This window comes from Planococcus sp. BI3, assembly GCF_056680115.1.
The window spans coordinates 1,901,372-1,959,042 of the sequence record NZ_CM155266.1 but is presented as its reverse complement, the minus strand read 5'-3'; the positions used below and the strand labels follow the sequence as shown (position 1 = coordinate 1,959,042).

At 42.3% G+C, this 57,671-nt stretch carries 46 protein-coding genes (2 of these 46 running past the window's edge); 33 read left to right on the top strand and 13 right to left on the bottom strand.

All coding sequences use genetic code 11. The annotated features are described in order from the left end of the window. Both AC1MEO_RS09770 and AC1MEO_RS09765 read left to right on the top strand, forming a co-directional pair. Nucleotides 1-1,102 carry the 3' portion of a flotillin family protein gene (locus AC1MEO_RS09770; RefSeq protein WP_480329895.1) on the top strand. It extends 404 nt beyond the left edge of the window, so 1,102 of the gene's 1,506 nt are visible here — the last part of the coding sequence; its start codon lies off the left edge, out of view; its stop codon occupies nucleotides 1,100-1,102. A 214-nt stretch (nucleotides 1,103-1,316) separates the two neighbouring features. Next, complete coding sequence (locus tag AC1MEO_RS09765) at nucleotides 1,317-1,898, top strand: hypothetical protein (RefSeq protein WP_480329893.1); 582 nt, start codon at nucleotides 1,317-1,319, stop codon at nucleotides 1,896-1,898. A gap of 89 nt (nucleotides 1,899-1,987) precedes the next feature. On the opposite strand, the gene AC1MEO_RS09760 is transcribed toward AC1MEO_RS09765, so the two are convergent. Both AC1MEO_RS09760 and AC1MEO_RS09755 read right to left on the bottom strand, forming a co-directional pair. Next, nucleotides 1,988-2,353 (bottom strand): PH domain-containing protein, encoded by a 366-nt coding sequence (locus AC1MEO_RS09760; protein WP_480329891.1) that lies wholly within the window; start codon nucleotides 2,351-2,353, stop codon nucleotides 1,988-1,990. 912 nt (nucleotides 2,354-3,265) lie between these two features. Beyond that, nucleotides 3,266-3,499: a hypothetical protein gene (locus AC1MEO_RS09755; RefSeq protein ID WP_480329890.1), complete on the bottom strand. Its 234-nt coding sequence runs from the start codon at nucleotides 3,497-3,499 to the stop codon at nucleotides 3,266-3,268. 693 nt (nucleotides 3,500-4,192) lie between these two features. On the opposite strand from AC1MEO_RS09755, the gene AC1MEO_RS09750 reads away from it, so the two are divergent. The 3 genes from AC1MEO_RS09750 to AC1MEO_RS09740 all read left to right on the top strand — a co-directional run bounded on the left by AC1MEO_RS09750 (nucleotide 4,193) and on the right by AC1MEO_RS09740 (nucleotide 9,134). Beyond that, nucleotides 4,193-6,982 carry a sensor domain-containing phosphodiesterase gene (locus AC1MEO_RS09750; RefSeq protein WP_480335986.1) on the top strand — a complete coding sequence of 930 codons (2,790 nt, stop codon included), beginning with the start codon at nucleotides 4,193-4,195 and terminating at the stop codon, nucleotides 6,980-6,982. Between the two features lie 461 nt (nucleotides 6,983-7,443). Then, nucleotides 7,444-8,223 carry an Ltp family lipoprotein gene (locus AC1MEO_RS09745; protein WP_480335984.1) on the top strand — a complete coding sequence of 260 codons (780 nt, stop codon included), beginning with the start codon at nucleotides 7,444-7,446 and terminating at the stop codon, nucleotides 8,221-8,223. A gap of 194 nt (nucleotides 8,224-8,417) precedes the next feature. Next, a complete protein-coding gene (locus AC1MEO_RS09740; protein WP_480335982.1) occupies nucleotides 8,418-9,134 on the top strand; it encodes a hypothetical protein in 717 nt (238 codons plus the stop codon). Nucleotides 9,135-9,397: 263 nt separating this feature from the next. On the opposite strand, the gene AC1MEO_RS09735 is transcribed toward AC1MEO_RS09740, so the two are convergent. Continuing rightward, a complete protein-coding gene (locus AC1MEO_RS09735; protein ID WP_480335980.1) occupies nucleotides 9,398-9,721 on the bottom strand; it encodes a helix-turn-helix domain-containing protein in 324 nt (107 codons plus the stop codon). A gap of 264 nt (nucleotides 9,722-9,985) precedes the next feature. On the opposite strand from AC1MEO_RS09735, the gene AC1MEO_RS09730 reads away from it, so the two are divergent. The 13 genes from AC1MEO_RS09730 (at nucleotide 9,986) to AC1MEO_RS09670 (ending at nucleotide 26,919) form a co-directional block, all read left to right on the top strand. Next, nucleotides 9,986-10,957, top strand: a complete 972-nt coding sequence (locus AC1MEO_RS09730; protein WP_480335978.1) for an Abi family protein — start codon at nucleotides 9,986-9,988, stop codon at nucleotides 10,955-10,957. Nucleotides 10,958-11,112: 155 nt separating this feature from the next. After that, a complete protein-coding gene (locus tag AC1MEO_RS09725; RefSeq protein WP_480335976.1) occupies nucleotides 11,113-13,872 on the top strand; it encodes a type I restriction endonuclease subunit R in 2,760 nt (919 codons plus the stop codon). A gap of 344 nt (nucleotides 13,873-14,216) precedes the next feature. Beyond that, nucleotides 14,217-15,800 carry a type I restriction-modification system subunit M gene (locus tag AC1MEO_RS09720; RefSeq protein ID WP_480335973.1) on the top strand — a complete coding sequence of 528 codons (1,584 nt, stop codon included), beginning with the start codon at nucleotides 14,217-14,219 and terminating at the stop codon, nucleotides 15,798-15,800. Then, on the top strand, nucleotides 15,775-16,947 hold the full coding sequence (locus AC1MEO_RS09715) for a restriction endonuclease subunit S (protein WP_480335971.1): 1,173 nt from the start codon (nucleotides 15,775-15,777) through the stop codon (nucleotides 16,945-16,947). Before AC1MEO_RS09720 ends, AC1MEO_RS09715 begins: the two co-directional genes overlap by 26 nt. Before the next feature lie 89 nt (nucleotides 16,948-17,036). Beyond that, on the top strand, nucleotides 17,037-18,707 hold the full coding sequence (locus tag AC1MEO_RS09710) for an AAA family ATPase (protein WP_480335969.1): 1,671 nt from the start codon (nucleotides 17,037-17,039) through the stop codon (nucleotides 18,705-18,707). 3 nt (nucleotides 18,708-18,710) lie between these two features. Continuing rightward, nucleotides 18,711-19,973, top strand: coding sequence for a hypothetical protein (locus tag AC1MEO_RS09705; RefSeq protein WP_480335967.1), 1,263 nt, complete (start codon nucleotides 18,711-18,713; stop codon nucleotides 19,971-19,973). A 367-nt stretch (nucleotides 19,974-20,340) separates the two neighbouring features. Continuing rightward, nucleotides 20,341-21,339: a macro domain-containing protein gene (locus tag AC1MEO_RS09700; protein ID WP_480335965.1), complete on the top strand. Its 999-nt coding sequence runs from the start codon at nucleotides 20,341-20,343 to the stop codon at nucleotides 21,337-21,339. Between the two features lie 81 nt (nucleotides 21,340-21,420). Continuing rightward, nucleotides 21,421-22,071 carry a vWA domain-containing protein gene (locus AC1MEO_RS09695; protein WP_480335963.1) on the top strand — a complete coding sequence of 217 codons (651 nt, stop codon included), beginning with the start codon at nucleotides 21,421-21,423 and terminating at the stop codon, nucleotides 22,069-22,071. Nucleotides 22,072-22,545: 474 nt separating this feature from the next. Then, entirely contained in the window at nucleotides 22,546-23,169 is a 624-nt protein-coding gene (locus AC1MEO_RS09690) for an EcsC family protein (RefSeq protein WP_480335961.1), read from the top strand. Between the two features lie 187 nt (nucleotides 23,170-23,356). Beyond that, nucleotides 23,357-23,950: a DUF4230 domain-containing protein gene (locus AC1MEO_RS09685; protein WP_480335959.1), complete on the top strand. Its 594-nt coding sequence runs from the start codon at nucleotides 23,357-23,359 to the stop codon at nucleotides 23,948-23,950. 217 nt (nucleotides 23,951-24,167) lie between these two features. After that, on the top strand, nucleotides 24,168-24,494 hold the full coding sequence (locus tag AC1MEO_RS09680; RefSeq protein WP_480335957.1) for an ABC transporter permease subunit: 327 nt from the start codon (nucleotides 24,168-24,170) through the stop codon (nucleotides 24,492-24,494). A gap of 300 nt (nucleotides 24,495-24,794) precedes the next feature. Next, complete coding sequence (locus tag AC1MEO_RS09675) at nucleotides 24,795-26,144, top strand: PQQ-dependent sugar dehydrogenase (RefSeq protein ID WP_480335955.1); 1,350 nt, start codon at nucleotides 24,795-24,797, stop codon at nucleotides 26,142-26,144. Between the two features lie 448 nt (nucleotides 26,145-26,592). After that, entirely contained in the window at nucleotides 26,593-26,919 is a 327-nt protein-coding gene (locus AC1MEO_RS09670) for a hypothetical protein (protein ID WP_480335953.1), read from the top strand. Between the two features lie 77 nt (nucleotides 26,920-26,996). Here the strand turns inward: AC1MEO_RS09670 and AC1MEO_RS09665 are convergent, their stop codons facing one another. Beyond that, nucleotides 26,997-28,526, bottom strand: a complete 1,530-nt coding sequence (locus tag AC1MEO_RS09665) for an FAD-dependent monooxygenase (protein WP_480335951.1) — start codon at nucleotides 28,524-28,526, stop codon at nucleotides 26,997-26,999. A 386-nt stretch (nucleotides 28,527-28,912) separates the two neighbouring features. Between AC1MEO_RS09665 and AC1MEO_RS09660 the strand changes: the two genes are divergently transcribed. The 5 genes from AC1MEO_RS09660 to AC1MEO_RS09640 all read left to right on the top strand — a co-directional run bounded on the left by AC1MEO_RS09660 (nucleotide 28,913) and on the right by AC1MEO_RS09640 (nucleotide 35,912). Next, nucleotides 28,913-29,350, top strand: a complete 438-nt coding sequence (locus AC1MEO_RS09660; RefSeq protein WP_480335949.1) for a hypothetical protein — start codon at nucleotides 28,913-28,915, stop codon at nucleotides 29,348-29,350. A gap of 379 nt (nucleotides 29,351-29,729) precedes the next feature. Then, the gene (locus tag AC1MEO_RS09655; RefSeq protein WP_480335947.1) at nucleotides 29,730-31,769 is read left to right on the top strand and encodes a glycosyltransferase family 4 protein; all 2,040 of its coding nucleotides are present in this window, start codon (nucleotides 29,730-29,732) and stop codon (nucleotides 31,767-31,769) included. Then, entirely contained in the window at nucleotides 31,759-33,060 is a 1,302-nt protein-coding gene (locus AC1MEO_RS09650; RefSeq protein WP_480335945.1) for a glycosyltransferase, read from the top strand. The genes AC1MEO_RS09655 and AC1MEO_RS09650 overlap by 11 nt, the downstream gene beginning before the upstream one ends. Before the next feature lie 29 nt (nucleotides 33,061-33,089). Next, on the top strand, nucleotides 33,090-34,427 hold the full coding sequence (locus tag AC1MEO_RS09645; protein ID WP_480335943.1) for a uracil-xanthine permease family protein: 1,338 nt from the start codon (nucleotides 33,090-33,092) through the stop codon (nucleotides 34,425-34,427). 810 nt (nucleotides 34,428-35,237) lie between these two features. Next, on the top strand, nucleotides 35,238-35,912 hold the full coding sequence (locus AC1MEO_RS09640) for a metallophosphoesterase family protein (protein WP_480335941.1): 675 nt from the start codon (nucleotides 35,238-35,240) through the stop codon (nucleotides 35,910-35,912). A gap of 266 nt (nucleotides 35,913-36,178) precedes the next feature. Here AC1MEO_RS09640 and AC1MEO_RS09635 read toward each other — a convergent pair whose 3' ends face one another. The 6 genes from AC1MEO_RS09635 to AC1MEO_RS09610 form a co-directional block, all read right to left on the bottom strand. Then, nucleotides 36,179-36,613: a hypothetical protein gene (locus AC1MEO_RS09635; protein WP_480335939.1), complete on the bottom strand. Its 435-nt coding sequence runs from the start codon at nucleotides 36,611-36,613 to the stop codon at nucleotides 36,179-36,181. 271 nt (nucleotides 36,614-36,884) lie between these two features. Then, entirely contained in the window at nucleotides 36,885-37,751 is an 867-nt protein-coding gene (locus AC1MEO_RS09630; protein WP_480335937.1) for an alpha/beta fold hydrolase, read from the bottom strand. A gap of 25 nt (nucleotides 37,752-37,776) precedes the next feature. Further along, complete coding sequence (locus AC1MEO_RS09625; RefSeq protein WP_480335935.1) at nucleotides 37,777-38,169, bottom strand: hypothetical protein; 393 nt, start codon at nucleotides 38,167-38,169, stop codon at nucleotides 37,777-37,779. A 582-nt stretch (nucleotides 38,170-38,751) separates the two neighbouring features. Next, nucleotides 38,752-39,708 carry a calcium/sodium antiporter gene (locus AC1MEO_RS09620; RefSeq protein ID WP_480335933.1) on the bottom strand — a complete coding sequence of 319 codons (957 nt, stop codon included), beginning with the start codon at nucleotides 39,706-39,708 and terminating at the stop codon, nucleotides 38,752-38,754. 189 nt (nucleotides 39,709-39,897) lie between these two features. After that, complete coding sequence (locus tag AC1MEO_RS09615) at nucleotides 39,898-40,941, bottom strand: aromatic acid exporter family protein (protein WP_480335931.1); 1,044 nt, start codon at nucleotides 40,939-40,941, stop codon at nucleotides 39,898-39,900. A 145-nt stretch (nucleotides 40,942-41,086) separates the two neighbouring features. Next, a complete protein-coding gene (locus AC1MEO_RS09610) occupies nucleotides 41,087-42,574 on the bottom strand; it encodes an amidase family protein (RefSeq protein ID WP_480335929.1) in 1,488 nt (495 codons plus the stop codon). Nucleotides 42,575-42,778: 204 nt separating this feature from the next. Between AC1MEO_RS09610 and AC1MEO_RS09605 the strand changes: the two genes are divergently transcribed. Further along, nucleotides 42,779-43,621 (top strand): aldo/keto reductase, encoded by an 843-nt coding sequence (locus tag AC1MEO_RS09605; RefSeq protein ID WP_480335927.1) that lies wholly within the window; start codon nucleotides 42,779-42,781, stop codon nucleotides 43,619-43,621. A gap of 145 nt (nucleotides 43,622-43,766) precedes the next feature. Here AC1MEO_RS09605 and AC1MEO_RS09600 read toward each other — a convergent pair whose 3' ends face one another. The 3 genes from AC1MEO_RS09600 to AC1MEO_RS09590 form a co-directional block, all read right to left on the bottom strand. Continuing rightward, entirely contained in the window at nucleotides 43,767-44,723 is a 957-nt protein-coding gene (locus AC1MEO_RS09600) for a DNA/RNA non-specific endonuclease (RefSeq protein WP_480336072.1), read from the bottom strand. 569 nt (nucleotides 44,724-45,292) lie between these two features. Further along, nucleotides 45,293-46,285, bottom strand: coding sequence for an MsnO8 family LLM class oxidoreductase (locus tag AC1MEO_RS09595; RefSeq protein WP_480335925.1), 993 nt, complete (start codon nucleotides 46,283-46,285; stop codon nucleotides 45,293-45,295). Nucleotides 46,286-46,529: 244 nt separating this feature from the next. After that, a complete protein-coding gene (locus AC1MEO_RS09590) occupies nucleotides 46,530-47,171 on the bottom strand; it encodes a peptidoglycan-binding domain-containing protein (RefSeq protein ID WP_480335923.1) in 642 nt (213 codons plus the stop codon). A gap of 231 nt (nucleotides 47,172-47,402) precedes the next feature. Here AC1MEO_RS09590 and AC1MEO_RS09585 point away from each other — a divergent pair, with 231 nt between their 5' ends. The 9 genes from AC1MEO_RS09585 to AC1MEO_RS09545 form a co-directional block, all read left to right on the top strand. Next, nucleotides 47,403-47,546: a hypothetical protein gene (locus AC1MEO_RS09585; protein ID WP_480335921.1), complete on the top strand. Its 144-nt coding sequence runs from the start codon at nucleotides 47,403-47,405 to the stop codon at nucleotides 47,544-47,546. A gap of 299 nt (nucleotides 47,547-47,845) precedes the next feature. Then, nucleotides 47,846-50,116 (top strand): excinuclease ABC subunit UvrA, encoded by a 2,271-nt coding sequence (locus tag AC1MEO_RS09580; RefSeq protein WP_480335919.1) that lies wholly within the window; start codon nucleotides 47,846-47,848, stop codon nucleotides 50,114-50,116. Between the two features lie 417 nt (nucleotides 50,117-50,533). Next, nucleotides 50,534-51,583: a 2,3-butanediol dehydrogenase gene (locus AC1MEO_RS09575; protein ID WP_480335917.1), complete on the top strand. Its 1,050-nt coding sequence runs from the start codon at nucleotides 50,534-50,536 to the stop codon at nucleotides 51,581-51,583. Between the two features lie 804 nt (nucleotides 51,584-52,387). Then, nucleotides 52,388-53,065, top strand: a complete 678-nt coding sequence (locus AC1MEO_RS09570) for a type 1 glutamine amidotransferase domain-containing protein (protein ID WP_480335916.1) — start codon at nucleotides 52,388-52,390, stop codon at nucleotides 53,063-53,065. Between the two features lie 350 nt (nucleotides 53,066-53,415). After that, nucleotides 53,416-53,730 (top strand): hypothetical protein, encoded by a 315-nt coding sequence (locus tag AC1MEO_RS09565; RefSeq protein WP_480335914.1) that lies wholly within the window; start codon nucleotides 53,416-53,418, stop codon nucleotides 53,728-53,730. Between the two features lie 650 nt (nucleotides 53,731-54,380). Next, the gene (locus AC1MEO_RS09560; RefSeq protein ID WP_480335913.1) at nucleotides 54,381-55,412 is read left to right on the top strand and encodes a lysozyme inhibitor LprI family protein; all 1,032 of its coding nucleotides are present in this window, start codon (nucleotides 54,381-54,383) and stop codon (nucleotides 55,410-55,412) included. A gap of 336 nt (nucleotides 55,413-55,748) precedes the next feature. Continuing rightward, complete coding sequence (locus AC1MEO_RS09555; protein ID WP_480335912.1) at nucleotides 55,749-56,258, top strand: YfiT family bacillithiol transferase; 510 nt, start codon at nucleotides 55,749-55,751, stop codon at nucleotides 56,256-56,258. A 360-nt stretch (nucleotides 56,259-56,618) separates the two neighbouring features. Then, complete coding sequence (locus AC1MEO_RS09550; protein WP_480335911.1) at nucleotides 56,619-57,428, top strand: TspO/MBR family protein; 810 nt, start codon at nucleotides 56,619-56,621, stop codon at nucleotides 57,426-57,428. Nucleotides 57,429-57,666: 238 nt separating this feature from the next. Then, on the top strand, nucleotides 57,667-57,671 hold the beginning of the coding sequence (locus AC1MEO_RS09545; protein WP_480335909.1) for an SHOCT domain-containing protein. The gene runs 229 nt beyond the window's last position; 5 of the gene's 234 nt are visible here — the first part of the coding sequence; its start codon is at nucleotides 57,667-57,669; its stop codon lies beyond the right edge, outside the window.

Genomic DNA, 57,671 nt, shown 5'->3' with positions numbered 1-57,671 from the left:
ACAGGAAGAAATCGAAACGGAAATCATCGAAGTGCTGGGCAGTAACCTGCGCGCCATCCTGTCCAAGATGACGGTTGAAGACATCAACAGCGACCGGGAGAAATTCAACACGGACGTCCAGGAAGTGGCCCAGAAACAGCTCGATTTGATGGGCTTCAAAATCACTTCACTCGGCTTGACCGATCTGCGCGACGCCGATGAAGACAATGGCTACCTGGAAAACCTCGGGCGGCCGCGGATTGCGGAAGTCCGCAAACTGGCTGAAATCGCAGAAGCGAACACCGAGCGCGAAACACGCATTCACCGGGCGCAGACTGACCAGGAAGCGAAAGAGGAAGAATACCTGCGCCAGATCTCGACAGCAGAATCGAAAAAACAAAAAGACTTGAAAGACGCAGCCTTCAAAGAAGAAACAGAGCGGGCGCGTGCCAAGTCCGAACAATCCTACGAACTGGAAAAAGCCAAGCTGGCGATGGAAATCCAGGAAGAAGAACTAAGCATGCAATTTGCAGCGCGGGAACGCGCCGTTAAACTGGAAGAAGAGGAAAGCAAAGTGCGTAAGACCAAAGCCGATGCGACCTATTACGAAACGACGCGCTCAGCTGAAGCAGACGCCCGCCGTGCAGTCATAGACGGGGAAGCGAAAGCCAAGATCAAACGGGACGAAGGGGCTGCAGAAGCCGAAGTCATCCGCGAACGAGGAAAGGCGGAAGCCGAATCCCGCAAACTGCTGGCAGAAGCGATGGAAGAACATGGCGACGTCATCATCACCGAAAAACTGATTGAGATGCTGCCGATCTTCGCTGAAAAAGTCGCGATGCCGCTCAGCAATATCGAGTCCGTGAAAATCATTGATTCCGGCAACGGCCAGGGCATTCCGTCCTTCGGCAAAAGCGTCACCAAAACGATGGTCGACATGCAGGAGCCGCTCAAGGAAATGACCGGCATCGATATCGGCGAATTGCTGAAATCCTATGTTGGCCGCAACAATCGGCCCGCCGAGCAGGCAGCAGTCGCGACATTGCCAGCCGTTCAAAGGGAGCCCGATTCTTCAGATGAAGAAGAGTTCACTGATGCAACTGAAACCGAAGAAAACCGCTAAAGCGGAATAAAACCCGTAACCTCCTTGCTGTAATAAGCGAGTGGTGGCGGGTTTTTCTTTTATCAATCGAATATCCCGCTAAAGCCGATCTGCTTTACTGAACTACAAAAATACAACGATATTAAATGAGTTACCAAGCAGGAAAACGAACCACAATTATCGAAAGTACTGCTAACTAATTTATTCGGAATAAAAGAAAGGAGAGGCGGAACCGATGAAGAAAGCAGGGAAGCTCGTGTACATGATTGCGGCTCTATTGCTGTTGGCTGGCTGTGGTGAAGAGGATGCGCCAATCATGGATGCTTCAAAAGCGCGGGGCGAACCGGAGGAGATGCCATTGGAAGAGGGGGGGAAAGAAGGGGGGGAAGATGAAGCGATTGCAGATAAAGCTGCTGCCGGTTCAGGCGAAGATGCCTTATCCGAGTATTCCAGCGAGCAGATTGAATACGCCAGAGTGTGGCTGCAGCTCGGGCCGAACCAGGAGATAGATGGCTTGTACGTCCAGCAGATACCGGAAGGCGCGCCGCTGAATCCGGACGATGACACAAGCGCCGCTTATCCGGAACCTGTTATCCAACTCGCCGGATCGCGTTTGGTGGATGGCTCCGTGACCTACAGCAGCAACGGCGACGGGACAATTAATGTACACAATGTGCCGTTGCGTTGGGACGGTGAGTATCCTGCAGGCGAGGAGTTCTATAACGATATTATTGAAAATACGGAAGTGGTGGAGATTGAGCCTGGGAGTGATGAGGAAGTTAGCAGATTGATTGAGTTGCTGGAGATTCAGGAGTAAGTGAATAGAGCTTAATATAGAAGTAAAAAAAGATTGGACAGCTTACTTTGTCCAATCTTTTTTAAAGTGAAGGGACTATTAACTGACCCTTATAAAATCGCTTCCGCAATCACCTTATCAAGTTTGCGGATATCCACTTTCTTAGCCAAATTCAATTTAAACTTGCCGATACTCGTCCATAGTTCCAGCTCCGTATTGAAATCAAACGTGCCGGCGTTTTCTGATGAGTACATGATGATCGATTTGAAAGGAATCGTGTAGACTTCGACTTTCTTGCCAGTCAATCCTTGTTTGTCAGAAATGATGATGCGCTTGTTCGTCACGACTGCTGTGTCGCGCACTGTCTTGTAAGCGATTTGCGCCACTTCTCCTGGAACCAGCAACTCATTGACCGACGCCGGCACATCGATTTCTTGCGTAAACGTCCACGCCAACATTGCACTTAACTCTGCCATGAAAAATTCCCCCCTTATTGTTTCTGCTTTCAGTATGGCATAACTTGGAATTTGCGGAAAGAAAATTAAAGCTTTTAGAAATAATTACCTCCAAGAAATCAGTCAGCAAAACAAAGAGAATTCAGCACTTATTGCCAATCAATTTCCAACAATCACAGAAGGGTATCAGTAAAAAGAGAGGCTTTTCCAAACACCTAACCGAAAGTGGAATTGTAAAAAAACCAACGCGTTAAGTATACGATTTTAGTAACAGGTTCCGTTTCCTATCGCAAAACTCTAAAATGTATAACAAAATGACTGACAAAATGTATATTAATTTGTCGGTCTTTTTTTGTTGATATATCAAGGTTTCCATTCGAACATCATCTATTTTTCGTAATGTAATTGACACCCCAATTTGTTAGCATACAATCCATAATGTAAGGCGACAAATCAACTGACAAGTTGCCCTACACAAATTTACCAATAAAAGGGTATGGAAGAGACAAAAAAGAACAAGAAAAAACACCTTAAGCGGAAGAACTCTGAATTACAGAGTTTCCGACTAAATGAGGTGTTTTTTTGCTACTTCTATTTCACCATAGTGGTTTTTGTTCATTAGAAAGTTTGATTGTATAGAGGAGAGTGATTGTCAAAATGAAAATCAGTAGAATCCCTAAAGACGTATAGACAACGATATTCAAATCAAACAAAGGATCCGATAATAAGAGGATTATTAAAGGAATCATATAGAAAAAATAAGGACCGTTCCTGGCTTTCGTATATACATATTGTCTTTTTTTACAATTCGAACCATAAACCGCTACTTTTGAAGCCTAGTTTAAAGGTGTACGCCCATCTCCATTTGCAATCACAGTTTTCACAGTTGGGCATTACATTCCTTCCTTTCTAACAAAAAATACTGACCTTTTATCATAATGATATTTCGTCTTTATCACTTAATTTGATGTAGAAAGGGAGAAATATGATTAGCAATAAACCCACAACTCCACTCAAATATCCAAGACTCATCAAAAATCCTCCATCTTTAAAAGATACATATTGTTTAGTTTTACAGCTTGGACATTCTTTCCCGTTTTTAGAAAACCCAAGTTTCCAAATATCTTTTGCTTTCCACTTATAATTACAATTAGTACAATGTGACATAAAAAATCCCCTTTCAAACTTCAGAACATTTCGCTATTTACATTATACCTTTCTTCCAAATAAAATCCAAAAATCCCTTAATTTAAAAAGACACCCCAAATCGTAATCCTAAATTTACAGGATTTTTCTCGAATTGGGATGCAAATTGTTATCCACTTTCACCGGCAATTTTAGGTTCGTTTTCAAGTTTTGCGATAGAAACCGGAACCCGTTACGATTTTAGTGACTTTAGTTTTCACCGGCATCTATCTTTCCGGCTTGGGAGTATATCCTCTGGCTCATTCCAGTCGCTTTTCCGGCAGTCCTTCTTATCAAAGTCATAAGTTCTCTATGGAAAAACAGCAGAAAGCAGCGCGACATACAGTGAAAACCCCACCACCAAGCTAACTGCTGGCTGGTGGTTTTTTTACTAGCGTGGTCTTTTTCCTGTTTCACCTACCCACCACACAATCCTTGTTAACATACTAAGTCGAATTACCAAAAATTCAGGAGAAAAATAGAATGGAATTTTATTTTGTGATTAATTAACAAAAATAACTATTTATACATGTATTTTATAAGGTAAAATGATACATAGAATAACGAAAATTTAGGAATCTATCTATACTTAATATTCTTTTTATGATAATTATAGAAAATTTCTTTCTCTTGTAATCTGCTGCATTGACAGGACGTAGAATGGAGGAACTATTAATGGAGCAGGAACAAACCCGGTATTCCCGGTTGGCGCATATAACCAAACTGATCAATACAAATTTCGAATTGCGCCCCTTGCTGGAACAGGTGGTCACGGCCATATCCGAAGAAGTGCTTCAATGTGATTCGGTCGGAATCTACTTGCCGCAGAAAGACGGGAAATTCCGGGGATATGTAGGGAAGCCAGCAGTTATCAATGGCATGACACTCGACATGCATGTGGTGGACACAGAATTTGATTTATTGGCGAAAGAAGTCATCGAAACCCAACAAACCATTTACATACCGGATACAGCGAAAGACAATCGTCCGGATCCGAGGGCAGTCGCAGGGTTCGGGATAAAGTCCCTGCTAGTGCTTCCTATTTCACACGAAAGAGAGTTATTTGGTCTCGTTTTCCTATTCGACTACGGTATTGCCATGGATCTGACGGCAGATGAAATACAGACGGTGGAAGCCTATGTAAACATGGCTGGAGTAGCGATTCGCAACGTCAGGAATTTGCAGCGCAAAGAAAATCTCTTGTCCGAAAAGCAGCTGCTTTTAGATCTGACGCGGGATTTATCGATGAGTTCTTCGATGTCCGGTGTTATGGAGAAATGCTTCCATTATATCGGAAGGGTGCTAAAAAACGATAACATTGGCGTGCATTTATTGGACCCCCTGGCCGGCGCAAAAATCAAACCAGCCAATTTAAGCGCAAAAAGTGAATGGCAAGAACAAGAATGGCTGGAAAAGCATCATGAACTGGGTTTTGATCCCTCAAACGATCCCGTATTCCATGCAGTGATGCGCACCAAAAAACCGGTTCACATTGCAGATGCCGCAAAAGATGCACGGGTCAACCAGAAAATCTGTAAATCATTCGGGATTGAAGGAATACTGATGCTTCCTTTTGTGTCGATGGGGGAAGTATTAGGAGCTTTGGTTCTTGTAAGTTTCAATAAAAATGAACAAGTCTTTCATGCATCGGATATAGAACTGGCTCAATCCATCGCAGACGCTACCGCCTCCACACTTGCCAACTTGCTGTATATGGAGAAACAGGAAGTTCTGATAGGAGAAAGGACTTCCCAAATTCTTATGAAAAACAATGAATTAGAACAAGTAGTCACCAAGCTCGAAAATATGGGACGAGAAAAAGAGCTGATTTTAAACTCGTTGGAAGAAGGCATTTTCGGTTTGGATTTGGAAGGGAAAATCACTTTTTGCAACCGTGCTGCAAACTTCCTGTTGGGTTACGGCAAAGGCGAACTAATAGGGCAGTCGTATAAAATACTTTTGGATAAAAACGAAGATTTGACGGAAATGCCCCCCTCTCCAAATGAGGACCTGAAGTTCCGCAAAAAAGAGGGCCTTGATTTTTCGGTTGAATATGTAGTTTCCTCGATAAAAAAGAATGGGGAAATTATCGGAGATGTGGTGACGTTCCGGGATATCACGAAGAGAAAGCAATTGGAGAGTGAAATCAGCCATCTCGCCTATTACGATCACTTAACAAATTTGCCGAACCGGATATGGCTGAACGATTTCTTGAACCAGGAAATCGAACATGCGAAGATTTCGAGGCAAAAAGTGGCAGTGCTGTACCTGGATTTGGATCGCTTTAAAATCGTGAATGATAGTTTGGGACATAGTTACGGAGATATCCTGTTGAAGGACGTCGCCAATCGCTTACGCTGCAATGTACCTAAAGAAGCATTTGTGTCGCGTCAGGGGGGCGATGAATTCACCATCATACTGCCAGGATTCACCAGCGATAAGGATGTTTTGAATCTTGTTGCGAGACTGGTGGATTCGTTTACTGACCCGTTTTCGCTGAAAAAGAATGAAGTCTATATGAAAACCAGCATCGGGATCAGCCTGTTCCCTAAAGACGGGGACACAGCTGAAGTGTTGATTAAAAATGCAGATGCAGCGATGTACAAATCAAAAGAAAAATCCGGCACGCATCACCACTTTTTCAAAAGTGAAATGAGCGACCGGAATCTGGAGAATATCTTCCTGGAGAATGCGTTGTATAAAGCTTTGGAAAATGAACAACTTAGTATCCATTACCAGCCACAGGTCGATTGCCGAACCAATGGCATTATTGGAGCGGAAGCATTGCTCAGGTGGAACCACCCCGCGAGAGGGATGATTTCTCCGAGTGACTTCATCCCGATGGCTGAAGAAACCGGATTGATCGTGTCGATCGGGAAATGGGTGCTTCTGAATGCCTGTAGACAATTAAAGATCTGGCATGCCCAAGGAAATCCGCATCTGACGGTTTCCGTGAATCTGTCCGGCAGGCAGTTTGAAGAAGATGACTTGGTCTCCATGATTGAAAGCATCCTGGCCGAAACAGGGATTCCTCCTGGATGCCTGCATATCGAACTGACTGAAAATCAGATTTTCAAGAATACCTACGTGACGTTGGAAAAAATGAGGGAACTCAAAATGCTCGGCATTAAAATCGCATTGGATGATTTCGGAACGGGCTATTCGTCACTGGGCTACTTAAAAAACTTTCCGATCGATTTCTTGAAGATAGACCGTTCGTTTATGTTCGATATTTTGACAGACAAAGACAATGCAGCGATTACAAGCACCATCATCACCCTGGCCCACAACCTGGGTCTGGCTGTCATTGCGGAAGGCGTCGAGACAAAGGAGCAGCTGGATTTTCTCATGGCCAGAAACTGCTTCAACATCCAAGGATACTATTACAGCAAACCGCTGAAAGCCGAGGCTTTGGAAAACTACATCAATCAGGCCAGCTTACTGACAGGAACCGATTCCTACTAATCCTGATCCAGCCGTTCTGTACCTTGCCCCGGGTTCAAAGCCTAAGACATCATGGGCTTTTGCCTGATCGTGTTGTTTGCCAGTGGCGTGGTAATTGGGATGGGCTTGAACGAAAAAGGTGATTCTGGCTTTGCCCGCTTTGGGGCAAGGCCATTTTTGTATTTTGGGAATAAAATAAGTCTATGTAGAGAGCACTAGCATTAATACAGACTTTCAAATCTGATGGAAATTAACTCCACTGGCGCTATATAAAACCACTGAATATTGTGGTATATTAGCATTTATATAGTTCAAATGAAATAGTTGCGCAGGATAAAAAGACCTATTAGAATGTGTGAACGGTTACTGAAATTCCGGTTTAATCTATTGATGGCTATAAAATTTTGGAGAGAATCAAAATAATAGCCGAGGTTAAAACTAGTCAATATCAAATCTTCACTATCTGAAAGGAGCGTGTACTCATGTGGAAAAACAAAAAGATACTATCGGCTGCTGGACTAATTGTTCTTTTAAGCGGTTGTGGGCAAGAGGCTGTTGAGACAGACGAACCTGTAGTTGAAGTGGCAGAAGCAGATGCTGCAGAGACCGAAAAAGCTGAAACAGAAGCAAAAGCAGAGGCTGCAGTAGAAGAGAAAGAAAAAGCTGAGGCAGAAGCAAAAGTTGAGAAAGAAGCACAAGCAAAGGCTGAAGCGGAAGCAGCAGAAAAAGCAGCAGCAGAAGCGAAAGCTCTAGCAGAAGCAGAGGCAAAAGCAGCAGAACAAGCGAAAGCCGAAGCCGAGGAAGCAGAACGCCAAGCAGCAGAAAATGCCGGATCAGCTTCACAGCAACAAGCGGTCGGAATGGCCCAAGATTATATCGCGTATACTGCGTTTTCGAAAAGCGGACTCGTCGAGCAATTGGAATTCGAAGGTTTTAATAACGCTGATGCATCTTACGCTGTAGAACAAATCGATGTAAATTGGAGCGAACAGGCAGTGAAATCGGCTGAAGATTATATCGCGTATACACCGTTTTCACAAAGTGGATTGGTCGAACAATTGGAATTTGAAGGTCATAGTAACTCCGATGCAACTAACGCGGTGGGAGAAATCACTGTGAACTGGAGCGAACAAGCCGTATTGGCAGCCGAAGATTATATCGAGTACACTTCCTTTTCAAGATCTGGATTGATTGAACAACTGGAGTTTGAAGGATACAGCAATGCGGATGCTACTTATGCCGTGGATTCGATAGGGCTTTAGTAAAAACGAGCAAAGGATTTACAGTAAGGAGTTGCTGTCTAACAGTTAAGCTGTTTATATCACACGATCAAAATCAAATAAAAATTTTAAGACCGCTACATAACACTGTTATTAGCGGTTTTTAAAATGCCGTTACTAAGTTTTTATTAGCTGCAAAAATACACGCCAGTGAAGCGATTATTCAGGAGGAATCAATGAATTCAAACACATCTTTTTTAGTGTCAATGTGGGCAACTATATTTAAATGGATTGAAAAAATTTCTCCTTTTCATTTTATTCGTTGGATTTTTCCAAGCTTGAGAAGGAGTTATTGGTTTGTAGATGTTTGGGTGTTATTTAACTTGGTGTTTAGCGTAGTATCGGTCTTCATGCTAGCTTATGGTGATATAAGTAAAATCTATAGCTATATGCTTGTTTTTTATGGATTGTTTCGTGTGCTGGAAATATTCGTTTATCAAGTAAACGTACTATTATTTCACCCGCTTCAAAATCAAGCCAGCTATTCGATACATAGTCACAGGCGAATGATAATTGCATTGGTACATAATTTCTTTGAAATTATATTTTGGTTTGCCGTGTCCTATTTAGCATTCAACATTAATTTTGGAAATGAATTCGCCAATCTGAATCCATTTTCAGTTATTTATTTTAGTATGTTGACGATGGTCAGTTATACCAGCACAATTGCGGCTGAAGGCTGGTCGCTAACCGCTATTTTGATTTTGCATTTTCAGGCGATTGTCGGAGTATTTATGACTTTAATATCTCTCTCCAGGTTTATTTCATTGTTTCCGAAGCCAAAAGAAATGGATGCATTTCAGGAAGAAGAAATTTTGTTGAAAAAAGTGGAGCTATTAGAGAAGCAAGTAAACAAATTGATTCGTTTAACGCAAAATCAAAGAAGAAGATAGAGTTGCTTCATAAGAAACCTTAAAGTGAAGAGACATGAATTTACAGTGCCAAAATAGATTTTTTACAATGGTGAATGATAACTAAATGCATTAACAAAGGAAAAACCAAAGCACACCGATTTCCAGCACTCTACTGGATAATCGGTGTGCTTTGTCAATTCGGATTAAACATAATAATGATCGGTATCGCAGACACTTTAATAGAAAGACGGCAATAATCGAGATGACTAAATACCTCATACGCACATATAGGGCAATACTCCTTAGACAGAAATAATTTCCTGCTCTTCCGCCATGTGCGGTTCGTTTCTCAGAATTTCCAACAGACGGCGCGCAGAACCACTTGGCTGATTTGTTCCACGCTCCCAGGATTCGATGGCTTTGATCGATACACCCATAAGTGCGGCAAAAGATTTTTGAGTCAAATTCATTTGGAGACGAAGCGACTTGATGTCTTCGGCAGTAAAGAAGGCTAGTTCTTTTATTTCGACTGTTTTGGTCCTAGCTTTTGAAGGTTCGCCTTTAGCGTGGTCAATAGCCTGACCCAAACTTGTTTGCAGATCATTAAAGAATTGATCTTCAGTCATTTTTCATTCATCCTTTCTTGGGTTTAGAAGCAATGAAGCACTGCGGAGGTTTAGAATGTCTACAGAAGAGCCAAGAGATTGCAGTGTATTCACAACTCCTATAACTATCCCCTATTTAATAAGGGATTTTAAAAGAGTTTAAAAATAAGTAAAGAGCCTTAGTTCAATGTTTGTACAGGTGCAATAAATAATGGTATTATATAAGTAGTGATCAAGCCCATGTTCCTTACGAGGACTGGGCTATTTTTTTTAGGAGTTGAAAGTATGAAGCCTTTTTCTTCCCATGCAACTCAAATTCAAATCTTAAAGGCACGTGGTTTAATTTTTAAAGATGAAAAGAGTGCTCAAAAAATCTTTTCTCGAAAGAATTATTACTCTGTGATTAATGGATATAAAAATCCTTTTCTGAAACGAAATGAGCAGAATTCTCCAGTAGTGCCAGAAGAATATCGAGAAGGAACAAGTTTTGAAGAAATACATAAATTATTTTTATTCGATCGAGAGCTCAGAATATTACTGCTGAATGAACTATTGAAGTTCGAGAATAATATTAAATCGAAAATCGCTTATCGATTTTCGGAAAAATTTCAAGAACCTAATGCGTATCTTTTAGAGCAGCACTATAGCCAAGATAAAAATTTAATGAAGAATCGAGATAAATTAATTGCTACTATGTCTTCACTTATTAAGAATAATACAATGCGTATAAAAGTAAATCATCCTGCCATAAAACACTATAATGATAAGTATCAAAATATTCCTTTATGGGTACTAGTTAACTTCTTGACAATCGGAAATATTTCTTATTTTTACCAATCAATTGATGAGTCGTTAAGAAACAAAATAGCAAAAGATTTTGCAGAAGAGTTTAGTGATGAACACTTTACGATTCGACTCACTACTGATAATTTAGATAACCTTATAAAGGTTGCTAACTTTCATCGGAATATATGTGCACATGAAGACATTCTATACAAATTTGAATTAAAAAAACCAATTTCTACAAAAGGCTTGGAAACCGTATTAAAAATTCCTAATCATCTCGTGAGTAGAGGGAATGTATTTTCTATGATTTCTCTTTTGAAAGTTGTTTTGCCTAAAGAAGAACACGAAAAATTAGTTGAAGAAATAGAGAATCTTATTTTGAATTTAGAGAAATCTATTCATATTAAGTCTTATAATTCTATACAAAATGATAGCGGGTTTAGAGAAGACTGGAAGAAGTACTTTTCTTAATCAGAACTCAAAACTATATATGAGAAAAAGTGGAGCCAAATGGTTCCGCTTTTTCTTTGCAATAAAACTCATAAATAATAATCCATTAGCCTAATTCACCCTCATTCGTGGTAAAATTATGTAAATTACTGCGGAAATTTGAAAGGGGCAGGCACATGGTTTATCAATCCCAAACACAGTCCGAAGCACAGCTGGAAAAAGAGATGATTGAGCAGCTTGCTCAAATGGGATACGAGAAAGTCCCGATTCCTTCCATCAAAAAACTACAAGAGAACTTCCGTGTACAAATGAACCGATTAAACAAAGAAAACCTCAAAGAGACCAATTTATCCGATAAGGAATTCGAACGCCTTCTTTTAACAATAGAAGGAAGGAGCGTCTACGAATCTGCGAAGCTGTTGCGGGATAAACAGACAATAGCACGGGATGACGACAGCACGCTTTATCTCCAATTGATGGATACCCAGAACTACACCAACAACCATCTCCAAGTCACCCATCAAACCACAGTCGTTGGCCGCTACACCAACCGCTACGATGTGACGTTGCTGGTCAATGGCTTGCCGCTCGTGCAGGTCGAACTGAAGAAACGGGGCCTCCATTTCGTCGAGAGCTTCAACCAAATCATGCGCTACCGTAAAGATTCCTACGGTGGTCTATTTAACTTTCTGCAGGTTTTCGTTGCGTCCAATGGTGTGGACAGCAAGTACTTTGCCAACTCCGACCGGGAACCGATGAAGAGCCTGATGTTCTTCTGGTCCGATGATGCGAATAAGCGCATCACCAAACTGGATGCTTTTACGGCGTCGTTCCTGGAACCGCAGATGATTCAAAACGTCATCACCAAATACATGGTCATCAACGATACCGATAAGCATTTGATGGTCATGCGCCCTTACCAGATTTTCGCCGTGGAGCGGATCTTAGAGCAAGTGATCAACAGCAACGACAACGGCTACGTCTGGCACACGACCGGGAGCGGCAAGACGCTGACTTCCTTCAAGGCCAGTGAACTCTTGACACAGGAACAGGACATCAAGAAAGTCATTTTCCTCGTCGACCGGGTAGACTTGGATGACCAGACAATGAAAGAGTTCAATAAATTCCAGGAAGGGTCAGTCGACCGAACCACGAAAACCAGCGTCTTGGTCAAGCAATTGGAAAACACCCAACAAAAACTGATCATCACCACCATCCAAAAGATGGCGTATGCCGTGAAGAACGAGCGCTACAAAGACATCATGGCGCTTTATGAAAATGAAAAAGTCGTCTTCGTCATCGATGAATGCCATCGTTCCCAGTTCGGCGACATGAACCTGCTCATCAAAAAGCATTTTAAACGAGCCCAATACATCGGCTTTACCGGCACCCCTCTATTTGTCGCGAATAAAAGCCAAGACGGCCGCACCACTTCCGACTTGTTCCAGGACTGCCTGCATTCTTACTTGATCAAAGACGCCATCCATGACGGCAACGTCCTTGGCTTCTCGGTTGAATACATCAGCACCATCAAAGAAAAAGCACTGGGCGACGATGTCACGAAAGTACCCGGCATCGACCGGCAGGAACTTTGGCTGGCAGACGAACGGATTGGTATGATTGCCGAGCATATCGCGAGCATCCATCACAATAAAACCCACAACAGGAAATATACCGGCATGCTGGCGGTGGAAAGCATCCCGGCAGCCATTAAGTATTACGACGCTTTCAAGAAGCTCGATACCGGCCTGAAGATCACCACCATCTACAGCTATGGCACGAATGAAGACAGCGACGACAACCAGGAACATTCCCGCCATGCACTCGAACGCGTCATGGGCGATTTCAATAAAGAATTCGGCACCAACCACAAAACCGATAACACGTCTTCTTATTTTGCAGATGTGTCGAAAAAAGTGAAAGCAGCACAACTCGATCTGCTCATCGTCGTCAATATGTTTCTGACCGGTTTTGACGCCAAAACCTTGAGTACGCTATATGTCGATCGGCCCTTGCAGTATCATGGATTGATCCAAGCCTATTCCCGGACCAACCGCGTCGAAGGGCCGAAAAAAATGTACGGCAATATCGTCTGTTACCGCAATTTGAAAGACAAAACAGATGAAGCAGTCCGGCTGTTTTCTCAGACGGGCGACACTGGCACCGTGCTGATGAAAGAGTATAATGAGTACTTGGCAGATTTCAAAGATCAACTCGGTGCTTTGCTGGAAATTGCGGCTACACCGGAAGCGGTCGATGAGCTGGAAGGCGAGACGAAAGAGAAGGAATTCGTCATCACATTCCGTGATCTGACAAAAGTGCTGACCAAGCTGAAAACATTCGTCGATTATGAATTCAACCCGGAAGATATGGGGATGGATGAACAAACCTATAACGATTTCAAAAGTAAGTTTCTTCATCTATATGACAACACCCGAGACGGTAAAGACAAAGTCTCCGTCATCAACGACGTCGACTTTGAAATCGAATTGATCCAGACCGACCGGATCAATGTCGATTATATATTGGAACTGCTGCGCAACATCAATTATGAAAACAAGCAAGAACGCGACACAGCTGTACGTCGTGCCATCAAGGAAGTCAATGAAGCTTCGAGCGATGACATGCGCCTGAAACGGGAACTGTTGCTTGAGTTCCTGAAAGGCGTTGCCCCAACCTTGACCAATAACGATTCGGTCGACCAAAAATACCGTGACTTTGAAAGTGAGCGGCGCAAAAAGGAAATCCAGGCGATGTCCGAGAAAGTGCAAGTCGCTGAAGAAAAGCTGGAGTATTTCATGAAGGAATACGAGTTTAGCGGCGTGTCACCTGATCAGGAAATCAACGATGCCATCAAGGCGCCATTCAAAGAAAAGCGCAAACGCGTCCAGGCATTGAAGGACTTCATCTATGACAATGTCCGGAAGTACTCGTAAGTTCTAAGACGAAATGGCATCTTATTTTGAAGAAATCGCTCCAGGCGGACGCTTTCCGGGGGCACGGCTTCAGCCGCTTCCCTCGCTGCGCTCAGTCCAGGGTCTTCAGCTCGTGCTGATCCCCCAGGAGTCGCCGCCTTCCGCTCTTTTTTCTAAGCAGCAATTCGGAGATGCGCAGGGGCTAAGTCAAGAGAAAGCAAAGTCTCGCGTATAGATGACAGACCCAACAAGCTCCGCGCCTAGGTGTCAGACACAATTGTTCCTCAAATTGTGAATGACGCGGGGGCGCAATTATAGAACACCTAAAAATATCTATCACATAACCACCTAAAAGGAGAATCACAATGACAACTTCAGAAAAACAACGTCAGCAACAGGCTGAATTGCATAAGAAACTATGGACGATGGCCAATGACCTGCGCGGCCAGATGGAAGCCTATGATTTTAAGAACTACATCCTGGGCTTAATCTTTTACCGCTACCTATCAGAAAAGACAGAAGCACGTATTGCGAAGCTATTGGAAGAAGACAATATTTCGTATGAAGATGCATGGAAAGACGAAGAGTACCGTGAAGGCCTAATTGAAACGTTGCTTGAAGAAATCGGCTTTGTCATCGAACCGGAATACCTGTTTTCGTCAATGGTGACGGAAATTCCAAAAGGCGATAAAGGGACCTTTGATGTAGAGCTTCTGCATAAAGCGATCAAAGCGATTGAAGAATCAACGCTGGGCACGAACAGCCAGCAGGACTTTGAGCATCTTTTCGATGATATGGATCTGACATCCACAAAACTTGGCCGTGATGTGAAATCGCGCTCGAAACTGATCGCGAAGATCATCCTCAGCATCAACGACATTCCGTTCCTGCATGATGATGTGGATATCGATGTATTGGGTGATGCTTATGAATACCTAATTTCGCAGTTTGCGGCAAATGCCGGCAAAAAAGCGGGCGAGTTCTATACGCCGCAGCAAGTATCAAAAATCCTGGCGAAAATAGTTACGCACGACAAGCCGAACTTGAAGAATGTCTACGACCCGACTTGTGGGTCAGGTTCCTTGATACTGCGCGTTGCCAAAGAATCGAATGTCCGCTTGTTCTACGGACAGGAACTGACAACGACGACATTCAACTTGGCGCGCATGAACATGCTGCTGCATGACTTGCGCTATACCGATTTTGACATCAAGAATGATGATACATTAGAAAACCCGAAACATGTCGATATGCGTTTTGAAGCAGTCGTAGCCAATCCGCCTTACTCCGCCAACTGGAGTGCAGACGCAAAGTATTTGGACGACGAACGATTCAGCGACTACGGACGTCTGGCACCAAAATCAAAAGCTGATTTTGCGTTTGTCCAGCACATGATCCATCAACTGGATGACAACGGCACGATGGCGGTTGTCTTGCCGCATGGTGTGTTGTTCCGCGGAGCGGCAGAAGGAATCATCCGCCAGTTCCTAATTGAAGAAAAGAACTATTTGGACGCAGTCATCGGCTTGCCGGCCAATGTGTTTTTCGGTACGTCTATTCCTACGTGTGTCTTGGTATTCAAAAAGACGCGCAAAGCAGAAGATAATGTTATCTTCATCGATGCTTCGAAAGAATTTGAAAAAGGCAAGAACCAGAACAACCTGACTGATGAAAACGTCGGTAAGATTGTTGATACGTATAAATCACGTGAAACGATTGAACGGTATTCTTATGCAGCAAGTTTGGAAGAGATTAAAGAGAATGACTACAACCTGAATATCCCCCGTTACGTTGATACTTTCATTGAAGAAGAGCCAGTGGATCTGGAAGCTGTGCAGGTGAGATTGACTGAAATTGATCAGGAAATTGAAGAGATTGATCGGGAATTAGAGCAGTATTTTAAGGAATTGGGGGTTGGATTAAGTGAACGTACCTCAGTTGAGATTTGATGGGTTTAAGGAATCATGGACAAAGGTAGAACTTAAAGATATTGCTGAAGGTATTACAGCCGGTAAATCTGATTTTGGTTCAAAATTAATCGAAACTGTAAATATTATTCCTGTTTTGGGTTCTACAGGAATAATTGGGTATAGAGCTGATGCTGAGTATAAAGGAGATTTTATTCTAATCGCAAGAGTCGGTGCGAATGCTGGTAGAGTGAATTACTATTCGGGTGAAGTTGGTATTAGTGATAACACAATATTTTTACAACCAAAAAAAGATAGTGATTTCAAATTTTTACTCAACTACTTGTACAGTATTGATTTAAATAAACTATCTTTTGGATCAGGCCAACCACTAATTAAATCTAGCGAACTAAAAAAGTTGTCCCTTTATATCCCTTCACTTCCAGAGCAAAAAAAAATATCTGCTTTTTATACTGTGCTCAATCGTAAAATCGAAATACAGAAAGAAAAAATTGAGAAGCTGGAGCAGTTTAAAAAAGGCATGATGCAGAAGATTTTCTCACAGGAGTTGCGGTTAAAAGATGAGGATGGCGGGGAGTTTCCAGAGTGGAAAGTGAAAAGCTTAATGGAGCTAGGTGAATTCAAAAGAAGCTACTCTTTTTCTAGAAGTTATGAGGGAGAAGGAAAGTATTTTCATATACATTATGGAGATATTCACACTAAACTAAATTCTATAATCGACACTGACACTGAGTTGCCGAATATTAATGTTAATGGAGATTTAGAAGAGTTGGAGGTAGGAGATATCTTATTTGCTGATGCATCTGAAGATTATAAAGACTTAGGAAAAGCAGTTGTCATAATAAATAATGAAAATAAAAAAATAGTGGCGGGCCTACATACTCATAGGTTTCGACCGTCTTCTTTAATAAACCCTGTTTATCTTATGTACTTTACTAAAACAGATTATTATTCTTCATTCATAAGAATGTATGGCACAGGAGTATCAGTACTCGGAATTTCAAAAACTAATCTTGGAATAATGGATGTTCCTATTCCTTCAGTAAAAGAGCAAGAAAAAATAGCAGATTATCTTTTGAGTATTGAGAAAAAGATTAAAAAGGAAAAAGAGAAGTTGTTGGCTTTGGAGGAAGAGAAAAAAGGGTTTATGCAGGGGATGTTTATATGAAATTATATGTCTATATCTTTGGTTCTTCAATTAAAATATAAATTAGTAATATTATTTTAAACTGCAATTCATACAAAGGAGAAGTGTAAATGAATCAAATTAGAATTAGAAACTTACGTAGTCTTAAAAACACTGGATATATAGATATAAAGCCTTTAACAATACTTGTAGGAAAAAATAGTTCTGGAAAAAGTACATTTCTTAGATTTTTCCCTCTAATGAAGCAGACCCTTTCTACTAAAAAAATTGAGCCAATGCTTTGGTACAGTAAAGAAAATGTTGACTTTGGAAGTTTCGATGAAAGTTTGAATAATTCTAGTGAAGAAAAAATAATAGGATTCGATTTTAAATTTCATTTGAATGAGACTCGTCCATATATGAGAATAAAGAACGACATATCAACACCTATTTCATTAAGTGTTGATTTAAATGAAAAAAATATTATAAGAGTCAGTTTTTTAATCATGGAGAATGAAATTACTATTTATGAAGTCGAGAATGGATACAAAATAAAAATTAACGATGAAGAAACAACCGGTTTGTTCAACGTTCCAAGACCAACTGTTCTTGAAAATTTTTTACCTAGATTTATAGTAAGCAAGAAAATTAATGAGGAAGGGAAACTAGAAGGCGGTAGGGGCAGATCTGTATCTGATTACTATGAAAATATAGTTTATAATTATCTATTAGCTAAAAGTGATCAAGAAAATGACCAGAAATTTCAGAGTAGATTACGAATGCAAGTCAATTCTTTTTTTCAAGAATTAACCAGAAGAAATTTGGATTTAATAGCCAATAAAGACAGAGACTTAATAGAAAAAATAGAAAAATCTTTAGAAAGTCGTATAAATTCTCTTGAATTTCATATTGAGGATAATGAATTCGAATATAACGATGAGCTTAGCATTAATGGAAAAGGAACTAAAGTTGAGAATTACGTAACAGAAATACTTAAATCTTTAAATAATGAACAGTATGAAGAAATAAATAATTTGTTTTTAGGAGCATATTTAGAAAATTTAATCGATCAAACTAACAGTTATTTGTCTATTTATTTTTCTCATGTTCATTATATTGCACCAATTAGAGCAAGTGCCCAAAGGTATTATAGATTGCAAGGAGTTTCAGTAGACGAAATAGACCCTCAAGGTGAAAATATTCCAATGGCTATTAACCATTTGAACAAACAGAAAAAGAAACAGTTTAAAGAATGGATGAAACAAAGCTTTGGTTTTCAGATAGATACCAAAGCGACAGGTGGACATGTTACTCTAAACATCTCTTTTGACAATAATGAGAATCTTAACTTAACAGATACAGGATTTGGCTTTTCTCAAATACTTCCTATTTTATTACTTCTTTGGAGAATTGAAAGTAATACTAACACAGATCCAGTCAATAGAAAATTGTTATGGTTAAAGCAAAATAAATTCAATAATATTGTAATTGAACAACCAGAATTACATTTGCATCCAGCTCTTCAAGCGCGGTTAACAGATGCTTTAGTTAAATGTATTGAAAAAAGTAAAGAAAATGGAGTATTACTAAATATTATTATAGAGACCCATAGCGAAACTATTATTAATAGAGTTGGACAGTTGGTTTATAAAGAAAAGATTGATCAAAATTTAATTAATGTTTTAATTTTTGGAGATTTAGAAAGTCAAAATCCATCAGAAACCTCACTCACTAGTGTTGCATACGATGAAGAAGGTATTATCAAAGATTGGCCCTTAGGCTTCTTTTATCCGGAGGTATAAAGAATGTTGATATATTTGGATTCTTCTCTAGTAGACTATTTTACTCATACACCACCTTCACCTGGAGACCTTGAAGCACTAGATAATATAATCTCTAGCCATAGAAAAGGCTATCACTATATTTCTTCTACTAGAAGATGTTTAGAGTATTTTAGCAATTTAGACGGGCTAAGCCTACTCTGCAAACAACATTTAAAGATGTTAGAGCTGGATTATACAACTTCAGGAAACATATCTAGATATATAGAAACCAAGATTATTGTTATGCCTCCCCAATACTCATATAAAAGAGTCGATACTGAAATTCATGGAGAGTTCGGTAAACATTCATACTTCACATCTGTTTTTAAAATTCCATTATCTAGATTTCTTGAACCAGAGATGTCAGAAAAGACTAGAATGGTTTCTGAACATCTAGACGATTGTCATTTCTATGAATTCATTGCCAATAATTTTTCTGAACACAGACATTTGCCAAGCTCTATCGCTTTTGATCTTTTAAATGGAGGCGGAGATGTTACTTTTCAAGTTTTTGAAGAGAAAATAAATAAAAAGTATATAGTTTTCGCTATAGCAGATAGTGATAAAAGAGAACCTGAAGCAGCAATAGGTACAACAGGAAAAAAGGTAATTGAGGTATTTGATACATATAAAATTAATAACATTATAAATTATGAAATATTGCCGGTTCATGAGAAAGAAAATTTATTTTCTAGTATAATTTATGAAAAATTTGGTGAAAATATTAAAGAATCAGCATTAAAACAATTGAGGATTATAGAAGAAAACGATGGTAATAACAAAATTTTTCCTTATTTAGACCTTAAAGAAGGGTTGCATTCTGAAAATTATTTAAATTACTTTGATGAAGTTTTTGATATACCTAATCTTATTCCCAAAAAAGAAGAGGAATGTCGAAATTTTAATAATGAATTTAGTGGAACAAAAGAAGAGTTTTTGAGATATATTAACAGCCAAAAGATAATGACACGACAAAAAAAAGTGAAAATGTATTTAATTGAACCTTTAAGCTCCAATCCTTTGCGCAAATTTGATGTTATTAGTTTAAATAAAAGAATTAATGAAAAAATTAATACTATGCATCCAAATACACCTCAGATAATTAAGGAAAGAGAACAAGAAAATTTAAAAATACTTGATAATTTAGGTGAATATTTATTGGACTTTCAAAAAAGTTACTTTACTATCTTAGGTACACAAATTAAAGAATGGGGACTGGCCAATCCAAAGCGTTCTGCTTATTGATATGAAGGAACCGGTAAAATCAGTAGTAAAAAGAATTCTCATTGGATTTATATGGTGGTTAGGAAAAATCGGCTCAACTCTCTTGTTTGAAAATAAATAGGACCACTTCCCAGGTGCAGACACAATCCTAAACAATTTTTCCCGTACACAATAATTTATACTGCACGCATCGCCGCTCTGAGAAAATCAACTTTCCTCAAGCGGTTTTCTTATTCTTATGAGTGGTTCTCTGCTGTCCGAAGTGGCTCTAAAGCGTGTCCGTCTTGGTTCTATTTTATGGCACGAGTGGTTCTCAAGTCTGTCCTTCTTCAGCCCAAAAGTGAATGAAATCATAAACAATAAAAACCAACTAAAAGGAGATAGCCACATGCCACTGGAAATCGTACGAAATGACATCACGAAAATGAAAACCGATGCAATCGTCAACGCTGCAAACTCTAGTCTGAAGATGGGTGGCGGTGTGTGCGGTGCGATATTCCATGCAGCGGGAGCTCAAGCATTGCAAGAGGCATGCGACCGCATCGGCCATTGTGCTGTGGGTGAAGCAGTGTATACGGAGGCTTTTTCTCTAACTGCTGATTTCATCATCCACACGGTCGGGCCTGTTTGGGAAAGCGGAGACCATAATGAAGAAGCCCTGTTGCGGAACTGTTACCGCAACTCCTTGGAACTTGCAAATCAGCTCGAATGTGAATCAGTCTCGTTTCCACTCATCTCCACCGGAATCTTCGGCTATCCGAAAGAAGCGGCTTTGCGGATTGCCATTTCTGAAATCGAAGTTTTTCTAATCGATCACGAAATGCATATTTATCTGGTCGTATTCGACAAGCAGTCTTTCGGAATCAGTGAAAAGCTCTACCAGTCGATTTCCGCCTTTATTGATGAAAATGAAGTCACAGCAATGGAGAAAAAGGATAGCCGGTATCGGAGGGTAAGGGAGCCAAAGCTCGACTTGTATCCCCTGCTTGAAGAAAACAGAATGGAAGCCCCAATCGATATCAGTCTGGAAGATTTCTTTGAAGATATGGATGAATCATTTTCAGAACGGTTGCTCCGTTTTATTGACGAGAAAGGCATGACCGATACAGAGACCTATAAAAAAGCGAATATCGACCGGAAATTGTTTTCCAAGATTCGCACTTCCCCTGGGTACACGCCGATGAAAAAGACCATCGTCGCCTTTGCCATAACGCTGGAACTGGATCTTCATGAAACGGACAACCTGCTTGAAAAAGCGGGGTACAGGTTATCGCGCAGCCAACACTTCGATCTGATCATCATCTATTTCATTGAGCGGAAGATGTACAATATTCATGAGATTAACAATGCGTTATTTGCGTTTGACCAAACGCTCCTAGGTGCTTGAACTGTCGCTTCTAAAGCGACCTTTTCACCTCTAGAATATCATATCCTTAAGTTGGTAAGAAAACTTGAGGAGGAACACGAGATGAAAACGCAAACGACAGAACTGGTCTTTATTCTCGACAAAAGCGGTTCGATGGCAGGGCTCGAAAAGGATACAATAGGTGGCTTTAACGCCTTGCTTGAAAAACAACGCAAGCTTCCTGGCGAAGTCCGTGTCACGACGGTGTTGTTTAATCAGGGCTATGAACTGTTGCACGACCGGATTTCGCTGGAAGGCATTTCTCCGCTGACTGAGACGGATTATGAAGTGGGCGGCATGACGGCGCTGCTCGATGCGATCGGTTCAACGATCCAGAAAATAAGCAACGTGCAAAAAAACACCCTGCAAGACCAGCAAGCCGACAACGTGATGTTTGTCATCACTACGGATGGCATGGAAAATTCCAGCTGTGAATACAATTACAAAAAAATCCATGAAATGATTGCGCAGAAGAAAAGCGCAGCCAATTGGGAATTCATGTTTCTCGGTGCAAATATCGATGCGGTGGCCACTGCTAGCCAATTCGGAGTCGAGGAGGAATTCGCGGTCAACTACCATGCAGACGCGGAAGGCACCGAGCTGAATTACCAAGTGGTGAGTGAAGCGGTCGCTTCTTTCCGGAAAGGGAAGAAGATTGATCGTGAGTGGAAGAAGGATATTGAGAAGGATTATAATTCGCGTGGGAAGAAATAAAGTCTGCTCGTTTCCTTCTCGATTTATGCAATCGCAAAATTGTAAGATATAGCCTGGGCGATCATAAAGACGCTGCCCGGGTTGAAGGAACTTCCAAGAGACTGTTATATCCAAAATGAAAAGTAAAAATGCCTTGCCGACAAAAAAACGGAAAGGCATTTTCTTTTCTAAGAAACTAGGTTTCCCCACGGACGCTTACTTTTAAAAAGCGTCCGTGGGAACAAAAGAATTCTAAGCGATGTTGATTAAACATTACAATTTCATACATAACCACACCGACTGCAACAGCATTTCGGTGTGGTTTTTCTTTTTCTCCATTCTTATATATTAAATTGTAAATTTGTCGCTTCCAAGGAAGAAGAAATAAAAAAACACTACTTTTTATCCTTTTATTAGAAAATTATGAGTTAATTTTTCTTAATACCTGTTAAACTAAAATTCAATAAACTTAGTTTTAAATAGGAGGAAAAATTTGTGGCAGCAGACGAAGTTTCAATCGGGAAAGTGCAACAAATGTTGGATTGGGCATATGAAAAATCTTTAGATGGTATTCCTGGAATGGATTCAGCTTATGAAATGGCGGAGAATTTTTTATCAAAACATGATTCCGCTGATCAAGCAATAGACAGTTTGATTCGGTGGCAAAATACTAAAGCCGCCACTAGTGGCTTTCTTACCGGATTGGGTGGAATAATTATAATGCCTGTTACTTTGCCCGCAAATATTGCTTCTGTTATGTATGTCCAAGTTAGAATGATAGCAGCTATTGCACACATGAAAGGCTATGACTTAAAAGATGATCAAGTTAAAACTTTTGTGTTTGTTTGCCTAACGGGAAAATCAGCATCGGATATATTCAAGTCAACTGGTATTAAAGTAGGTAATGCCTTTGCAAAGCAAGGCGTTATAAAGATACCAGGTAAAGTGATTTTAGCTATAAATCAAAAAGTTGGTTTTAGATTACTCACGAAATTTGGAGAAAAAGGATTAATAAATTTAGGGAAAGCCATACCCATAGCTGGCGGCGTTATTGGCGGAGCTGTCGATGGAATAGGAACCGGGATAATTGGAAAGACAGCCAAGAAGGTGTTTGTCTGAGTACAGAGAATTATGATAGCTTCTCTGGCAAAACATATCTACAGCTTCATATATAAAATTTCCACTTCCAAACCTATGGATTTATACCAGTTAAAAAATCAAATATATATTCATTCGATCCAAAAGCAAAAGGATAGATTATCTTGTTGCCTAAACGAGTGGAAGGATATGTGAGGAGCAAATTCAGATGAAAAAGCTGTTAGTAGGAGTTATTATTTCAATGTTACTTATTGTAATCGCCGGTTTGGTTGTTTTTATTCAATTTAAACCATTTGGTATTACTTCTAGCCAAAGTTCTAATACGTCTTTAATCCAGGAGCGAGTCGTGGAGGTGTCAGAGCTGGCGACATTGAAGTATGAGTACAGTAAAGCAATGGTAAATCGGGATGACAGGAAAATTCTGATGACTGATATTCGCTTTGCAGAGACGATAAAGCTCGTAGAGTACACGGGATATCTGAAAGCTGGGTCGGATCTTTCGAAAGTGGAAGTGGCCTATGACGAAGTGGGCAAACAAGTTACAGTTAGAGTTCCAAAAGCGAAAGTTCTGGATAATGTTGTCGAGCTCGAAAATTTGAAGATTGAAGATGTGAAAGGGAATATCTTTTTAGATCCTCCTACCCAGAAAATTATTGAAGACATCAATACTGAAAAAAAGAAATTTGAAGAAGAGAAAATCGAGCAAGGATTTTTAACGGAAGCCGATAAAAGAACAGAGGAAGTTTTAAAGTCATTCTTAAAATCCGATGAAGAAAATGAAATAATCATTGAATTTTATTGAAAATAACGCCCTGTCTCAAATCCCATTCAGTTTATTAACTACAATTGCATGAGGAATAAGCCGTAACCAAAAACCTCAATGGTTAACGGATACGGCTTTCGTATTTTTATCTCAAGAGGTAACTATTCATAATTTTTTCTTACACAGGGACAATCTGGGGACTGCTGGAAATGATGATAGTTGGAAGTTCAGTGTAATTGCGGCTTCATTCCTGTGGTTGGGTAGGCCTAGGCTGACCCGTTCGCTGGCACTGCAGGAGAAAGAGCTTGATTGGATCAATGCTTCAAGAACCCTGGGGAGTAACCCAATCAAAATCATATTTTCACAGATGATGCCGAACCTGGTGGGTATCATCATCGTAAACGGAACATTATCACTTGCTGCAAATATTGGCATAGAGTCGGGGCTGTCTTTCCTCGACTTTGGTTTCCTTGAAGCCTACCTGTCTCTTGGAACCTTGCATTCTTATGCGCCCCATACCCAGACACTGCAACACAGACGGTGGGTATGGCTTTGGCAGCATTGCGGATCTATGTGTATGTAACATCTGCCAACCATTACGCCGTGCAGGGGGACGCGAGACAAAGACAGGCTGAATACATCACAAAAGGCAGCAACTCCGGTTGTTGTCTTTTAATAAGCTATTGTTACAAGAATTTAGTAATTGTCACAGGAAAGTAACATAATTGTTTTATTTTTAGTAAATTCGGGTAATTTATTTTCAAAGACGTTTCATAATTTTTAGTTTTGATATGAAAGTCTTACCTGATTTTTATACTGGGTTTTAGGGTGCTGAATTTTAATCTCTATTCAGTTTACTATTTTAGAAAAGGGAGGAAAAACGATGGCGAAATTTTCGTGGGCAAGATTAATGCTCTTTACAATGCTGATCTTTGTATTGGCTTTGGCAGCATGTGGCAATGATGAAACTTCAAACGAAGAATCACCTGCTGATTCGGATGCTACAACAGAAGAAAGTGCTGAAACAGAAGAAGGTGTTGAAGAGGGCACTGAAGAAGCCGCTGAAGAGGGCACTGAAGGAGTCGATGATGGAAGTGCAGAATCTCAACCAAAAGTTACTGAGTTTGAACCAGCATTTCCAGAACAAACAAGAGCACCTGCAGTAGTGACTGAAACAGAACTTAATGAAGAAGTTGTTGTTGACGGTCTTGGCGTGTCTTGGGGTATGGAAGAGTTTGAACCAAACCGCTTACTTGTTACGCAAAGAGATTCAGCAGAACTTCTTATTGTAAACCTTGATGAGTTCGCTGTTTCAGAACCAATCGAAGGTACACCAGAAGTAAATAGCGAAGGTCAGGGTGGTTTACTTGATGTAGCCGTTGCACCTGATTTTGACGAATCAAGAATGGTATTTCTGACGTATTCTGAAGATGCTGAAGATGGTACTGTAACTGCAGTCGGTAAAGGTGTTTTATCAGAAGATGAAACTTCACTGGAAAACTTTGAAACAATCTTCCAAGCAACACCAGCATATGAAGGTGACTTACACTATGGTGGACGTATTATCTTTGATGAGGATGGCAACCTATTCTTAACAACTGGTGAACGTTCAGATGATCCAATTCGCGAACGTGCGCAAGACTTGGATGCTTACTTAGGCAAAGTCATTCACATTACACAAGATGGAGAAGCAGTAGATACGAATCCATTTATCGAAGATGAAGAAGCACTGGATGGTATTTACAGCTACGGTCACCGTAATATTCAAGGTGTGGACTTCCACCCTGAAACAGGAGACTTGTGGATTGTTGAATTCGGTCCACAAGCTGGGGATGAACTGAATATTGTTGAACCAGGCAATAATTATGGATGGCCGATTGTTTCTTATGGCATCGAGTACACTGGTGAATTAATCAATGGTGGTATTTCAGAACACGAGGCGCAAGGCTTTATTGAACCAAGATATTATTGGGATCCAACAAGTGCGCCAAGTGGTAGTTCATTCTATGATAACGATGCAATTCCTGAATGGGAGAACAACTTGTTCATCGGTGGTTTAGTGTCGAGCTATATTGCACGTGTCGTTATTGAAGGTGACACCATCGTTGGAGAAGAACGTCTATTAACTGATAAAGGCGAACGTTTCCGTGATATTCTTGTAACTGAGGATGGCGCGCTTATTGCAAGCACTGATGGCGGTACGATTTATAAGATTACTGCAGCAGATGAATGAAAACGCGCCACTGTGTCAAAAAGGATTGAGTTCATTAACTACAACTGCATGAAGAATAAGCCGTATCTCGTAGCCTCAAAGGTTAACAGATACGGCTTTCGTATTTTTATCTAAGAAGTAATTGACTTTGATGAAGAACTTAATGCTGTTCAGATTTCCATAAGCAGTATATCTGGGATCATATACACCGGCTGATCAATAAAATTAGCGTATCTCTCGGCGCTTGTTGCGCTTTATTCAAGCTCATATTTTGTTTGGGAGTTGTGTCGTTCCCTGGGAAGTGGGATTCTCAAGTACTAACATGCAAAAAAGTATGTGAGCTATCCTAAATAATCACGATAGTTGCTAAATGAACTAAATATTCTAATATTTTTAATCTTTTGACTGGAAAACGAACGTAAGTTCTGTTATATTAAATGCATACCACTATGGAATGAGGTGTATTTCGATGGTGCTTGCAATCAAAGAAGTGAACGGATTTGAAAAAGGAAAGAAATATACGAAGGAGCTTGAGTTTGTTTCTTGCTTTGAAAACGACGAATATCGAATAATCGCTTTAATAGATAGAGATGGCAATGTTTTTTATTGGACAACTACAGAAAATTCGCTTGAATATCGAAACTTCCGCAAAAAAGCTACTTACACATTTAAAGTTAGCTATATTTCTACAATAGTCGGTCCTTCCAGACCTAAGGTCATTATTGCGGAATTGAATGATGGAACAGCTGAAAACGGCATGTATGGTAAGGCAGAGCAATATAAATTAAATGCTTAATATAAATTTGTAAGAAGAGGCTAAAGGAATGATCCCATCACGGACCTATTCCTCCAGCCTCTTTTATATTTCTATCCTCACTCCGCTCCAAAAGCCACAATCCCATAAGCCTCCAAATACATTTTCAACACACGCACCCATTGTTTTTCAGTTGCAAGCGCCACATGCCCATCCGGCCGAATCAGGTACAGCGCATCTTGCTTGAATCCTGCGTCTTTCATCTGTGCTTCCCAGGCAAACTCATGGAGCTGGAGCGATTGCGAGTGGGCAAAGTCAATGAGCTCGGGCTGTGCTTTGCCGTATATATGGATTTGCCAATCGGCTGAGCGCAGCGGCGCAAAATTATCGCCTATGTCAGTTTTGATCCAAGGCAAGCGCATGCCGCCGTAGACTTTGCCGGCTTTGCCTTTGCTCAAGAGGCTGTTGCGGTAATTGATGTGGATTTGAGACAAGATCTTAAACGCATTTTTTGAGGGGAAGGAAAATTTGAATACTGACGGCAGGACATAGGGTACGGCATACTCCCGCAGCAACGTGCCGCGCAGTTTTTGGCTGACGATCGTTTGGAACGCTTTGTCGGTTGTCGCGATCAACCGGCGCGCAAAGACGATTCGCTCTTTTTCGTAGGTGCTCAATATTATAGGGTCGCCTTTACCTTGAACTACCGCTGCGAGTTTCCACGCCAGATTGAGGGCGTCCCCAATGCCGGTGTTCATGCCTTGTCCACCGGCAGGGCTGTGCAGGTGGGCGGCGTCGCCTAAGATGAAGACGCGCCCTTTGGCAAAGTGCTCGCTTACGCGGTTATGGACGCGGTAGGTCGAAAACCAATTGACCTTGGCCGCGTGCACACGGATTTTGTTTTCAATGTACTCGCTGATGTCATGGTACTCGAGATCGGTGCGTTCGTTCAATTCCTCGGGCACAATGCCGAGGATTCGTTTGGTGTTGGCGTTGCGGACGGACATATAGAGCATAAAGCCGTCATTGTCCATGTACATGTTCATCTTTTGCATGTTGTCTGTCGGTTTCTCGGTTTCGATATCGGCGACAAAAAATAATTGCTTGTACGTGCCGCCGGGAAAGTCGAGTCCCAGTCCTTTTCGGACCATGCTGCCGGCTCCGTCGCATCCGCATAAATAGGCAAATTCTGCTGTTTCTTCTGGCTGTCCTTGTTGCTGCATCACGGCGTTCACGCCAGCTCCCGTGTCTTCAAAAGAAAGCAACGCGGTATTCCATTCCACTTCGACGCCAATTTTGCTTAATTCGTCCACCAGAATTTCTTCGTGCTCGTCTTGCGGTAAACTCAAGATAAACGGAAACGGACTCAGCCCTTTGCCCAACTCATGGAATTTCACTGTGGCTCTCACTCGTTTGCCGTCGCTGACATCCAGCGACAAAATCGGATGGCCCCGCTTGATGTTGCGTTCGGCCAGGCCCAGTTGCTCGTACTGCTCCAATATGCGCGCATGCACGGCAAGCGCACGTGACGCTGTGCCGGTTCCTGCGTTTTTATCGATGATCCGAAAGGGCACGCCTTGACGCGCCAGGCTATAGGCAAGAGCCAGGCCAGTGGGGCCAGCTCCGACGATTAAGATTTGTGGGTTCATCCTAGAGACCTCCTAATGAGTATCACGCCTGCTGATCGATCCAGTTTCAAGTGTCATGTAAAGCTATAAAATCGGGTATAGGAAAAGTGCTTATAAGAAAAAAACAGGTGATACCGAACCGAAAAGATCTTGTACAGCTACTATATCCTTAATCGACCCATTTCAAGCAAGGGACGCTCAAAAAAATTGTGTCGTCCTGGGACAAGAAATAATTCTGAACGTTTCTGACAAAACAATACGATTTAAACACGGAGCAATTAGGGGAACGTGATAGAATATCAGGTAGTGGGATATTAAATCTTCATATAGTAAGTGGTATTATCTTGCCTAGAAGGAATTGCAACATTCATGAGGGATAGATGAATTGAAAAGGATGGGATAGCAAAGTGAACAAAACCGTAGAACAAAAAATGAGCGAGCTGCTCGAAGCGTTTAACCGTTTTCCGAATTGCAAGATTGAAAAAGATGTGGACGACCGGCTTCTGATCGCCAGCGATAAACCAGTTCCCTGGAGTGGCGCGGAATCGTCGCATAAAATTGGGTACATTACGCCTCATAAATCGGCGCTGGGCCTCTATATTGACTTTCCGCATAATTATTTAGACATTGACAAGGTGGAGGATATCATAGATCCCGAAGAAACATTGAATTACTACTCGCCAGGCAAAAAGGCTTCAGCAGTGAAAAGCTGGTGGCGGTTCCGGTCAGACGAGAAATTCGACAGCATCCACCTGGTTCTGAGAAAAACAGAGCTGGAATTGTATGATTTCAAGAGAGAAGAATGGGTACGATTGATGGAAGAGATCACGGCTGTTCATAAGTAATTGATAGTCTAGCCGAATGGCGGGACTTCAATAGCGCTCTTATGCCGAACAAATTTCAAGTTACTAACTATATTTCCACACTTGCTGAATCAACCTGGCAGGTGTGTTTTTTTATTGTCCCGCACTCAGTAAGTGGCCTGAAGGAGTGAGGAAAGTATAGTGTATCCTTTATATCTAATTGGTAGTTAACTATGCAGTACAAAGCAATGATGTATAAGGAATAGAGTATATTTGCACCTAATTGCTTCAAAATTTTTGGCATTAATTGGCATCTTTCGGTTTATTAAAAAGAATGAAGAAACGTCTGAGTATATAGTAGCACCACCTGTGGTATAGAATAGGAAGAAACTGATCTACTAAAAGCATTGGAGGGTGAAAAATGAATGAGTTTATTGAGTTTAGAAATCGTGTTTATGACAATGAAAGTAATCATAGTTATCCTCTCCAATTTTTAGATGAGTACATAAATAACAGTAAGGCGATAAACTCCGATGAAACAAGAGTGATCAAGCAAATTCGAACGATAAAGCAACTAGAGCTGAACAAGCAACTAAGTGAAAAAGAAATAGATGAATTGATCTCGTTTTTGGGAGAGCATTCCTCTACAGACCGATTTATAGTAGATGCTGTTTTAAACTTATTCACTGATGAGATCAAGCAAGGAGTAGAGAGAAAAATAAAAGACGTACTATTGAACCAACAGTATGATAGTCAAAAGCTCTATCACGTTTTGGACATTTGTATTGAATGTGGTCTAGATAGTTTAAGTGATGACGATATCTTATTTATGCTTCAGAAATACAAACTGGATTTAGAGATCACTTCTATCTTACTGGACTATATGGATCGTTTTAAAAGACACGGATTTAAAGATCATCTCCATAAATTGTTGACCTTAGATTACCCAGATAGCATAAAAATCCAGGGAATAAATTTATTAGCGAACTTGTATTCAAGAGAAGCTGTTGATCAATCATTTGTGGAGAAGCATATAAGAAATGAGAAAAACAAAGTGTTTTTTGATAGTTATATGGACTTTCTCAAGACAGATTTCAAATTTGAAAAGCCAGGTGTTTCAATTTTGCAGTCAATGTTTTATGGAGATTTTGAAGGCAGCGGGAAAGGAAACAATGGAGGGTTAGCCGTATTATTAAAAGGTTTGGGTGAAGAGATATCGAAAGATAGTCGTATATCCCATGTATTTACGATTACGATAACTCAAGAATTAAATAAGCCCTTTATAAGCTTTCATGGAGATAAACATATATTTATTAGATTGCCAATCTATTTAGATCAGTCGGTAAGGGACAAGTTTATCAAAAGAGAGTTATTTATAAAACGATATATAGCCAATTTTTTAAAGCAGTCAAACATAAAGCCCGATGTCTTTCATATCAGATTTCTGGACAACGCTTCTAAAGCGGTTGCTCATCTATGTAAAGAATGGAATAGAAAACTTGTATTTACACTAACGCCAGACCCACACCGAAACATGTTTGATGGAAGGGGCCAGTTAAAAGAACTTGATTTTAACGAGCTGATTGAAAAACTGAACAAGATAAAAATAGGTGATGAATTAATCCACACAAGCGATGGAATCGTTGGTATAGGGAATGCAGATGTGAAAACAGAACTTGAGGTATATTTCCCTCAATTTAAAGATGAAAATGTAAATAGAAAAATAAAAATGATAGGTGAAGGCATACAACTAGAAAAATCAATTGATGTAGAGGACATGGCTATATTTTCAAATCGCCTTATACCATTAAGTGAAACAACGAAAGCCTTTTTTGAAAGACCTGTAATCTTAAACGTAGGGAGACTATCTGTTTTAAAAGGGCAGATTGAACTTTTAAAAGCGTGGTCAAACTCCAAGCTTTCGGAAACTCATAATCTTTTAATAATCGGGGGAGACCTAGAGAGACCCAATAAAGAAGAAGAAATGGTTATGGATTTTTTTAAGGATTACTTACAAAGGAATCCTCAATTCAAAGACAGGTTCATACATAAAGGTGCCATGTCGAATTTGGATATAAGATTGCTTGAAAAGAATATTATTAAGAGAGACTTTACCCACCCTCATATCTATCTGTGCTCAAGTGTAAAAGAAGAGTTTGGCATAGCTATTCTAGAAGCTATGTCGATAGGATTTCTAACCCTGGGCCCGATAAAAGGTGGGGTTAAAAGTTATATGAAAAATGGGGAAAATGGCTTTTTAATCGACACAAGCAATTGGGAAACGATTGCAAAGGACGCGGAAAACCATCTTTATGATTCTAAAATCGATAAAGATGAAGTTAAAAAAATTCAAGCTGCAGGACAAAAAACGGTAGATGAAAATTTTTCGATTAAAAAGATTTCAAATGAGTTTGTATCATTTTATTTGTCTTTAAAAGGAGAAGAAGATCATGAAATATAAAAAAATATTTTTTATCAGTCCCCCTTTTTATTCGCATTTTAACCCGTTGTTGGTGTTAGCCAAAAGTTTTCAAGAATATGGTGCAGAAGTGACCTTTGGCTGCAGTATAGAATTTAAGGAAAAAATATTGAAAGAAAATTTGAATTTTTATGAAATCGATATAAGTGCAAATAAAAATACAGGCAAAGGTGAAAACACCATACAACCAGATACTGAGAGAATAAGATTGGAAGAATTTTTTGAGTCGACAAGAAAAGGTGCAGTAGAAACACTGATTACTCAGTCTCGCCACAGAAAGGCTGATATGCTTTACAATCCACAAGAGCTTATCGATAAGATAAAGTTCATAGATGATTCAATAGATGTTGATCTTTATGTGGTGGACATATTGTCGTACTCTGTTACGCTGAGCCTGTATTTTTTAGGACTGCCTTTTGTCACATTTTGTCCGCCTCATCCCAATACGATTCCAAAAGAAGGAAAGTATTTTAATGTACCGAAAAACTGGCCTGAGGCGATAACGGTCAAGGAAGAAGATTTGAGGATGCTAAAGCAGGTTTCAACTCAAACCCAGAGAGAATTTACTGAAGTTTTCAACGATATTATTACTGGAAACAAGTCTATTGAAAAAATCAGCAATGCGTTTAGTTTGGTCTCTGAAATAGCTGTGATCTACAACTATTTTGATTTTAACAACATTGAAAAAAATGAAGAAAACCCAAAGGAACTATTTATCGGGAATTCATTTGAAGTGGCTGCGTTAGACGAAGAGTGGCTGGAAAAAATAGATACAAAAGAAAAAATCATCATGATCAGTTTAGGGACTTTTTTATCCAATCGAAAAGATGTACTTGAAAAACTGATCCTATCGTCCAGAGAAAGTTACCCTGATGCGCTATTGATCGTTTCTGCAGGCAGCAATGCGGAGGAATTAAAAAAATACAGTTCGCCCAATACCATCATAGAAGATTTTATCCCGCAAATCGCGCTGATGCATTATGTGGACACCGTTGTCTTTCATGGTGGATGCAACACGTTAACAGAAGCGATGTACCATGGAAAAGAGATGGTCATCTTACCATTTTCCAGCGATCAGTTTAATATCGCCCATGATGTTGAAAAGAATAATTTAGGAAGAGTGCTGGATCCAAATAATTTCAGCAAAGAAGAACTAGCAAAGGCATTTACTGAAATAGAAGAGATTTCCAAAGACAATTTGCTGCATTGGCAAAACATCTCAAGAGAAAGAGGAGCCGATTATGCAGTAAAAAAAATATTGGAGATCGAATAAAATATAAAAAAAGTGGAAAGAGGTGTTTTATGAAAGAAGCAGTTGGATATGAAGCGAAAGTTAAAAATACAAGTAAATATGATATAGATGGTGTACCCCCATTAAGAGAAGCAATACCTTTGGGATTGCAGCATATTTTTGCAATGTTTTTAGGGAATGTTGCTGTCCCGATTATCATCGCAGGTGTGGTTGGCATCACCGGAACGGATTTAACGATACTGGTTCAAAGTGCCATGATCATGGCAGGAATTGCAACGATTATCCAATGTTACCCAATATGGATGATTGGCGCACGGCTCCCGGTAGTGATGGGTACCAGTTTTGGATTTCTGCCTACAAATATCGTGATTGCAAGCTCCTACGGCATATCAGGATTGTTGGGTGCAAGTCTGATAGGTGGTTTATTTGGCGGAACCTTAGGATTTTTCATAAAGAAATTAAGAAGGTTTTTCCCAAAGATTGTAACAGGTACCGTAGTTCTGACGATCGGTTTGTCACTTTTGCCTACAGGTATTGTATCGATGGCTGGAGGAAGTGGATCTGCAGATTTTGGGTCAGCTAAAAACTGGCTGGTGGCTTTGCTGGTATTGGCCATTGTGCTCTTTTTAAATCGATATGCAAAGGGAATGGCGAAAACCTCCTCTATTTTAATCGGCATTGTCATAGGATATATGGTGGCTTTGCCACTGGGGATGGTAGAATTTACAGCCATAAGAGAAGCTACCTGGTTCTCAGTTCCACAACCCTTTTATTTTCCCATGGAATTTTACTGGGGAGCTATCCTCCCGATGTTAATTATGTTTATCGTGACATCTGTTGAGACAGTTGGAGATGTTACAGCAATGACTACTGGGGGAGCAGGCAGAGAACCTACAAAAAATGAGCTTTCCGGCTCAGTCATAGCCAATGGTTTTACCTCTTCTCTGGGAGCGATTTTTAATTCTTTGCCAAATACATCTTTTAGCCAAAATGTAGGAATGATCGCATTTACAAAAGTAATGAGTAGATATGTCGTAGCTGTTGGCGCTGTGTTTTTAATACTGGCTGGTCTTATTCCTAAGATTGGAGCCCTTGTATCTACCATGCCGCCAGCAGTTATTGGAGGTGCCACAGTCATTATTTTTTCTCAGATTACGTTAACAGGCATAGACATATTGACGTCAGAGCCTTTAAACGAAAGAGCAAAAATTATCATTGGGTTATCTTTGGTGTTTGGACTCGGATTAAGTCAAGTACCCGATGCGATGAACGCGTTCCCAGAAGTTATCAAGTTGCTGTTTGGCGGATCTGGAATAACAATAGCCTGTTTTGTTGCTATTGTATTGAACCAAGTCATTCCAGAGGAATCAATGAAAGAAGACGCATAGGCGAAATCATGCCCCTGTAAAAAAAGGATTCAAATAATAAACTATATGAGTTGAACTAAAGAATTTACTTTTTTAACTCAATAAGAGTGAAGAAACGAAGAAAGTGCTCCAGGCGGACGCTTTCCGCGGACGAAGCTAGCGCAGCGATGCAGGAGCACCTCTCTGCCCTTCGCCGCCTTCCGCTCTTTCTTCTAAGCATCTTCGTACATTTGATCAACAGGATATGGAGCAAACTAGCGGAGACTCCAGCGGGAGCAGTGCAACGACATACAAGAAATCCACTCGGGCGTTTAGCCTGAGTTAGTTCGGCGCAAGCCCGTAGGAAAGATACGGCCGAAAGGAATTCGGGTCGTATCTTTGCGACGAAGCTAGCGTAGCGATGCAGGAGCACCGAGTTTTTAGGAGCTGGTTTGTGGAATATCCATAACAGAGGCGTTAAAACATTAGTTCAACTTATATAGATTTCCTACACTAACGCGCCCGCTGGATTCCAATTGCGGGTGTGTTTTTTTGATTCATTCATTAGGATGGATTGTGTGAGAATTAGACCGAACACAAGGGGGCGTTTAGGGACTACTGAAAGTCAAAGAATCCTGCCCTCCACAAATAGAAAGTTCTAAACGATTCTTGCTGTGTCGCTCCGCAGGAAATTAAAATCTATTCTGAGAGACATTTTTATCCGGCAAAAAGGAATATAAGGAATAACCAGTGCAGCAGTGTAAAAAAGTATAGAAAAGAACAGATTCCCATTAATCGAAGCTGGGGGCTTACGAGCAGTTTTGGAAGAATTTGAGCAGAGGGGTGCAGACGATGAAAAGAATCTTGGCCATCAGCGATATTCACGGAGAGCTTGAACTTTTTGATGAGCTGCTGCAGAAGGCGGAATATGACGCTGTCGGAGATCAGCTGATTTTACTAGGGGATTACGGAGACCGCGGCCCGGATTCAAAAGGGGTTTTGGAGCGGGTCATCGCATTGAAAAAGCGGGGTGCTATTGTCTTAAGGGGCAATCATGATCAAATGATGCTGGACGCTGCAAACGATGAACCCGGTGCGAAGCAGATCTGGGCAAGAAATGGGGCACTTGCGACATTGCAAAGCTATGATCCATCCATAAAAGACATGACGCTTCCAACGGCAGCTGTTTTTTGGGAGCACATCGATTTTATTAAGGAAACGGATTATTACCATGAAACGGATAGCTTCATTTTTGTGCATGCGGGCGTTCAGCCGGATCTGCCGGTTGGGCAGACAGACCCGGCGATCTTGATGTGGATCCGCGATGAATTTTATAAAGCCTATTCGGGAGAGAAGACGGTAGTATTTGGCCATACACCGGCGTTTATGCTGCGGGGTACAAAAAATTACGATGTCTATTTTGGCGACAATCGGATTATTGGCATTGACGGAGGCGCGGTTTATGGCGGACAGTTGAATTGCCTTGAGTTGCCGAGCCGAAAAGTCTATAGCGTGAGGAAGTATTGAAGGAGAGAAATGAAGGTCTTATCCCTGGCAAAGAATCAATTCTAAACGGTTAAGGGGTTTTCTTTTAATTGTGTCGCTCTCTGGGAAGCAGAGCCGAGTTGATTATAAATAATAGAACCTAAAAACTTAATAGACTACAATTTAGACCTGCAAAAAACCGAATGCGTTAACACTCGGCCGGTGCAGGACAAGCTGTATAAGAGCGGCTGGCCAAATTGGAGATGTTCTAAGAGCAACCGCCTACAATTCTGGCAGGGAGAGGGCGGTTACTTCTTTTTAGCTCGCACTGTCTTTAACCATTTTTCATACTTTCGCTGATCCGGTTTCCAATTGCGGATCGTCTCCTGGAGTTCCACTAGTTGCTGCATGTAATGATAAATTTCGGCAGAAAAGATTCCGTCTTGACCTTCAAGTCGGTAATAACCCCAATATGGATCGAGCGTTTCATCTAACCATTCGATTAAATCCGTTTTCTTTGGATATCCAAAGAAAACGCTTTTATGCAAGTCCACCTCATAATTCATCATCCACTCCTCATAAATCCGCCTCATTGATTCGTAGTCATCAATGTAAGGGTGATCGAAATCATCCGGCCCTTCTTCAAATTCCTCGAAACAATCTTCCGAACAAAAAACATTCCCCAAACTGTCTACCCGTCGGTCGATCCTTGGTTTCTTTCTGCATACTTTACAGCGTTTCATTCGATCCCTCCTTGTCTATTAAGACTATACATAGGGATGCTAAAAACTGTTATATCAAGAAAATTACTTTCCTGTGTTGAATCAGGTTTAAGGCATACGACAATACTGTGTAAGAAAAAATCCGTAGTCAGAGGAATGGCCATTCTTACAATAGAGAGATTGAAGCGCAGGAATTATTCCTTTAAACGAATTAAAAAAGCCAGTCGTCGGTGAAAACCCGATAACTGGCTTTTAGTAGCAAGAGTTTGAATCTGACACTTAAAACACGCTGTTAAGCTTTTGAAGTAGTGGATTCTCCTATAAAGCTCAAAGCTTCTTTTAAATAGTTTCTGAACACTTCATGGTTTTCACTCATTGGGAAATGTCCGATGTCGGTCATCTCGATAAATTTCGCGTTTTTTATTTGATCCGCTGTACGCTTGCCATCTTCAGGGGTGGTCAAGTAGTCGTAAGTTCCTGTCATCATGACGACTTTGATTTTATCCCCCTGAATTTGGTCGAGTTTTCCACGCAAGTCATGGTCGACAGAATAGAAGTAAAGGTCTCCTTTGAATGCTTCAGATCCTTGTGTGTAATAGAACCATGTGGCCCAACGGTATTTGTCCGGCGATTGGGGAGCCATTAAATCCCAGACTCCGCTAGCGCAGACTTGTGCTGCGTTTGCGTGTGGATGGTGCCACCAGTCCAGATAAAAGCCAGGAGCATAATCAGCAGCTTCTACAGGGATGACCGCTTCAAAGCGCTCTGGGTAGTGAAGTGCTAGCTGCAGCGCTACATTTCCTCCGAAAGATGATCCCATAAAAATCGGCTTCTCCAGTTCAAGCGCATCACAAAAGGCCACAATGAATTTTGTGAAAAAGTCCGCAGTTAGTTTATATTCTTCCTTCCACCATTCACTATTCAGCGGAGGATCTGATTTTCCGTGACGCGGAAGGTCATAGGCAATGATGCGGTAATTTTGTGTGATTTCTTCATCTTCAAGAAGCCCGGTCCACTGATGATTGTGGCATCCAGCTGTGTGTTGGCATACTATCGGTTGCCCCGTTCCATTCTCCAAGTAGAAGACTCTGTATTCTTCTCCTTCAACTTCAAAGCTTACATAACGGCCCGTTACCGGTGAAATTTTTGAATTAGCCACTAGTATTTCCTCCTCTTGATTTAGTTTAAACTGGCGATCCGACTTCTCGAAGCAACTCTAACTGCGTTGTGATGCAACGGAGATTTTGCATTAACACAATTAAATCTCCTTCAAGTTTCATATCGCCTTGAAAGCTGGCTGCCCAAATCCCGTGATACATGGGAGGTGGTGTAGGCATGGAAAATTTCTGCCATGTATCTGCACTGGCACGGATGGCAAATTGATACGAGTCGAGAGGACCCGGATCCACAGTGATTTTTTCGACCTTTCCAGCATGCATTTGAAGAAGAATCTTTTGGGTTTCCATATCCAACAAATACGTGCAAGTGAAAAATTTTCCATGCGCAGATAATTCTTCGTTTGTATCATTTGCTTCTTGAAAACTAGTCGCCCATTGTTGTTCTTTAGCAACTGCCATAAGTTATTGCCTCCTTGTGTTTTTTAGTAGCGCCTCTTTTTCACGAGTTCCAAAGCTAGTAAAGTCATTGCTTCATATGATGGTTGAAGGGAAAGGACCGTATCAAACCTCCTTCCAAAATAAATAGCGCTATTAAATCAGAATATTCAGTTTATATTGTAACACACCCTTCCAACGAATAGGAGTATAACTTTGGGAATTGCGTCCAGCTGAAGATGTGCCCTATTCCGGCAATACAAACTAACCGCCATTCCGAAAGGGAATGGCGGTTGTTTTGGTTATGTTCACATTAAAAACGATTGCCAGCGATGAAGACAATTCAAGACATGCCCCTCATCCAGCCCAAGAAAACCGAGGCAACCAGCGAAGTAACCTTCTGTTGCCTGCATGGATTTTTCCTTGTGTGGGTTGTATCCAGAGAGCGGCTGGCTAAATTGGAGATGTTCTAAGAGTAACCGCCTACAATCCTGGCAGGGAGAGGGCGTTTACTTCTTTTTTATTGATGGCAATTGCATAGATGATGATTAATAATTAGAAACTTCACTAAAACTGCTCTATTTTATCTACATTCATTTACATCGTTTAATTCCTCAAAATAATATAAATAACATAAACGATATAGATGACGGCTAAAACCGAACCTTCAGTCCTTGAAATCTTATACTTAGTTCTTGCAAGAATCATCAACAGAATGGATACAAGAATCATTACCCATACATCTAGAAATATCTTTGAATCAACAGTTAAAGGACTGATAGCTGCTGAGGTTCCTAGAATGAAGAAAATGTTGAAAATATTGCTGCCAATAATATTTCCTAAAGCAATGTCCACTTGTTTCTTCAAAGCTGCGGTTACAGAGGTGACCAGCTCGGGAAGTGAAGTGCCTACAGCAACTATCGTTAAGCCAACTAAGGTCTCACTCATTCCAAGTGAAAGAGCGATCTGAATGCTGTTTTCTACAACGAGGTTGCCGCCGAACACGATGGCAGCAAGTCCGCCGATTGTTAAGAACGAATTTTTCACCTTGGACACGTTCGCGGTGTCAGCGAGATTTTCTTCTGTGTGCAGCCGTTCTTTCCTTGCGACTTCAAAAATATAGTAAAGAAAAACCGCGAAGAAAAGGAGCAGGATAATGCCTTCAGTTCTTGTAATGAGGTTGCTTTCTAAGGATTGGAGTTGAATATCGCTGATCAGAAGGATCAATGCAACGGAGCCCAATAAGGCGAAGGGAATTTCTTTCCGTATGGTCTCGCTTTGAACCATCAAAGGGAAAACCAGGGCTGTAACCCCTAAAATGAACGTGATGTTAAAGATGTTACTGCCGACTACATTCCCGATAGCTACATCACTGTTTCCTTCGAAGGCTGCAATAAAACTGACGGACGCTTCCGGTGCGCTTGTACCGAAAGCTACAATCGTTAAGCCGATCAATAAAGGCGACACTCTCAAGCTTTGCGCTATTTTCGAAGCTCCTTCTACAAAATAATCAGCTCCTTTGACTAAAAGAGCGAATCCTACTAATAATAAAAGATAAGTCATGCGTTATTCACTTCCTCCCTAATTATTCCTTTTATTCTTAAGAAAAGTAATTTTACTCTTTTCTATGCCCATACCCTTCAAATTATTGTGAAAACCATAAATTTTTTCACTCTGATTAAAAAACTGTTCAATACCAAACGGCGTACCGAAAACAGCACTGTTTCTGGTACGGCCGTTTCTTGATTACATTCACTCTGCCGCTTCTCTTGCGGCCTTCACGCTATTCGGGTCAAAGAAATTATCGACCAAATCATAAATGGTGATGAGCTCGTAAAGAATCTTGAACTCGGGCGGGAACAGGATGGGGTGCATGGCGTCGCTTGTCGATACGCTTTTGCTGTCTTCCCAAAAGAAATCGGTGATGATTTTTAATTGGTCCTGATGCTTTTCGTGGTCGTAGTCATTGGAATGCTGCAAGTCGTCGGCAAGCTCTGCGACGGCGCGCATGATGATATTCCGCTCAGCTGGCGACCACGTAATGCTATGCAGCGGAATGCGGAGCAGCGCGTTCAAATGGAATTCCAGGTTATGCAAAAACAGCAATTGCCTTTCCGCCATGCGAAGCTCAGCTTCCCGGTTGCGGACCCAGGGGTATAAACTGAAATCATCCCGATGGAAATGGATTAATTTCTCCGTCTTTCTGATTTCCGTGGTCAGCCGTTTCACCAGCTCCTTATCTTTTTGAAGATTCGCATCCCCTTCAAAGAGGATTGTATGGAATGTGTGTTCCAGCATGGTTCCTGCACGTTCGCTGATGCTTTGGACGCTTTTTAGAATATCTGTCCGGTAGTTTGGCGGGAAAATGAGCATGTTCACCGCGGTGGAAACAAGCAAACCAACAGTCGTTGTACCGAGTCTGATGAAGAATGAAACCAGCACATGATCGTGGATGACTTCGACCATGGCGACAGATGTCAGTGTGGCAACGAGCAAGCCGGCATGCAGCTTGAGTTTATAGCATACTGTAATCGTGGCAACAGCAGCGAGTGTGTAAGTAATCGGAGCGTTGCCGAAGAGTGTAATAAACAGAACAGCGAATGCCGAACCGATCGCCGATGCCGGGAACCTTACAAGTCCCTTTTTTATCGAATCGCTGACTGTCGGCTCAATCGAAACAATGGCCGTGATGACCGCAAAGACAGGCGGCCAGTTAAGCCATTGACAAATGACGGCTGTTAAAAATATGGCTATTCCTGTTTTTACAATTCGACTGCCTTGGAAAGATCGATTCATATGTTAACCACCATCTTTTTTATGTAGTATTTTTTCTGTAATTCAGTATATCATCCATTTCTGGATAGGCTGCAAGATAATTTAGATTCCATACGAAGGCACACCCGCAAGAGAATCAACTGCGGGTGTGCCTTTTTTCATTTAATCAGCTTTGCGAATTGTGCAATACAGAAGAAACAAAATGATGAAGAGCTGGCGCCCGCCGTTTTCGGGTCGCCTGTTCATAAGAGTAGGCCAGTTCGATTAAGCGCGGTTCGCTGAAAGCCTGGGCGCTGAACGTGACACCGACGGGATGCCCACTGCTCGTGTAGCCGGCAGGGACGGTGATGGACGGATAGCCCGCTCTTGCCGGCTTGGCGGCGCCGCGGTTGTTTTGGAATAACAGCGCATCCAGCTGGTATCCGCTCATGACGAGGTCCAGTCCTTCAGAAGTGGAGCAGCGCCAATCGATTTCCCGGTGTTCCATGTATGTTGGGTCAGTCGGGTCGTCACTTAAAGACTGTGATTTTTCCAGTTCCTCTTGCCCGAATTTCATGCGGCGCTCGGGATCTTTTTTATTGAACGCGATGACATCCGCCAGTGATTTGACCGGCACCTCATCAGGGAGGGTTTCAAGATATGCGTTGACACCTCGCTTGAATTCATACCATAAGACGTCCGATTCGAATGATTGCTGGGGAATCGTCACTTCTTCGACAGTGGCGCCGAGCAGTTTCATTTGTTCGATCGCCTCATTCATAATGACCCGTTCTTCCGGCTCTTCATTGTTTAGATAAGATAGGTCGACGCCGATGCGGGCGCCTGTTAAGCCGTCCGTTTTCAAATGCGGCGTGTAATCGGCCAATGCGCGCCCGGCACTCTCCTGTGTCGCTGGGTCCTGTACGTCGACGCCGGTCATGGCGCCGAGCAGGATTGCAGCATCTGCAACTGTGCGAGCCATGGGTCCTGCGGTATCCTGGCTTTCAGAAATCGGGATGATGCGCGAGCGGCTGACGAGTCCGACCGTCGGTTTGATGCCGACGATGGAATTGGCGCTGGCTGGGCTCAAAATCGATCCCGAAGTTTCGGTGCCGACGCCGACAACCGCGAAATTCGATGCAATGGCGGCACCTGTCCCTGAACTCGAACCGCCGACATCACCGGCTTTAAAAAGATCGACTCCGTAAGGGTTCAGCACTTGTCCACCAAGTGAACTGTAGCCGCTCACACCATCTTTCGACATGAAAAAAGCCCATTCGCTCATGTTCACTTTGCCGAGAATGATGGCACCGGCATTTCGAAGTTGCGCAGCGACAAAGGAATCCTGCTTGGCAAAATTCTGTTCCAGTGCGATGGCGCCGGCTGTCGTCGGCATCGGGTCCGCCGTTTCGATATTGTCTTTCAGCAACACAGGAATGCCGTATAGCGGTCCCTGACCGTCCTGCCCGCGCAACTCATCCAGCCGGGCTGCAATTTTCAGCGCGTCTGGATTGACGGTTAAGACGGAATTGATTTTCGGGCCGTTTCGGTCAAACGTTTCAATCTCTTCAAGGTAGGCCTGCACCAATTCCACGGAAGTCAGCCGATTTTCCTGAAATGCCTGTTGAATTTCTTCGATTGTCGCTTCGATAAGTTTGAATGAGTTTGTCTCCATCTGAGGGCTCCTAACTAGTTTCGGGAATGTAGTTAAGTGTACACCAATTCCTAATTTTAAATAAAGTGCGGATTTCAAGTGGAATTCATTCAGAGCCAATTCTGTATTCTTGGCGAGTGCAGTATGGCTTTCAAGGACCGAATAATTTGAGTTCGCAATCAGGTAAGCGTAATCTGAAAATAGAAACGAGAGGAGTGGAAGCAGATGGAAAGAGCAATACCAGAAGTAGCGTTGAACGATGGAACAGTGTTGCCGATGACCGGACTCGGTACATATGGACTGTGGGGCAATGCAGGAGCGAACGCAGTCAGCAGCGGGATCAATGCCGGCTACCGGCTGATTGACACGGCATATAATTATGAGAACGAAGGAGCGGTGGGGGAAGGCATCAAACGCAGCGGCATTTCCCGTGAAGATTTGTGGGTCACCTCCAAGCTGCCGGGGCGATATCATAGTTACGAAAAAGCCTTGGTTGCGATACAGGAATCGTTGTACCGTTCCAAGCTGGATTATTTCGACCTCTACGTGATCCACTGGCCGCTTCCGAATCAAGATCTCTATGTAGAAGCATGGCAGGCCTTGATTGATGCGAAGAAATGGGGGCTTGTGCGGTCGATCGGCGTCAGCAACTTCCTGCCGGAGCATCTGGAGCGTATTATTCAGGAGACCGGGGTGACGCCGAGTATAAACCAAGTGGAATTGCATCCGTTCTTTAACCAGAAAGAACAGCGGCGCGTACACGCGGAACACGGGATCCAAACCCAATCGTGGAGCCCGATAGCCAGGGCGGCAGATATTCTGTCGAACGAAACGATGCGCAAAATTTCGGAAACTCATAATAAGACCATTCCCCAAGTTGTGCTGCGCTGGCAATACCAGATCGGTTCTGTGTCGATTCCGCGCTCCACTTCTCCTCAGCGGCAGCGGGAAAACCTGGCTATTTTTGATTTTGCCTTAAGCGAAACGGAAATGACGGCAATCGCCGGACTAACCCGGCCAGATGGCAGACTGTTTGATATGGACCCGGCTACCCATGAAGAATTTTAAAATGGGTGCTGGCCATCCACTGCGTGAATAGCGGGAGAGGGCATCCTGTTAAGTTTAATTTATCGTACTTGAAAAACCGCCGCCGGAAACTATTCCGGCGGCGGTTTTTGTTGGAGTCCTGTCTGTTGCTTCAAATTTCCAGGGCTTATTCCCCGACCATTCCGTCGTTATCATTATCCCGCATATAGGCGTATAACCAATGATCGCTCGTGATGGGCATACTGAAACCTGCTGCTTCTGCTTCTTTGATCGTCACCTGTCCATTGCCGTTTGTATCGACACTGGACACATCACCGCCTGTGTTTGCAGTGGTTGCACTGCTTGAAGCAGCAGGCTCACTGTCTGTCAAACCGAGGGAGGCGTTCACTTCATCCGGGTTCGCGTTGTCAAAGGCATCAACGACTTCGTTGCCCATTACCGTATAGGTATATTGATAACTTGAAGGAATCTGTGTTTCCGTATCCGGATAAGTGATGATGGCTTCAAAATTCGTCGCGCCACCTGCGTCACGGATACTGTCTTCCATATACGCTTGATCGCCATGGCGGTTGAGCGTACTTTCTTGCGGGGTGATATTATAGGCGTTCGATACCCCTCCGAGAGAATCCGCAATGACATGGCCTTCATCTAAAATGTCACTTTCGACGCCCGGAACCTTTGCTTCATCCGAATAATATCTGCCGGACGATAAGACCGGTTCGCTGCCGTCATCCTGTACACTGATTTCATCAGCAACGACTCGCGCCAGCTGTCCGTGTTCATTCGTGAAGGCCCAATATTCACGGTCCCCATACCCAATATCAACGACGATGTTGGCTTCACGAATTCCGGACAGATCACCGCCATCCACTTCGATCAGTTCATATCCTGCGAACTGATCATTTTTCAGTTGGGCTTCTTCCTCCGCTTTTTTCTCTTTCGCAAGCTCCTCAGCCACTGCTTTTTCTTCGGCTTGTTTCTGAGCCGCCAGTTCCTGCGCTTCTTTCTCTTTCGCAAGCTCCTCAGCCGCCGCTTTTTCTTCGGCTTCTTTCTCAGCTGCCAGGCGTGCTTCTTCTTTTTCCTTTTCTTCCGCAGCCTGTTTCTCGGTTTCTTCCAGGGCAATCTGTTGTTCTTCAGCTTTTTCCTCTTGCGCTTCCAACTGCTCACTTTCGACGCCTGCTGCAGGTTCAACATCTTCGGCAGTAGAGCCGACTCCAATACCAGAACCAATTATTACTGCGAATGAAAGCCCAGCCGCAAGGCCAGCTTGCTTGATAGTCAGCCCTTTTTTGAACAAAGCACGGACGAGTAACAGTACAATGCTCGCAGCGAAAGCCAACAAGGCGACCAGCATCAATAAAACAAATACGACATCCATTTACTAGTTCCCCCTGATTTACCTCATTCTAGATCTATATTGCTATTTTCCAAAGATGAATATAACACGATTCAGAAGGTAAATACTAGGGGATGATAATTTTTTGTTTGGAAATATTTAGATTTGTTCTTTTATTCACCCATCCATATGCTTTACTAAAACGAACGCTGGTTGGAATAAATAGAAGAAACGCTGGCTGCAAGTTAAAAAAAATTAAAAAGACCGCGCCAGAAACAGTTCAGTTTCCGGCACGGCCTTTTTCAACTTCAGTCCATTAATTCATAAATCGCCGGGAGCTCGTGGCGGGCAATCGGTTAAAACAATTCCTGTGCCAGTAGGCGGTAGACAGCCAATCGTTTTTCCTGAGAATGCGGGATGCTGCAGATCATCGCTTCTTCAAAACCGTATTCAATTTGTTCCCGCTGCAATTGATCTGCCACGTCTTTAGCGGAACCGACTAGATGGATTTTGCGGCTTTCCCGGATTTGCATGCGGTCCATTTCCGAGAGCGCAGAGTTTTGTGCCTGCTCGGGCGTCATGAGCGGCATGATGCGGCCTTTCATCAACATCAGGCGCGCAATGTCCTGCGGCAATGCTTCGTATTCCGCTTCTTCGGCAGTTTCAGCTGTTGTCACTAAATACGACACCGAAATTTCGGGTTTTTCCATAAAAGCGGAAGGCGAGAAATGTGCCCGGTAGGAATCTAAAATGTCTTTCGTCATCCCGCCGTTGAAAAACTGGGCAAACGAATAGCCGACACCCATTCGTCCAGCTTCCAGTGCGCTGTTGCCGCTGGAGCCGAGCAGCCAGGCTTCCGGCAGTTGGATATTGGTCGGGGAAGCGATGGTTTTATTGTACATAGTGTCTTCGGGTGTTTCGTCGTTGATCAGTTTCAGTGCCGTGTCGAATTTTCCATACATATCATCCGTCATAGTGCGTCGACCTTGGGACAAGGCGTAGATGGAACTGTGGTCGCCGCCCGGGGCACGTCCCACACCGAAATCGATGCGGCCCGGCGCAAGTGCACTTAATGTCTTGAACACTTCAGCCAGTTTCAACGGCGAATAATGCATCATCATCACGCCGCCCGTGCCGATTCGGATCTTTTCTGTTTTGGCGCTTAAGTAGGCAGCTGTGACTTCGGGGGCTGAGCTGGAAAATGCGCCGGAGCCATGATGTTCAGCCATCCACATCCGGCTGTAGCCTAACTTGTCGGCGAGAACCGCAAGTTCCACCGCTTTTTGCATCGCATCTTCTGCCGTGTTTCCTGTCGTGACGGGTGCTTGGTCCAATACGCTTAATTTCATCTATATAACTTCCTTTCGGTAACTGCAGGTTTGCACATAGAGGAGTATAGCAGTCCGGCATGCTGAAATCCTTTCATCTGTCTTCGGATAGTTTTTTAGTCAAAGATTAACCGGTTTCCTTTGAAAGCGATCTGTTCAATTGGAAATGAAAATGCCCCTCCGACTTTCCGGAGGGGCATCTCTTTTTGTAGGCAGACCGTACACAAAGCTCAATTGTATGACGATGTTACGGAAATGCCACCTTCTAATACTCCGCGTATATGGCCGTCCACGTATTCGTGCCGACAATGCCATCGACTTTCAAGCCTTTGTCCTTCTGGTATTGCCGGACGTTTCGGTCGGTTTCGGGTCCGAAGATGCCATCCACCGCTGTTTTTAGTCCATGCTCATTTAATGTCCATTGGAGAAGTTCCACTTCAATGCGCGCGCTTCCTTGACGCAGGATAAACTGATGCTCCGGCGCAATAGCCATTAAATTCCTGAGCTCGGCGGGCAGTTTTCCATCTGGATCTGCAGGTTCTTCGTGTTCCGCATATAGTGCCGCCCACGTATAGGTGCCGACAATGCCATCAACTTTCAAGCCTTTGTCCTGTTGGTATTGCCGGACGTTTCGGTCTGTCCGAGCCCCAAAGATGCCGTCAACCGCCGTTTCTAGGCCATAATGATCCAATGTCCATTGGAGAAGTTCCACTTCAATGCGTTCACTGCCTTTGCGCAAAATAAACTGATGCTCCGGGGCGATGTCCATTAAATCCGCAAGGCGGGCTGGCAGCAGGTCTTCACTGACTGCAGCCCCATGGCTTGCGGCTTCCACCGATTGAAAAGAGAAGGGAGATGCAACCAATAATCCGAATGTCAGCAACATGGGAATCCATTTCTTCTTCACGGCTGATTCCTCCAGAATTTGTATTTGCCTCCTATGTACCCAATCCATTTTTAAACGAAACCCGTATTCAGCCCATTAAGAACACAAATGTATTGTTGAGGGATAGAAGGCATTTCCAATTGTTTTCTATGTTTTTAGGGTCTTCCGACAGGTATGGTAAACTGGCGTTACGAAATAGGTGTGGAATGGGTAAAGAGAGATGGGCTTAAATAGATGACTAGGGGGGATTGGATGGATACTTTCGGAATGATGGGATTTATTTTTGGGATGTCGGGATTCACTTTCGGTTTAATTGCTTTTACGACAGTGACTGTCAGTAATAATAAGGTAAAAGAACTTGAAAAAAGAATTGGTGAGTTAGAGAAGAAATCATAAAAGATCTCCCAAGTTAAGGGGGCATTAATCCGATAGGTACCATGAAAAATCATATCCATTCTGACTCAGTTCTGACCATATACGATAATTTATATTCATATGTAGATACACCCGCTGCAACACGATTGCGGGTGTGTCTTTTTCTTTTTAAGGATTTTTTGTGAATCAAATTATGCGGTATGCAAGGACCAAACGTGATATCGTGCTTTAACAGAGAATGGTGTAAGCCAAGCTAAAATAGGGAAACCTTTTAAAAGTAGAGTAATTCCTTGATTGGATTGGAAAAGGAGAATATCAGTATGGCAGATAAAAGAGATGAAATCATTTTACGTGGGCTTCGAGAAAATAACTTGAAGAACATCGATTTAAATATCCCGAAAGAAAAAATAAATGTGTTTACCGGCTTGTCCGGTTCAGGAAAAAGCTCGGTCGTTTTCGACACCTTAGCAACAGAAAGCAGAAGACAGATGACCTTGAACTATCCCTTGTATGTCAGACATCAGATGCCGAGGTACGAACGGCCGCATGCCGACTTGATGCAGCACTTGAGCCCGGTGGTCGTCGTGGAACAGAAACCGGTAAGAGGCAATTCCCGCTCGACGGTTGGCACGTATATGGACATTGATCCGTTGATTCGGCTGTTGTTTTCGCGAATCGGCAGTCCATCGATCGGTTCAGCCACCGAGTTTTCGAGTGAAGGCTCGTTCGGCAAATGCCCGGAATGCAGTGGGTACGGAAGAGTCGTTGCGCCAGATATCACCAAAATCATCGATCACACGAAGTCACTCAGGGACTGCGCAGTGAGATTCAAGCCGCTTTCGCCCCCTGGCTGGCAGGGCAGATGGATGGTGGACGGCGGATTGTTCGACGCCGATCTCCCCATCAAAGATTTCACCGAAGAAAAATATAATCTTCTAGTCTACGGTCCGCCAGAAGGCGAGCGGGCATTTGGAACTTATTATTACAAAGTAGGCAATAGGGACATCGAATGGGACGGCATCCTTCCCAGGTTTATTCGCCTGTACATTAACCGGGATCTCACGAAACTGAAAGTAACGTCGCAGGAAGACGTGCTGGCGATGACGACGCACACAGCGTGCCCGACTTGCGAAGGTTCAGGGCTGAATCCGAAAGTGCTGGAATGCAAAATCAACGGCTTGAATATCGCCCATTACGACCGGTTGGAACTGACAGAATTGCTGGGTGAACTGGCGAACATCAAAGATCCTGTCGGAAAATCAATTGCCCAGCAAGTGATTCCGAATGTAAAACAGCTGGTTGACTTAGGGCTGGGTTATTTGAGTTTGGCGCGGAACATGGGGACCTTATCCGGCGGAGAAGCGCAACGCGTGAAAATTGCCCGTCATCTAGGCAGCAGTTTGAATAACATCACCTACATTTTCGATGAACCCAGCGCTGGACTGCATCCCGAAGAAATCGAGATGCTGACGCACATGCTGGAAAGGTTGCGGGACAATTACAATACTGTCGTCGTGATTGAACACAATTTAGCGGTCATCAAAACAGCGGATGAGATCATTGAAATGGGGACAGGCGCGGGCGTAAGCGGCGGCGAAGTGGTCTATCAAGGTGAACTGGAAGGGCTAAAAAAAGCGTCAGCGATCACCAATTTAGACCATACACTGACAATCAATAAGAATCCGCGAGGAGCAGAAGAAGGATTCTCCATAAAAAATGCTTCTGCCAACAACTTGAAAAATATCAGTGTGGAAATTCCTAAAAATGTCCTGGTCTCGGTATGCGGCGTTTCCGGTTCCGGCAAAAGTTCGTTGATGTTCGGGGCATTTACCGAGAACTATCCCGAAACCATCTCGGTTGGCCAAGGCAGCATCGGAACGTCCAGCCGTTCGACACTCGCTACCTACATGGGGATAATGGACGATATTCGGTCGATTCTTGCAAAAGAAACAGGGCAACCAGTGGGATTGTTCAGCTTTAATTCGTCGGGAGCCTGCCCCGTCTGCGAAGGAAAAGGCGTCACCACACCGGACGTGGCTTTTGCGGACCCCGTGACCGTCACATGCGAAGCATGCAGAGGTACGCGCTATTCAGACGAAGCCCTGTCTCACCGATACAAAGGGAAAAACATTGTGGAAATTCTAGAACTCACGATCGACGAAACCAACCAGTATTTAAGTATGCCGAAAATCGTCAAAAAAGTAGATACCTTAAAGGATGTTGGATTGGGGTACCTGACACTCGGTCAGACGACCAGTTCATTGAGTGGCGGAGAAGTACAGCGCCTCAAACTGGCCAGCCATCTGAAAAAAGAAGGGCAAATCTATTTGTTGGATGAACCCTCATTAGGCCTGCACACAAAAGACAATGATCATCTATTGGATGTTTTCCAGAGCCTCGTAAACAAAGGGAATTCGGTCATCCTCGTTGAACACAATTTAAACTTTATCGCGGCGAGCGACTGGGTCATTGAAATGGGTCCAGGCGGAGGAAGAAAAGGCGGCGAAGTCTTGTTTGAAGGAACGCCGGAAGGGATGCTTCACGCGGACACCTTAACGGCGAAGTGGCTGAGAAAAGGTGTAGAGGGATAATTTATATTTACTTATGCAGTGATCAGCGCTGCGGAGTAGAATAGAAAGAAGTGCGGGTGACTCTAGTCGCCCGCACATTTTTTTGATTTTGGTTTCCTGATATCCATACTTCTTCAGTCGAAAAGCAGAGGTTATAATGCATGTTTATGCAATTTTGAAGTGCTGTGAATAACATTTCAATATGTTTATTTCTAATACAAGAGAAGTAAGAAATACCAAACTGTGTATTGCAAAATACACAAACAGTATCATTGACGATATAAACTAAGAGGAATAAGATGATGTTGCATATATATTTAATTCACGGCATATGTAATCAAAGTATTTAGTTTAATTTTTCGGGAGTATACATTACAGTCTCTTATATTATCAACAGCATTCAAGAGTAAAGAATTCACAACTCAGGAGGAATTTATTATGAAAGCAGCAGTATGGTATGGAGAAAAAGATATCCGCATCGAAGAAAGAGAGTTAAAAGCATTAAAAGACAATGAAGTCACAGTCCGTGTCGCATGGGCTGGCATTTGCGGCAGTGACTTGCACGAATACCAAGAAGGGCCGGTATTTGTCCCTACGGAAAAAGAAGACCCATTAACCGGTGAAATCGCGCCGCTTATTATGGGACATGAATTTGCGGGCGTGATTGAAAAAGTAGGATCACAAGTAACGAAATTCAGCGTGGGCGATCGCGTTGCGATCAACCCTACGTTGACCCACGGCAACAAACCAGAAGATATTGATCAATACGATGGTTTCAGCTTTATTGGCCTTCACGGAGACGGAGGATTTACTACTTTTGCCAATGCACCCGAATCGAATGTTTACCTTCTTCCAGAAACATTAAGTTTGCAAGAAGGCGCGCTCGTTGAACCAACTGCCGTGGCTGTCCAGGCAATCAAAGAAGGCGGACTTCAATTTGGGGATACTACCGCAATATTTGGTGCTGGACCGATTGGATTGGTGACTGTAATTGCTGCAAAAGCTGCAGGCGCAAGCAAAATCATCGTGTTGGATCTATCGGAAACGCGTCTTGAAAAAGCCAAAGAGTTAGGTGCAACGCATGTTGTTAACTCTGGAAACGAAGATCCGGTAGAAGCCATTCGTGCCATTGTTCCAGACGGAGTGGATGTATCGTTTGAAGTTGCGGGTGTCGCGCCCACATTTACCCAAGCAATCGCATCCACAAAAGCACGCGGAACGATGGTGATTGTGTCGATTTTCGCGAGACCCATCGAATGGAATCCCCTTCAATTGACCAATACAGGCGTTAAAATCACGTCTTCGATCGCCTATACACCGACTTCCTTCCAACAGACCGTAGACTTGATGGGGACGGGCCAGTTGAATCCGCAAAGCATCGTCACCTCTCAAATCCACTTGGATGACATTGTGGAAAAAGGTTTTGAGGCGTTGACGAAAGATAAAACACAAGTGAAAATCCTTGTGGAATTAAGCGGTGAAAAGTAAGCAGTACGTGTTCAAACTTTAACCCAATAAGAACTTATGCTCAATATGTAACTTCAGTCAGAAGAAATCCGCCTATTCAACTATAGAGCGGATTTCTTTTACATTAATATCGAAAAAGCTAAAGAGTCCTAATTGTGCTGAACATAGGAGGGAATCGGGGACTGGTAGGAAAGAAACAATTTGAAATGCTTCCGCCTATGCAATACACCTTCGATTCCAGCACTTGTGCAAAGTGTGCCGTTTCAAAGGTGTATTATATTGTCCCAATGATTTTGTTTCGTCTATACACTCTTTTCTGAGTACACCTTCTTTTTTTCATAGGTATAGAGTTATCCGTGTGAAATGGTTCCTTCTTTGCTGGTGAGTTCTTGATAATAATCAGGATCGTCCTGCTTCAAGACGATCAAGCTTCTCAAGGTGTTCGTTGCCCTGATTCTTGTCGTTTCCGTTTGGAAATGAAGGCGGCCGGTGAGTGTCGTTCCTTTGGTGAGGTATCCTTTTTTCGAATTTATTTTTGAGCAGTTCCACCCCTTCCTCCAATGCAGGTTCATAGTATTCGGTTTACTGGTTGTGAATCATGTCCTTGTCTGGAAAACAGTTTTAAAAAACAGCTTCCCTGTGTTGAACGCAATTCAAGACACGCAATCATACTGCTTAAGAAAATCTGAGAAGAAAATTAGGTGAAAAAATTAAAACGAAGAACTCGTGGATTGGAATTGTCTATCTTGTTAGTTTGTTTAAGCAGGAAAGTATTCGGGAATTACTAGTATTAGGGTATTTTATAATCAGAGGAGGAAATAGAAGATGGCTAAAGTATTAGCAGTACTATCAAGTGGACACAAAGATACAGAAAATAATTACGAAACCGGCTGGTGGGCCGAAGAATTGTTTGCGCCGATGGAAGTATTGGAGAACGCAGGACATCAAGTGGATCTGGCTTCACCATTAGGTGGAAAACCTGAACTGGATCAGGTCAGCATTAGTGAAGATTATGACCCTGAAGGCAAATACAAAAAAATGTACGAATCAGGATTAGCGGATAACACCAAAGCTCTTTCGGAAGTCACTCCAGAAGACTATGACGCGGTATTCATCGTTGGTGGCCACGGGGCAATGTATGACCTGGCTAAAAATGAAACCTTGCATAAAATCATCAATGCCGTTTACGACAACGGAAATATCGTGTCGGCCGTATGCCACGGACCCGCTCCGTTACTTTGGACAAAACGTCCGGATGGCAAAAGCATCATTTCCGGCTTGGACGTAACAGGATATCCGGAAGCGGTTGAACCTGAAGGTCTTCCTGCCATTCTGCCATTTAGCCTGGAAGGGGAAATGAGCAAAGTAGCAAACTATTCTGCTGAGCAAAAAGTGGTATGGGGCAATGACCAATTGGTGACCGGGCGCGACCCGTTCTCTTCTGAAGCATTGGCAGAAGAATTGGTAAAGGCTTTCGACAAGAAAAATAAACAAGCCAACTAAGTATTGGAATCCATCATATATACAGCAATCTTAAAGCCGATCAAGTTTTATAAATGACAAATGCCGAAATTTGCGAAGAAACATCGCGAAGTTCGGCATTTTTTATAGGATATTTTTGGACATGCCTTCTTCAAAATAAGTTTATCTATATTCTTTTCTACCCGTCTACCCCGTAATACAGGCATATTTTCATATAATTCACTTTCGAAATCCTGGAAAGGCTAAGGAATCCCCAAAATGCGAATTAATTTTACAACCTTATAAGCAGTGAGTAAAAGAAGGATGATAGTTGATATTTCTCTCTCTTTTGTTACGCTTGAGTTCATAAGCTCAGAAAGGGAGTTCTTCAAATGGAGTCATTGTTGGACATTATCCGCATTGTATTGCCAATTGCCATCGTAGGGGCGATTGCTATCTTTGTAATTAAACGGCTTAAAGCCAAACAGAAGCGAGGCACGCTCGGTAAGAAAGAAACGACAGAAGCTCAAACGCTGTTGGACAGTTTGATTCCGCTTGGCATGGTCTTCGGAAGCGCAATCGGTGTACTTTCCGGTATCATTTTCAGCATTTCATTGTCCAACGCCATTGTGCTGGGAGCCGGAATCGGCATGTTGATCGGCTACTTTGCTTACGAATTTTACAGTAAAGAAAAAAGCTGTTCGTAATTCCTAACGGGCGCTCTTGAGGGGCTGATTAAACCTTTTAGGCGTTTACGCTTTTTCATCCAAAAAGAACAAACAACACTGTTAAATGATTTTCTTGTTCCGAAGCCCATTCAATTTAATGTCTACTATATTAACTGGATAGGCGACATACAAAGAAAAAGATCCGTGAAGTAAAAGCGATGAATGCTTTACTTCACGGATTTTACTGTTTAGATCAACTTTCAACTCTTTTCATCACCGTAACATTAAATCGCGCCCTATGCATGACACCCCATAATGCTTCATTCTTGAGCTGATCTATTCCAAAGAGTCCATTTTTGGTGGCAGCCGCTTCCGCGCCGATTTCTTCTGGAATCTGTTGGACGTTACTGACGATTTTCCCGATGATCATGATTTTTATGGAGAACAATCTTGGGGGCAGATGATTGGTTGATTCTTTGATTTTATGCTTATGTATTAGGGGGTTATATTAAAAAATGGGAATTTTATGTATTTAAGTTTATATTTTTATGGTACTATTTATTCAGTATATGCAGTAGTTCAATAGTTTTTTCGATAGGAAGGGAGTAAGCTCCGAATATGCCGTGGAGAAGTATTTGGAATTTGTGAAAATCATGTGATTCTATGGGAGTAAAGGGTTCAATGCTGGCATGGATAGTAAAAAGAAAGAAATAGGAGATGAAGAAATGGCGATAAAGAAAAAATGGCTGAGTTTTTTGATGGTGATGGGTATACTGCTGCTGTTGTCCGCTTGCGGCGGTTCGACTGAAAGTAAGATAATCGGCAGTTGGAAATTAGTTTTAGGCGACAACGAAGCATCCTACCTGGAGATAAGCGAAGAAAGAATCTTAACAAGGGAACAAGATGAAGAACCAATGACTATTGAATACATCTTAACCGAAACTCAAGACGATAACTTTATGATAGAAGTGGTTAATCCAGAAAGTGGCGTTAATGAATTTGTGTTTGAAGGCTTCTTTGAAAATAAAAACACGATAAAACTCTTAACAAACTCAAATAATCCAGATGGAAATCGCCAGTTAATCAGAGTTGATAGCATTACAGAAGAAATGGAAAAAGATGAGGTAATATCACAAGAAATAGAGGAAGAAGAGCAAGCAAAAGCAGAACAAGAACAAGAGGCGGCAAGTAAAGAAGCAGAAAAGCTGCAAGCAGAAGAGGACAAAAAGCAGAAAGCATTAGCTAAAGAAGAAGCGCTGAAAATGTTGGAAGATGAGCGCGCACGAGCAAGTGAAGAAGAACAGGCAACAGCAGATGAAGAAGAGCAGAAAGAAGTGGCAACAGCAGAGGCTGCTACGCAATCCACTGTCCAAACGAATGGTTCGAATGGTTATTTGCAGAAGGCCAATATCCTTGAAGAAGGGATAATCACGGAAGCCAAAAAACTGTATGCACAAGATATGGAGTCTGGTTTCTACGGTCAGTACTATAGTGATTGGGATGACTTATTAAACGAAGTATGGAGCGAACTTAAGTCCACAATGCCACAAGCAGAATTTGAAAACCTGAAGAGTAATCAAAATGAATGGATCAAAATGAAAGAACAAAATTTTGCTGAAATGCCAAAAGAACGGGCTTATGAAAGAGCTGCAGGAATGGACTATCTAGCATTTGAAACGAAAGAAAGAACTTATTTTCTGATTGAAAATTATTTGAATTAATCAATCGCTTTTATTTCCTGCAATTGCATGCAAAGAAAACCGTATTCGGGAACCATAAAGGTTTCAGGATACGGTTTTGGCATTGAGGCATGAAAAGGAAAATTCCACGCTGGAAGGCGCAATCCAGTGGGCTGTCCCACCTATATCAACTGTGGACTCTCTCCATTTCCCGTAAGAGAATTCCTTCAAACTGTAAGGTGGGCGGCTGACGAGTTGAAAATAAATTTTGCTGGAGTTTGCGCCACAGCCTGCTAGTTTACAAAATCCGATCTCATTGGTATATTGAGCGTTAATAAAATGGCACACAAATACGAATAAGGAAAAGAGGTTGTAAAAATGGATGTAAAATTTCCTATTGGACAATTACAGGTTCCTGACAACGTGAAAGCTGAACATATCCAGGAATGGCTCGGGAAAATTGGCACATACACTACGCGGTTGAGAGAAGCTGTCGATCTATTGGATGAAGAACAATTGGGCAAGAAGTACAGGGAAGGCAGCTGGACAGTGCGCCAGCTTGTGCATCACATTGCAGATTCGCAATTGAATATGTATCAGCGCCTGAAACTGGCGTTGACGGACGACAATCCGACGGTTCCTGCTTTTGATCAGGAAAAATGGGTGGCGCTTCCGGATAACGAGCTGCCGGTGGAAAGTTCAATCCGGATGCTGGAGGGGCTGAATGGGCGGATCGCCGCACTTGGCCAGCATTTGACTGACGAGCAATTGGGCCGCATCTTCACCCACGAAACGGATGGCGAAATCAGCGTTGCGACCAAGCTGGCGAAACTGTGCTGGCACGAAGAACATCATTTGGAGCATATTAAGATTGCTTTGGGAAATTGAGGCGCTCTGGAAGTGAAAGAAAAGCTAAGCTGTAAAGTGAACCCATATAAGGAAGTTGATCCTCTTGAAGGGATCTATAGATTGTTGGTCGTCCAGTGTTCACGCACCGGACGATTTTTTCTTTTCTTATTTATACGCATTTTATTCCCAAACAGACAAATTTTCCCCAAGTGACATTATGTAAAGCGCTTCCGGGCAGATTTCCGTTTCTTTTGCAGAGATCAGTTTTACAGCCCAGCTAATTAGGGAAGAGGTATTGTAGAAGCTAGTATAAGAATTATTTTGTGCTGACTGGATGCGGCTGTATAAAACAGCATTCACGGAACGATGGGAAAATAGCTATTGAAAGGATGCGTTACGATGAATGACAGCACGCTGAAGAAAACAACAATCTTCGCCATAGTAAATTTGGTTTTATATTTTTTGACGCTCGGTGTCAATTACCTCGGATCTTCAGGATTTTTCAATGGGCAGAGCCAAGGGGACATCTCCGACCAATACATGACGCTTATTTCCCCGGCGCCTTTTACGTTTTCGATTTGGGGCGTCATCTATAGTCTGCTGCTGATTACGCTGGTCTATTTATTTATCAAACGGAAAGATGCGAGAGTCAGCAAGCTGGTCTTGTTGATCTCGCCATGGTTTATCGTGCTCTCGCTGTGCAACATGGCCTGGATCGTTGCGTTCTCTTATGAGCGACTGGGCATTTCCACGATTTTGATAATAGGCATGTTGTTCTCATTGCTCATCATCATCGGCAAAATCTATACGCATCGTTTTGAAATTCCATCAACACTGGCAGGACTCAGCTTCACGTTCTACTGTGCATGGGTGACCATCGCGACCGTCGTCAACGTCTCGTTGCTTTTAGTGCAGCTGGAATGGAACGGTTTCGGCATTTCCTATTCGGTCTGGACGCTGATCATCTTAGGGGTTGCCATCGCATTTGTCCTCCTTTACTTGTCGCGGTACAAAAATGCCGCCTTCCCGCTTCCTTTGGCATGGGCGTTTTTCGGGATCTACGGTTCGTATGCGAGCGGACGGGTCAATCCGGAGTTAGCGACGGCCATCCAAGGGATGTTGATTGCCGGCATCGTGATTTTCCTGATTGCGGCGGTGTGGAGATTCATCAAAAACGGGAATGCTCTTTTCCTCAAACATACGGATTAAGGGTGCTCTCCCAATAGAAAAGGATGCAATAAGTTTCTTCCAATAAGCTTTTGTGTCCTTCTCTTAACTACTTTCCGAAATTGAACAAAACGGATCCTTCGGGGTCCGTTTTTTCTTTACCTATCTGGAGTCATTTTTAGAAAAAAGCTTCCCCGCCTCCACAATTTCTGCATGTCTAGGGTGTACATTTGAAGTGTAGAAGTATACCAGAACTAAAAAAAAAGGGAGGTAGAAAAAAATGAT

What these genes read in the sequence shown, in the direction of transcription:
- AC1MEO_RS09610 (WP_480335929.1), bottom strand. Translation starts at nt 42,574, where the DNA reads ATGGAGACAAACTCATTCAAACTTATCGAAGCGACAATCGAAGAAATT.
- AC1MEO_RS09645 (WP_480335943.1), top strand. Translation starts at nt 33,090, where the DNA reads ATGAAAGAAGCAGTTGGATATGAAGCGAAAGTTAAAAATACAAGTAAA.
- AC1MEO_RS09640 (WP_480335941.1), top strand. Translation starts at nt 35,238, where the DNA reads ATGAAAAGAATCTTGGCCATCAGCGATATTCACGGAGAGCTTGAACTT.
- AC1MEO_RS09755 (WP_480329890.1), bottom strand. Translation starts at nt 3,499, where the DNA reads ATGTCACATTGTACTAATTGTAATTATAAGTGGAAAGCAAAAGATATT.
- AC1MEO_RS09760 (WP_480329891.1), bottom strand. Translation starts at nt 2,353, where the DNA reads ATGGCAGAGTTAAGTGCAATGTTGGCGTGGACGTTTACGCAAGAAATC.
- AC1MEO_RS09700 (WP_480335965.1), top strand. Translation starts at nt 20,341, where the DNA reads ATGCCACTGGAAATCGTACGAAATGACATCACGAAAATGAAAACCGAT.
- AC1MEO_RS09580 (WP_480335919.1), top strand. Translation starts at nt 47,846, where the DNA reads ATGGCAGATAAAAGAGATGAAATCATTTTACGTGGGCTTCGAGAAAAT.
- AC1MEO_RS09720 (WP_480335973.1), top strand. Translation starts at nt 14,217, where the DNA reads ATGACAACTTCAGAAAAACAACGTCAGCAACAGGCTGAATTGCATAAG.
- AC1MEO_RS09665 (WP_480335951.1), bottom strand. Translation starts at nt 28,526, where the DNA reads ATGAACCCACAAATCTTAATCGTCGGAGCTGGCCCCACTGGCCTGGCT.
- AC1MEO_RS09735 (WP_480335980.1), bottom strand. Translation starts at nt 9,721, where the DNA reads ATGACTGAAGATCAATTCTTTAATGATCTGCAAACAAGTTTGGGTCAG.
- AC1MEO_RS09650 (WP_480335945.1), top strand. Translation starts at nt 31,759, where the DNA reads ATGAAATATAAAAAAATATTTTTTATCAGTCCCCCTTTTTATTCGCAT.
- AC1MEO_RS09570 (WP_480335916.1), top strand. Translation starts at nt 52,388, where the DNA reads ATGGCTAAAGTATTAGCAGTACTATCAAGTGGACACAAAGATACAGAA.
- AC1MEO_RS09635 (WP_480335939.1), bottom strand. Translation starts at nt 36,613, where the DNA reads ATGAAACGCTGTAAAGTATGCAGAAAGAAACCAAGGATCGACCGACGG.
- AC1MEO_RS09725 (WP_480335976.1), top strand. Translation starts at nt 11,113, where the DNA reads ATGGTTTATCAATCCCAAACACAGTCCGAAGCACAGCTGGAAAAAGAG.
- AC1MEO_RS09685 (WP_480335959.1), top strand. Translation starts at nt 23,357, where the DNA reads ATGAAAAAGCTGTTAGTAGGAGTTATTATTTCAATGTTACTTATTGTA.
- AC1MEO_RS09585 (WP_480335921.1), top strand. Translation starts at nt 47,403, where the DNA reads ATGGATACTTTCGGAATGATGGGATTTATTTTTGGGATGTCGGGATTC.
- AC1MEO_RS09710 (WP_480335969.1), top strand. Translation starts at nt 17,037, where the DNA reads ATGAATCAAATTAGAATTAGAAACTTACGTAGTCTTAAAAACACTGGA.
- AC1MEO_RS09745 (WP_480335984.1), top strand. Translation starts at nt 7,444, where the DNA reads ATGTGGAAAAACAAAAAGATACTATCGGCTGCTGGACTAATTGTTCTT.
- AC1MEO_RS09620 (WP_480335933.1), bottom strand. Translation starts at nt 39,708, where the DNA reads ATGACTTATCTTTTATTATTAGTAGGATTCGCTCTTTTAGTCAAAGGA.
- AC1MEO_RS09705 (WP_480335967.1), top strand. Translation starts at nt 18,711, where the DNA reads ATGTTGATATATTTGGATTCTTCTCTAGTAGACTATTTTACTCATACA.
- AC1MEO_RS09560 (WP_480335913.1), top strand. Translation starts at nt 54,381, where the DNA reads ATGGATAGTAAAAAGAAAGAAATAGGAGATGAAGAAATGGCGATAAAG.
- AC1MEO_RS09730 (WP_480335978.1), top strand. Translation starts at nt 9,986, where the DNA reads ATGAAGCCTTTTTCTTCCCATGCAACTCAAATTCAAATCTTAAAGGCA.
- AC1MEO_RS09565 (WP_480335914.1), top strand. Translation starts at nt 53,416, where the DNA reads ATGGAGTCATTGTTGGACATTATCCGCATTGTATTGCCAATTGCCATC.
- AC1MEO_RS09595 (WP_480335925.1), bottom strand. Translation starts at nt 46,285, where the DNA reads ATGAAATTAAGCGTATTGGACCAAGCACCCGTCACGACAGGAAACACG.
- AC1MEO_RS09655 (WP_480335947.1), top strand. Translation starts at nt 29,730, where the DNA reads ATGAATGAGTTTATTGAGTTTAGAAATCGTGTTTATGACAATGAAAGT.
- AC1MEO_RS09605 (WP_480335927.1), top strand. Translation starts at nt 42,779, where the DNA reads ATGGAAAGAGCAATACCAGAAGTAGCGTTGAACGATGGAACAGTGTTG.
- AC1MEO_RS09575 (WP_480335917.1), top strand. Translation starts at nt 50,534, where the DNA reads ATGAAAGCAGCAGTATGGTATGGAGAAAAAGATATCCGCATCGAAGAA.
- AC1MEO_RS09555 (WP_480335912.1), top strand. Translation starts at nt 55,749, where the DNA reads ATGGATGTAAAATTTCCTATTGGACAATTACAGGTTCCTGACAACGTG.
- AC1MEO_RS09670 (WP_480335953.1), top strand. Translation starts at nt 26,593, where the DNA reads ATGGTGCTTGCAATCAAAGAAGTGAACGGATTTGAAAAAGGAAAGAAA.
- AC1MEO_RS09695 (WP_480335963.1), top strand. Translation starts at nt 21,421, where the DNA reads ATGAAAACGCAAACGACAGAACTGGTCTTTATTCTCGACAAAAGCGGT.
- AC1MEO_RS09625 (WP_480335935.1), bottom strand. Translation starts at nt 38,169, where the DNA reads ATGGCAGTTGCTAAAGAACAACAATGGGCGACTAGTTTTCAAGAAGCA.
- AC1MEO_RS09550 (WP_480335911.1), top strand. Translation starts at nt 56,619, where the DNA reads ATGAATGACAGCACGCTGAAGAAAACAACAATCTTCGCCATAGTAAAT.
- AC1MEO_RS09765 (WP_480329893.1), top strand. Translation starts at nt 1,317, where the DNA reads ATGAAGAAAGCAGGGAAGCTCGTGTACATGATTGCGGCTCTATTGCTG.
- AC1MEO_RS09740 (WP_480335982.1), top strand. Translation starts at nt 8,418, where the DNA reads ATGAATTCAAACACATCTTTTTTAGTGTCAATGTGGGCAACTATATTT.
- AC1MEO_RS09675 (WP_480335955.1), top strand. Translation starts at nt 24,795, where the DNA reads ATGGCGAAATTTTCGTGGGCAAGATTAATGCTCTTTACAATGCTGATC.
- AC1MEO_RS09750 (WP_480335986.1), top strand. Translation starts at nt 4,193, where the DNA reads ATGGAGCAGGAACAAACCCGGTATTCCCGGTTGGCGCATATAACCAAA.
- AC1MEO_RS09615 (WP_480335931.1), bottom strand. Translation starts at nt 40,941, where the DNA reads ATGAATCGATCTTTCCAAGGCAGTCGAATTGTAAAAACAGGAATAGCC.